Raw genomic sequence first — 43,961 nt, 5'->3', positions numbered from 1 at the left:
CGCGGCACCCGCACGCGACCCAACCCGTCCTGCTTCAGGATCTCCAACTCGGCCTCACTCATAGATGTCATACCTCCAAACCTATGACATCTATGATACATCACGCTAGTCAGACCCCACGGTGCTTGGAGTGACGCTTACCTTGATCCAGCCAAAGAGGTTTTCGACGCGCTTGCGGATGCGTTGGCTGACGCGGTAGCCGGGATGGCGAGTGGTGCGCCCGTCGAGCCCGGGGGTCTTGCGGCCCTTGATCTGCGCCACATGCGGGGCGATCTCCGCGCTAGCGGCAGGCGCGCACAAACTGCTGGTTATGGTAGCCGCGGTCCGCGGCGACGGTGCGGGGATCGGGTAGTGTCCAGAATTTTTCGCACTTTGGTTTTGGCTGCGCGGGAAGGTCGTGGATTTGTTTCGGTTAGGGGTATGCGTCCGGCGCTCGACCCACTGTTGCTGCTGCAGCCACCGTGGTAACCTACGTGGATGGATCCAACCGAAACGGATGTGGTGGAGGACGCGAGCCGTCGTGATGTGCGTGGGCGGCGTCGGGTGGATGCGGCGGAGCGGGAACGTTTGCTGGCGGAGCTGGGGCAGAGCGGTTTGACGCTGCGGGCTTTTGCGGCGCGCGAAGGGCTCAACTACCACACGCTGCTGGGTTGGCGGGCGCGGTCGAGCCGGGCGGGCCGGGATGCCGGGTCGTTATCGGCCGAGGCCGGGACGCCGAGGAGTTGGAGGTGCGTTTGGGTGAGGGGATGGTGGTGTGGTGCGCCTCGGCGAGGCAAGCGGCGGAGCTGCTGAAGGCGTTGGGGTGGCGATGCTGAACCTGCCGAGCCAGACGCGGGTGTTTTTGGCGGTGGAGCCGGTGGACTTGCGCAAGCAGTTTGACGGGCTCTGGGCCGTGGCGCAGCAGCAGCTCGGCGTCGACCCGTTTGGTGGAGCGTTCTTTGTCTTCCGTAACCGGGCGTGCAACCGCCCCTGAAGAAGACGCTCTCCCGTGCTGCCGCTATAGTCTGTCATGGCTTTCGCTCCTCACTCTTCGTCCCCTGAGATCCCCAACCTCGTCGCCCTAACCGGCGCGGGCATCAGCGTCGAGAGCGGCCTCGGCACCTTTCGCGGAGGGGACGCCCTCTGCTCCAGCTACTCTTTTGAGCGGAAGATGACGCGGCAGGTGTGGGAGCGGGACCCGGAGGTGGTGTTGGAGCTCTACAACCGTCGGCGGGCCGAACTGGAGAAGGTGCAGCCGAATGAAGCGCATCGAATCCTAGCAGAACTGGAGCAAAGGTATCGCGTCACAGTTATCACCCAGAACATCGACGATCTCCACGAGCGCGCGGGAAGCTCGAACGTGATCCATCTACATGGAAGCCTCTGCCAAGCGCGTAGCGTGAAGGACGAGGCCCACGTGGTTGATATCGGATACCGTCCCATCTACCTAGGCGACCTCTGTCCTGCCGGTGGGCAGCTTCGCCCGAATGTGGTGTGGTTTGGTGAGAATGTCCTTTATCTGCAGGAGGCAGCCGAGGCCTTTAGCCGTGCCGACCTCTGCATTGTCGTGGGAACGTCGTTGCAAGTGCAACCGGCTGCGGCTCTGCTCGATTTTCTGCCTGACGAAGCTAGGGTCTACGTAGTCGATCCTTCGCCGCCACGCCAATTCAAGGAAGGTCGCAAGATGCGCCTTTTCAAGAGCAATGCCGTCGCTGGCATGCGTGAAATCCGGAACGAACTCGACCGCCTCTATCGTGGTTGACCTCACGTCGGGTGGATTCAAATGAGCTGTGCTAATAATCAAACCCTAGGTTAAAAAAGGTGAGCGGATTGGGTGACAGTCTTCTTCATTCTGGTTATGTTTAGAGCCATGGCGAATTCTGTGCGCAAATCACCTTCTACTGGCATTACGACTGCAGACTCTGAGAAAGAGGATAAACGCACGTTTAACCGAACGCTTCGCCGCGTTAACCGCCAGATCCTTAAGGCAGATGGGGATCGCGAGCGGCTTAAACAGGTCAAAGAGGTTTCAGATCCCTGGGCAATGGCCAAGGATGGCAAATGCAGGTTCGATCCCATTGAGGATCGACGTTTGCTGCGAAAATAAAGCTACAGTGATTTCCCTCTTATAGGCACGCTGTGAAGACAACCCGAATGAGCTCAAGTGGCGCCTGGTACCTCGTGCGCACTCCTGAGGGCTGGCGCGCCTGGACGGTCCGACAGGATGAGGTCGGAGGCGAAGAAGACACGGGCCACTACATGATCTGGCCGGGTATGGCCAAAGCGCTTGCTCAAGGCTGGAGCGCGGAACTGGGTAAGCCTTCGGGTGAGTTGGGGCGACAGCTTCTGGACTACCCGTGTGCCTTCCCACGAGGGCGGGTGGTCGTGAGCTCTGGTGTCGCCACCGTCTACTCTGGACTGGAACCGCAGGTGGACGCGATGCGCTCGGCCATTGAAGCAGCCTTTGGCAGCACCGGTCACGCGCACTGGCAGTGGGATGAGCACGAACGTGTGATTTCAGAGGACAAGCGCGCAGTGCAAGAACTCCTGCGCCTCTCGGAAGATTGGCCCAGCGTCGATGTGGCGGATCTCTTCTCGTAGAACAGAACGAGAATTTGGATACGCTAATCGACTGTAACTGAGCCGCCAGTTTGTTCGCGGGCAAGGGTGGAGTGTTCGGATGGCCTCCGCATCCGCTCCCGGTCTGTCCGGAACTTGTCCGGCATTTTGGAGGGTACCTCGGTGCTCTTCGGTGCCTCTCGATGCTCTTTGGATGTGGTCCGGCTTGGGCGAGAGGGGAGCCGAATATGTCCCTTTCTTGGCCATCCATGCGTCCTCGATCGCACATAAGCTCTTCGCTGCCAACAGAAAAGGAGAAGGCCCGTTTCCTTTTGGGAAACGGGCCTTCATGGGTGCAGGGGCTGGATTTGAACCAACGACCTTCAGGTTATGAGGGAGAGGGCGGAGTGTTGATAGTCAGAGGGTTGCAGTAGGCTGATCTGGAGTTTGGACAAATTTGGGACGTTTTTCCTCTGACGGCAGATTCAGTGTTAAGCTATGTTCTAGGATGTTCAGATGTGTCTTAGCGGAAAGTTACAATGTGAACGTAGGGGATTGTATAGGCAATCGGTTCGCTTCAATAAAGTCAGTTCGGTTGACAATGGGAGCTACGACTCCCATTAGTACAAAAGCTCGATTTTTTCCTGCCGCAGGCTGATGTGACTTTATCGAATCTATTAATAGAAAACTATGGGGCGAGGTTTTGGATGCTACCCTCTCGTTTGCTTTGCTCGAAGAAGGTGAATTTGAAGGATACTGCTTCGATTTGCAATTTTCTTTGATCCTAATTCTGAAAAGCACTCGATCGGACGATCAGTTCTGTTCCTTACCAAATGATAGTGGACGGTCACTGAGCATAACCTAAGACGCTGACTGAAAAGTATGGGTCCGTCCTTGCGTCTAGTAGAAATAGTGATCGTTTGAAGTTAGGAAAACTATGATCGGATTGTGAAGTAGGATGAGGTTGCTAAGGTTTAAATTAAATTGTTAATGAGCGTTAAAGTCAGTGTGTTTTCAGAAGAATGCATGCTGCCTCTTCTTGAGGACGCGGGTATCCAAGTGCATTTCTATCTGATGGTTTAAAGTAGTCACTAAAGATATTCTCGATGGAATCTAAATTGCTAGTCGATCGTAGTTTATTTAAACAAGTAGCAATGCCTGCCTTCGATGGGGGCCGAAGGCAGGCGGGCGGGTGTTTTGCGAAAAAAAACTTTAGCTTCGAGTGCTGTATCATCTACCTTGAGGGCGGCTGTGGAGGCATTTTTGAATACCCTTTCTTGTTGGGAGTATAAACGCTGGAGTCGTGCTTCTTGATCAGATTCTGATCTTTCAGTTCTTTGATTTCTTGCCCGAGTTTATTGATTTTTTCCTCGTATTCATCAATTTGATAGCACTTTTTTTTGTAGTCTTTATAGAGCTCAATGACTGTTTTGGGATCCTTGCAGAGCTTCCGTACGAGGATCTCAGATTTTTTCCGCTCAATCCATTCGTGCCGAAAACACCCATGTAAGTCCTGTGCGTTAAAGTTTGAAATTGATGCTAGCAGGTAGCCATCTACAGCCATCGCTAGGGTGTAGTCCACTGGAAGCCTACCGTCAGCCAATCGATCAGCCATGAATCGACGAGCATGTTTTGCTTCTTCTTCACTAATGATCCCAGCATCCAGCATGCGAAAAGTTCCAATAAGGCCGTGGCCGGCGTGCCGTAGGCCCTTCCGGCCTACACCTTTATCAGGATGAAGTAGCTCCTTATCTCGAGATACTACAGCGTAGATTAGGTGAAAGTGAAGGCAGCCCTCCCTTGTATGGCATTGCCCCGCTAGCAAATCGTAAGGCGTCAGGCTTTTAAAGCTGTCCATTAGGATTTTCGTTAGTCCAATAAGAGGATCTTTAAATGCAATGCCCTGTCTGTCCAGTGCAGAACATGTTAAGGCTATGTCCGGGGATGTAGTGATCGCCAGTTGTTTGATGGGACCTTTGTGTTTTCTCAGCTTCCCTCTACTGTCATCTCTCCTAGCACTGTAGTATTTTTCTCTAGCATAGAATTCTTTGCTGAGGAAGGTGAAGTGCTCTTCTGGTGTCATAGGATGGGTGTCGGCGTGGAGACTAAAACCATTCTGCACGGACGGGAACTGGACTTGTCCGAAGTTCGGATCAATGGCTTCCAGGTGTGAAAGGCGCTCTCGCACCTCTCGGGAATCAGCTTGATCTTTTTCGTGCACGGCCGAGTTGGGATGCAAGTGTAGGATTGCCTTTTTTGTGTTGGGGCTAGTTGTTATTTTTCCTTTTTTCTTCATCCATAAAGTATATCCGATTTTTGCATCTGATGAAAAAGGCGCTGGATGCACTTTTCAAAAAAAAAGCACCTGCTAATTGCAGGCGCTTTGTCTGGATACGGAAGGACTGTTTCGTATCTACGTTTTTCGTATTCGCTGTCGCTGCTGTAAAAGCCCCCTCTCCACGAGGATAGATTGGTGTGTCGCGTATACTTCTGCAGGGGTAAGTTTCTGCAGCATTTGATCGACTAGCAACTCGGTGAGTTTGTCATCTGGCTGGAGCATCAGCTCTGCTTGATGCTTGCGGAGGTTCTCTACTAAACGTTTAGCGAGGTCAGCCAGTCGGTTCTCGGGTTCAGGGAACATTTTGAGTGAATTTGGCATGTTTGGAGATTATTCTCATACTATTTTAGCCTCTGGATGCTGCACATGTAACCTTTGTTGCGAGATTTTTGTTTAAAAAACCTAAAAGATTAAACTTTTTTCTGCTTGCCAGCTAGATGTAGAGCTTCGACTAGCGAACGCTAATCTCGTAGCTAAGGCTGAATAGCTCTGGTGAGATGGAATTTGGTTATTTACATCGTCTGCTCCAGCCGCTGCTTTACTGCCCGCCAAGCCGGAAACATTTGTTCTAGCTGGTTGTAAAATGCTTTTCCATGCCCCGGATGTACCAAATGGCAGATTTCATGCGCTACTACGTAGTCGATGCATATGGATGGTGCTTTAACTAGTTCAGGGTTTAAGGCAATTCGTCCTGACTGGTCTGAGCTGCCCCAGCGTTTTGGCATCACGAGGAGCTGAAGGCGTGGGGTAGGGAGCTGCCGGTGTATGCACCAGGAATCCCACCGACGAATCCGAGATTCAAAGTGAAAATGAGCTTTCTCCCGGTACCACCCAGTTAGTAGACGCTCGACCGCTTGTGGTTCGGTGGATTTGGAGGTTATATGAAAGTAGGAGCCTTTAAGTTTTACCGAAGGTGTTGGGCCAACGTCCACCTTGAGACGGTATTGCTTTCCAAGATATCGGTGGGTAGCGCCACTTTGATACCGCAGGGGCACCCGGTTTCGATTCATTTCTTCAAATTCGTGGCGCTTTCGAATGATCCACGAGCGCCGATGCTCTACTCGCTTCAGTATTTCTGCTTCTTGTGCATCTACTGGGGCCACTAGTACAAGATCCCCGTTGGGCAGCACGCTAATTGCCAAAGTCTTGCGTTTGGAACGATGCAGCTGTGCCAGCCCGACAGCCGTTTCGATCGTTTCAGGATCAGACATCTTGACGGCTACGTGCAATCTGGATGATGGAATCGATAATTGCATCCAGCTCATCGTCCTCGAGGTGGACTTCTTGTGTATTTTGTATGTCGAAAAGAAGGTCGTCCAATTCGTTTCTCATGCGATTTTGGGCATCCATGTTATCCCTCCAGCGCACTACCGCATGACGTAGAACAATTTCTTCAATTTCACAGGCTAAGTTCGCCATCAAGCTTCCATTTTTGTCGCTGCTAGATGCGTTGGAAACCGATTCTTCTTCTGCCGTTGGACGAAAGCCTGACAAGTGTGGTTGTAGTCGATCTTGAAGAGTTCCATAAACGGCCTTGGCTAAATCCCGTTCTTTTAGGATTTCCGGCGTATCATCTCGTCGGCCTTGACGTACTTGTTCCAGGATTTCAACAACTCGGGAGAGATATTCTGCTTCATAACGACGATCATCCCGATATTTGTCTATCGTTTCCTGAAGTAAGGCAGAGAGTTTTCTGTAAAGAAACGGATCTTCGTCCATTTTCTCAGCAATTGTCTTTTTAATCCTGTTTGCGATGGTGTCGGCTTTTGCGCGGGGGGACTGGACTTTGTCCACCTCTGCTTGGAATGCCTTACGCTCAAAAATGTTCACTGGATCGACAACTTGAATGACCTCGTCGGCTTGAACAAATGTGCTGAGCATTTTTTGAATTTGTTTTTCATAGTCCCGATAATCTACCTCTTCTGCGTAGCGCAGCTTGGCCGAGGCCCGGAGGGACTGAAAGAATGCAGCGTCTTTCTTGTAGCGTTCGACTGTTTCGGGGTTTTCGTGGCTGAGCCAGTAAAGCGTCGAGAGTGCCGCCTTGAGGAGGCGGGAGAATTCTGACAACCGGACGTAAAACTTTTCCCGGACAAGCTCGTCTTCGAGGATCTGGATGTAAGCCTCATCGTCCGCCTTATTTGTGACGGTCCGAAAAAGATCCCACAGCGCATCTCGAAGGGTGGGGAGGCGCTTTAGCTCATCGCGCACATCCTGAAGGGCTCCGTCCAAATCCTGCTGGTGGAATTTCTCCCCCAAGGAGCTATAGAGTTCCAACGCGTCATGCAGTTGCGTGATTACCCCAAAATAGTCGATGATGTAGCCGAAGTCTTTTCCCGGATGCAGGCGATTCACGCGGGCAATGGCTTGCAAAAGCGTATGCTCCTTTAAATTCCGGGCGATGTAGAGAACTACGTTTCGGGGGGCGTCAAAACCGGTAAGGAGCTTATCCACGACGATGATGATTTCTGGATCGTCTCCATGTTTGAAGCTGTTGATGACATTACGGTTGTATTCTTTCTCGTTCCCGTGCTTCGCCATCTGGTCCTTCCAGAACTTCATTACATTCTCATCGGCAGGATCTTCACCGTCTCCTTCCCGCTCGTCTGGGCCGGAAATCAAAACTTCCGATGTGACGCCGCAGAACTGGTCCATGAAGCGCTTGATCATCAGCGCTTCTTTTTTCCCCGGCGCAGTCAGTTGCCCTTTGAAACCGGTTCCCTTCCAGGTCTTCCGGTAGTGCTTGGCTACATCGTGAGCGATCAGGTAGAGACGGCTTTCCAGGCGGTTGAGTTCGTTCCGGGAGGCAAATTTGCGTTTGAGGTCGGCCTTTTGTTCGGGAGAAAGCCCTTCAGCCATCTCATCAAACATGCGGTCGACGGCTTTCTGATTGACCTCTTGCATGATATGACGGCCTTCGTAGAGGAGAGGAACTACCGCCCCATCATCGACGGCATCCCGAATCGTGTAGGCCGGATCGATGAAACCACCGAAGCGTTGGGCGGTATTTTTTTCCACCTTCATCAGTGGAGTGCCGGTAAAGCCCAGAAAGCATGCGTTGGGCAGCGCCTTCTGCATCCGGATGTTGGCCTGACCGTATTGGGAACGATGGCTTTCATCCACCAACACGAAAATATCCGGGTTCGGGTTCTGGAATTTGTTATTGGCGTTGGAAGCTGCCCGAAATTTGTCGAGCACCGTAGTCACCACGGGGACACCGTCGTTGGCCAGCAATTCCAGCAGGTGGCTACCCGTGCGGGCCATCAGGGGCTCTTTGCCACATTGCACGAAAGTCTTGAAGATCTGCTCATCGAGGTCCACTCGGTCGGTTACCAATACAATGCGCGGGCTGGGAATCTGGGTGTCCAGAGCCAAGGCCTTGCCGAGCATGACCATCGTCAATGACTTGCCCGATCCCTGGGTGTGCCAGATTACGCCTCCCTTGCGACGGCCTTCCGTGTCTTTTTGCCTGACGCGCTCGAGCGTTTTTTTGATCGCAAAATACTGTTGGTAGCGCGCCACTTTTTTGACCGTGCCCCCTTCATCAAAGACGACAAAGCCTCGGGCAATGTCCAGCAGGCGCTCGGGCCGGCAGAGGGAATGGAGTAGGGCGTCTTGGCCGGTGACTTCGCGCGCCCCGTTGCTGGCCAGATTTTCGAAATACTCCTTAGCGTAGGCAAATTCACCGCTGAAGAGCTTCTCATGTTCGGTCAGCCGAGGTGCCTGATTGATCAGGACATGAACTTCTTTTGAGACATCGTAGAGTTCCTTCCAGGCGCTCCAGAACTTTTCCGGCGTGCCGGTGGTGCCGTAGCGGCCCTCCTCTTTGTTTAACGCCAAGGCTAAGGTAGCGTAGGTGTAGAGCTGCGGTATCTCCTCCGGCTGCCAGTTGCGGATGTTTTGTTTGATGGCAGCTTCCAATGAATGCTTTTCGTCCCGGCGCTTGCATTCGATCACGACAAAAGGAATCCCGTTGACGAAGCAGACGATGTCCGGGCGGCGGGTGTCCTGGCTGGCGGTGCGCGCCACCCGGTATTCTGTGGTGACGTGAAAGACGTTGTTGCGCGGGTGGGCCCAGTCGATGAAGTGCATGGTGTAGCCCTTCGTCACCCCTTCAATAGTTTGGTCGACACTCGTGCCCAAGTTCAGCAGGTCGTAAATTTTTTCACTGGTGCGGCAGAGCCCATCGTAGGGCACCTCGGCCAGACGTCGAATTGCCTCCTGAACAGCTTCATCCGTAAAATACTGCTCTACGCCCTTGCTGCGGACCCGGTTGAGGCGCTTCAACTGCTTGGCCAGCAACCCTTCGAGCAACACATTGCCCAGCCGACCCCTCCGCTCCAGCGCCACTTCTTCCGGGGAAAGGTAACTGTATCCCATCGCCTGCAGCACCTGCACGGCGGGAATCTGGCTGCTGTGAGACTCGAGGAAAGAGGGGGTGGACATAATTTTGCTATCGGTAAATGTCTTCTGTAAAGAACTTGAGGTGGTGTAAAGAGCTGTTGTCGCTGTAATAATGATGCACTCGCCATTGCCAACTGCCTATCTGATGGATCCAATTAGCCCAATATCGTTTTTGCATTTCTTGTGAAACACCTGCGCGCTCAGCATACTGCTGGAAGTCGCTTCTACTTTCGAGGAGCAGAGTGGCGCTACGCATCAGATCGGGGCTTGCAGCAAATTGCGGGGGAATAGAGAAATGACGTGGTTCATTTGCTGCTTCAATTTTTTCACCTGATTTTAAGGCAGCAATAAACTCCATCCAGGAGAGCATTAGATAGTGGCTGGAGATGCTAATTTTGAAGCTATCGTCGTCGCCAAATGCCAGCTTTACCCATCCAAATACATCCGGGAGATTGTATAAGTATTTCCAAGCTGTGCTACAGCTTTCTCCCAAAGATTTTGGCCAGCCTATGATGTTATTTAGGAGAAATAGGGGAGAAGTCTCGCTTGTGTGTCTCTTTTGTACCCTTTGAGATACTAGATCCATGGCAAGTCCTGCCCTCTGGGTTCGGGTAAACATGGCACCAGCCAAAGCTTGAAATAACCAAGTTGCAGTTTCAGGAAGATATACAAGAACCACGAGGCCGCTATGTTCCCAACCTCGTGGATTAAGGAGGTCCATGATCAGTGAGTTGTGGCGCGAGAAAGGTTCTCGGTCGGTGTCGATCCCACCAAGTGTGGCCGCAAAGAGCTTTTGATAACAGGACAGCCCTCTGGTGGCAAACGTAATTAAATCTCTCTCATTGTGTGGCGGGTTTTGCTGTGCGACTTCTCGCCATGTGGTTAACGCTTGATTGCACTCGCTCCTGTAGCCAGAAATCAGCCTTCGCCAAGATGCAGTGTCCCCTTGTTGCGCAGTTTGCAACCCCTTTGTGAATGCGCTTTCAGGAGTATCTGCGGTTCCAGCTTGTGCAGGGACTAGCTCTTGAACAGTAAGATGTGATTGTGGGCGCTGTCTGACCCCAAGTGGGGGCTTGGTTGGAGGAGGCTCCTGATGGAGTTTGCCAACGAGCGTCTCCAGATTTTCCTGTGCTTCATCACAAGTCTCAGACAGGTTAATTGCAAATCGAAGTCCCATCTTTTGTGGCATTCTGAAGCTGCCTTTTGCCTGGCGAATAACTGGGATAAACTTCGTGCTGCCCAAGTCCTCCATAAGTTCGCTCGTCACAATCATCGCTTCGTAGCCGGCTCCCCCCTTGCCATCGTCAGCTTTTTGGACATAAGTTTCTGTACAAATCAGCAACACCCGATCAGATTCGCGAACCCAATAATTCATGAAGGTCGAAAGATCTTCGCCCGGCTCGAGATCCCATTGATCAATGATTACATTGATTTCCTCGCGACGCAGCTTCTGTGCTAGCTCCAGCACCCACTGCTTGTGTGGTTTCGAGTCATGAGAGTAAGAAATGAAAACCGTTGGTTCGCGTTCGTCATTCATACCTTCACCCTCACCTTTCCAGTCAGCAGTTGTTGCATCAGCCCACGCTTCTGCTGTTCCAGTGCTTGGCGCTGGTTACGTAGAAGTTGAAGTTCAGAGTCGCTGGCTTCCAATATATCAGCAATTGCAGCTTGTTCATTCCGACTTTTGGGAATCGATATCTTTTCCTTCATGAAGTCCCGCATCACAAAGGTCATTTTTTCAATATGCACTCCATGACTACACGCGTAGGCTTGGTGCCAGAAGAACTTTAGGCGTGAGAGATAGTCTAAAAATCGGACCTCCAATTGTTCGGGATTCCTGGGAATAAGCACTTCATACGAGTCCGATACATAGCATCCGTCAAATTCCGTTTTAACGCAACCGAGCGCTCCATGGACGACTTGCATTTTTGAGATAAGGAAGTCGCCGGTATGGACACGTTTCATCACCTTAGTCTTGATATCCCGGCCGTGTAGTGCTTCCCGAAGAAATAACCCTTCTGCCCGCCTCCGGACACTGATCAGTCGATAAAGGTAATCATCATCAAATTCAACATATCGGTTCTGTTCCTGCATCAACTTCCCAAATGCCACCTTCCGCCACTCCCCCGTAAAGCCTGGCAGGCGGCGTTTGCCGGTCAGCAACTGTTGCATGAGGCCCTGTTTGCGGCGCGTTTTGGCGGCGATGAGAGTGTCGAGCTTTTCCAGCGCATCGTCCCACGCCCCCAGTATCTCGGCAATTTTCCGCTGCTCTGGAAGAGGAGGGAGAAGCGCAGGGAATTGTTTCAGCTGGGTGGTATTTATGCTCGCAAGATTTGTCGATTGCTTGGAGCAGGATAGAAAATAGGATTTGCCGTGATGGGCCTGTGTTTGAAGGGCCAGAAAGTGACGGTCTAGATAGTTCTCGTTAGCTCGTACGACAAAAACGTGGTTTTGGTGTACACAGTCAGGAATTGAACCATCCCAAAGAGCTCCACGCCCAAGTTTGTCGAAATCGCCACCTTCGGTTAGAAGGAGGTCCCCTTTTTTGACCCTGTAGCGTTCAATGGCAGACTCTGGCACCCCGATTCGTTTCAATTCGGTGGTGTCAATTCGTCCAGCTTGGACATTTGCAACTCTGAGATATGGCAAATCCACTAATTTACCCTTTCGAGAGGCGCTTTTTGATAACCCTGTTTGGATAACCGCTACATCTTCTAAAGGTCTGATTTTCCATCCATTCCTCATAGCCCCAGCTCCTTCAGATATCCCTCCATCTTGGCGCGGACGGCGGTCAGTTCGTCTTCCAGTCGACCGATTTCCGCTTTCACCTCGTTCAAGTCGATTTCCTCCTCTTCCTCGAAAGTGTCGACGTAGCGGGGGATATTGAGGTTGAAGTCATTGTCCGCCAGATCCTGCGCGCTAGCCCGGTAGGCATACTTCTCCACCGTTTCAAAGGCGCGGTAGGTCTGCACGATCTTCTCGAGGTGCGCGTCGCTCAGGTGGTTTCGGTTCTTGCCATCGTCATATTCGCGCGAGGCATCAATGAAGAGCACGTCGCCATGCGTCTTGCCGCGGTTGAAGATCATGATAGCCGCTGGGATGCCCGTGCCGTAAAATAGGTTGGCTGGCAGGCCGATGACCGCTTCCAGCAGGTTTTCCTCGATCAGTTGCCGGCGGATCTTGCCTTCGGCCGCGCCACGGAACAGCACCCCGTGTGGCACGACGACGGCCACTCTCCCGGTACCCTCGCGCGCCGTTTCGATCATGTGGGTGATAAAGGCATAGTCGCCTTTTCCCTTTGGTGGGAGCCCCCGGTGGTAGCGATTGAACGGGTCAGCCTCGGCGACATCCTGCCCCCACTTGTCGAGCGAGAAGGGTGGGTTGGCCACTACGATGTCGAATTTCATCAGCTGGTCACCTTCCACCAGCCGGGGATTGCGCAAGGTGTCGCCCCACTCGATGCGGAAGCTGTCCATGCCGTGCAAGAACATGTTCATCCGACAAAGCGCGTGCGTCGTGCCATTGCTTTCCTGCCCAAACAGCGCAAAGTCCCGCTCGTCCGCCTGCAAGCCCACTTTGATCAGCAACGAGCCCGAACCGCAGGTCGGGTCGCAAATGGTGTCACCCTTCTTCGGGTTCAGCAGCCGGGCCATCAGGGTTGAAACCTGCCCCGGGGTATAGAATTCGCCCGCTTTTTTGCCCGCATCCGAAGCGAATCTCTCCAGCAGATACTCATAGACATTGCCGATGACGTCTTCGCCACCGACGCGGGACGGCCGAAGGTCCAGCCGTGGGTCCGCAAAGTCCTTCAGCACTTGCTTGAGCCGCGCGTTTCGGTCCTTCGTCTGCCCCAGGCGAGAGTCGGAATTGAAATCAACTTCCCGGAACACACCTTCGAGTTTGGCCTTATTCGCCTCCTCGATCTGGTCCAAGGCAATGTTGATGCGCTCTCCGATATCGTCCTGATCCCGCTGGGCGTAGAGCGAGTCAAAGTCGGTACCCTCCGGCAGGATGAAGCGCTCCCGGCTCAGGCGGCGCTCCACGCGACGGAGGTCACCATTATACTCTTCCATGTAGCGCTCGCGATGGTCTTTGACCAGATCACTGATCGCTTTGACGAAGAGCATAACTAGAATGTAATTACGGTAGCCTTCAGGGTCTAGCACCCCTCTGAACGTGTCACAGGCAGACCAGGCTACCTGATTGATTTCCCCTTGAAGGTCTTCTTTGGACATAGCAAAAGCGTTACGAAATTTTATGGTGCCCAGATAGGGCCTGCTGCAAGGTTTGTTGCGTCAGTTGGTCGCGAAGCTCGACCAGTCGCGTTGTCAGGTGCTTCTCCTGCAGGCGAAGGCCATCTAGCGAGGCGAACAGCCGCTGGCGCTCGAGTGGCGGCAGCGGGATTCTAAATTGTGCGAGTGAGCGGGCGGAAAGTGCTCGAATATAAGTGCCTCGACTCTCTGCCATTAAAGCATCTTGGCTCTGAGGGAGGTTAAGGAAAAAGCGCAGGTAGGTGGGGTCAATCTGCCCAGTTGCGCAACGCACGACACAAAACTGGCTTCCGGCCACCGAGGAAAACTCGTCTTGAAAAACCGCTGCCGTCATGCGGGCGCCGCGTGCCACCACCACAACGTCGCCCGGCTTCAGTTCTGCTTTCTCGGCGGTCGAGGCCTCCAGCTTGATGAGCGTCTCTTGTGACCACTGAAGCACACCATCTGGCGTGACATCGCTGATCCGAAGAAGCCTATGCGTCCCCTCGGGATCGTGCTGCGAAGCATCCGAGCCCCGCAACGTTAACCCAAGTTGGATTTGCGCCAACTCACCCAGCTCTACCTGCGCGTATTTCATCTTCAGGCGGGGCTAGTGCTCCGTGTCCCGAATCGAGCTCGGGTCATTACCCGGCGGAATCGTGTCCTTGGAGCGAATGCGGCCCCCTCGGTCATGTGTGTTCAACTCCCCGCCGCCTTGGCGACGTAGCATATCCCGAGCAGCTTGCTCGGCATCTTTCTGCGTATCATGTAGGCTCGAAGGGCGCTCAGCATCCTGTCTTTTGTTGGCCCACTTTCCGTCGGGGCGGAGATACACGTGGCGATCTCGATCTTTACTCATGGTGTCTTGACTGAGGGTTGCGGAGCGGGCGCGGCACTCCTTGACTTCAGCCACCACGTCAGCATGCTCTTGGCTTCTTCACGACCTGAACTGCTTTCGTGGCGGTTCCACAAGAATACCTCGATGTTTACACGTCGGGGTATTTTTGTTTGCGCAGATGTAAGGATGTGATGTCTAGTTGAGAAAGTCAATGGTTTTTATCCGTCGCATGTGGATATGTGTTTCCTGCCGCCGCGGATGGGACGCTAAGGGTTGCATTGGGTCAGCGAACTACCTGTGCAGCGAGGGTTCCTGCCAAATCCGTCAGGCGGGACTCAAACTCGCGTGAGACATCACCTACCTCGAACTTCGCATGTAGCGCCTCATGTAGCAGTGTCCCGGCAAAATCCTCCAGAGACGCCAGCGCACTGCGTTTGATGACGATAAGTCCCCGATGAGGATCCCACACACCTTTTGTGACAAAATCTCCGGTTTGCCCCGGGCGCAGTGACTCTGCTATGCGGATCTGGCGCACAAGAGGCGGCCGCCCACCGATCAGTGCGAGAATTCTCCCTCGGTAACGCCAGACTGCAGCCTCAGCGGGGTCAAGAGATTTTACCGATACCCATTCGTATTCAAACGAATCGTTGCGCTGCTGCCAGAACACCGCCGCGTCGACGAGAGGGCGATTCTCGTAGTCGCAGGCCCCGCTGATCTTGTCTGCGAGCCGCTCTGGAACCTGAATGATCTGAGATCCTGAGGTGGTCGCAGCATCAATCAGATCGGGCCGTTCCTGGCACATTTGGCTGGTCAGAAACACTACATTCCCGTGGGCATTCAGAATCTTTACCGCGTGAAGTTGAACGGAGAGCCACTGCATCATCTCATCACATGCGAGGCCGCGGCTGAGGTTTTCGAGTTCCGCAGCAAGAGCCGATCGAACGGGTTTTGAATCGGATCGAAGCAGAATATCTTGCACACGACTGGCATATGCGCCGCGCCCTAGGCCCTTCCGCTCCCGATTCATTCCTTTTCGGAGTTCGGATGTAGCGGAGGTAATGTTGTAGCTGAATCTGAAATTTTGCTCTTCTCCGATCAGTAGTCCGTTGTAAAATATCTGGCCGCATTCACCCGATTTCGCGTACAAATCCCCGAATTGTGTGGTTGCGAGTGGTTGCTCTTTTCGGAACACGAGGAACATGCTCTTCGCCGCCTCCACCTCCTTATCGGCTATGCCCATCAGTCGACACAAAGTGCCTACTCGAGCAGGATCAGAAGGAGGAGCGATTGCCGCGTGCAGAGTTTCGTCATTGAAGCCTTCTTTCCGTCGGCGCAATAAAGATATATCACCGTGCTTGGACAGGAGTGATACCTGTGCACCACGCCGCTCAAAGGTTGCAAGAGCGTCCTTCAAGCCTACCCCAAATCGCCCAATTATACTTGGAGCAGCATGCTTCTCCGGACTCTCATTCTGGATGAGATGTTTGTGCTGAATGCCTCGTCCGCTATCCTGTATGCACCACACTCCGTCTTTAGTTTTGAAGATCGTCGGCATGTGAGTTCCAGTAAGGTGTGCCTCATCAAGAGCGTTGGCAATGAGCTCTCGGATTGCGTGTACGAGGTCCCAGTCTTCAAGAAATTTATCGATGTTAAGGTCGAAGTGCTTCATGGAAATCGCCATTTAACCGGTGGGTTCAAGTAATGCAATTCTGCGATCGGGAAATGCAGGCCATTGTTTAGCGTGTCTTCTTTGGACACCTACATATTTGCGCACGGGTATCCGTTTCGGTATCTTCTGCCTGACTCACGATTACGGGTTACGGTATGAGCGTCTTCAGGGGCATGTGGTTCTGGGAATAACAGAGGGGCTAGCTGGAGTGAGTGCAGATGAGTTGTGCTTGGCAGTCATCGAGCTCCCTTTTGCGGCTTGTCATAATCCATAGCTTAGCAGATTTTTGGAGCTATTGTAGATTTCGCGCTTTACATGGTAGATGAGTTATTACCTCGTTGTAACCATGTAATGGATTAATGAAGTTAGGATAGCACATATCGTTGAAAGATGGAGGACGAACATGCGGCCAAGTTGCAGCGCAGATAGGATCTGTTGATTGAAGTTTCGGTTAGGAATTGCTGATGCTTTTTGTGAAAGAACTGACATCTGATTCTGCTTGGCCAATACTGCAAGACGGGATATTGTCTACTCTCAGGAAAACTACAATCAGCATTAGAATGCTCCACGCTCGTTCTATCGTTTAAGATTAGCTTCCAGTTCTTGGCCGCATAATGCGAAAGCAGCGAGGACGTATAGCGGTGTTAATGAGTCGATTGCGTGTGACTTATGGGCGTGGCGCGAGCCCGAGGATGACGAACTTTGCGTCTGCTCAGGATGTAAAGCGTTGGTTCAGCGTCGAGGTGCGAGCCTGCCTTGTAGCCTACACCGCCACGTGCGTCCCACCCGATTCGCCTGAGGTGTAACGCCTTCCGTGGCCCTTAGCAGCGATGGCCTTGACGTGCGGGAATCGCCCTCAAATAGTGAACGGGTGTTCATTTAATTATGGGAGCGTCTTCACGTCAGTCGATGCCGGGTGTGTTGCCTGCGGTCGCCCAATTTCCGGGGGATCGGCGGGAGGCTTTGGCGCGGCTGCGCAGGCAGTTGGGGGAGAAGGTGCAGTGGGCAGGGGAGGCGCTGGAGCGGGATACTTTTGCCACGGGGATCGAGGTGCTGGATGAGACGCTGGGCGGCGGGCTGCCGCGGGGGGCGTTGACGGAGGTGGTGGCGGCGCCGGATTCGCGAGGGGCGCAGAGCCTGCTGGTGCAGGTGATCCGGGCGGCGCGGCGGGAGCGGCAGTTTGTGGCGCTGATCGATGCGCTCGATCGCTTCGATCCGGCGACGGCCGGAGCGGAGGCGTTGCCGCATCTGCTGTGGGTGCGGTGTCAGGAGGCGGCGCAGGCCCTGCAGGCGGCCGACTTGCTGATGCGCGACGAGAACTTCCCGGTGCTGCTGGTCGACCTGCGGGACGCGTCGGCGCAAGCGCTGCGTCAGGCGCACGCGACGCTCTGGTATCGCCTGCAAAGGGTGGGGGCGCAGCACGGAAGCGTCTGTCTGGTTTTCACTCCTCGGCCAATGGTGCCGAGCGCCGAGTTGCGGCTGGAGCTGAGTAACGCATCGCTTGGGCTCGCGAGCCTGGAGCAACCGCCCGGCGCAGTCCACGCCCAGCTTGAAGCGCAGGTGCTGCGGTCCCGACAGGCGGGCGGTCAATCTTCGCAATTCGCCGCCGGGTAAAGGAGCGCCATGTTTGCGGTAATCCATCTGCCCAACTTTGCCCTGCAAAGCGTGCTACGCGGTCGCCCAACAGCACGGCGGCATCCGGCTGGCGTGATCGACCGCTCGAGTCGCCAGTCGGTCGTGGTCGAGTGCAACGCCGCTGCCCGCCACCACCTGATCGAGCCCGGCATGACGGCCGCCCAAGCGCAGGCCCGGTGTGCGACGATCGAGCTTTCGCCGCGCAACCCGAACGCCGAAGCCACGGCGGCGCGCCTGCTACTAACGGCCGCTTGGTCGTTGACGCCAAGGGTGGAAGTGACGCAGCCCGGCCTTTGCACGCTCGACCTCGACGGCACCGATCAAGCCCCCGCTGCCCTGCAGGCCGCCGGCCAGCATATCCGCGACGAGCTGGCGCAGCTCTACCTCGACGGGCGCTTTGGCGTGGCCGCGACACCTGACCTCGCCGAACTCGTTGCCCGGGCGGCGGAGTCGGTGACCGTGCTGGCGGAGGGCCACCTGCCGCATCACGACTTCCTGCGGCAGACCCCGCTGACCTTGCTCGGCGGAACGCCCAAGCTGCAAGGCATCCTCGCCGACTGGGGGCTGTACACGCTGGCGGATTTCGCCCGACTGCCGCGTCACGAAGTGGGGCAGCGCCTTGGCCCCGATGGCCTGCTTTGGTGGGACCGCTTGGCGGGCCGCACGCACCGGCTTTTGCGTCACGCCGAACTGCCACCGGTCTACCGGGAATTCGTGGAGCTCGAGCACGTGCTGGAGACACTGGAGCCGCTGCTGTTCTTGCTGCAACGCCTGCTGGAGCAACTGTGTCGGCGCTTGGGTGCGGCGCAGCGCGTGGCCGAGGCGATGCTGCTCGAGCTGACGCAGGATCAGGGCGAGCCGTATCAGCGGCGTTTCCGCGTGCCTGAACCGACGCGCGACCCCGAACTGCTCCGTCGCCTCCTGCATGCCCACCTTGAAAACCTGCGGCTCGACTCGGCCATCACCGGGCTGGGCCTGCGCCTGAAGCCCACTCCCGAGCGCGCCCGCCAACGTGGCCTGTTTGAGACGGCGCTGAAGGACGCCTGGCGCTTTGAAGACACGCTGGCCCGGCTCAACGGGCTGGTCGGCTCCGCTCGCGTCGGTTCGCCGCGCCTCGAAGACACCTTCCGCCCCGACAGTTTCCGCCTGGAGGCCCTGCCGCGCGAAGTTCCGCCCGAAGATGCGAACGTCTCCGCACCGCCGCTGGGTCCTGCGCTCCGTCGATATCGTCAGCCGCTGCCCGTACAGGTCATCTTCACCGACGGCGAGCCGCGTCACCTGCAAAGCGAACTCTACGCCGGCCCTGTCGCCGACACCCGCGGCCCTTGGCGCGGCGGCGGCCAATGGTGGCAACGCGACCACCGCTGGTCCCGCGAAGAATGGGACGTGCAACTCGAATCCGGCCCTTGCCTGCGCGTCTTCTGCGACGGCGGCGCCTGGTTCGTTGAAGGGCTTTATGATTAATCTTTAGGCACAGGAGTTTAGGGAGTGGCAAGAGGGTTCGGAAATACATGAAGAGAGTCATCCGGTCCCGAAATTCATTCATCAACTCCTGTTACTCCTTTTAACTCCTGTTCAAATTTCCATGTCTTATGTCGAACTCCATGCCCGCAGCGCGTTCAGCTGGCTCCGGGGCGCTTCCCAGCCTGAGGCGCTGATCGACGCCGCGTCGTCCGCCGAATTGCCCGCGATGGCGCTGCTCGACCGCAACGGCCTCTACGGCACCGCCCGCTTTCACGCCGCCGGACAGGAAGAGGGCGTGCGGCCGCTGGTCGGCAGCGAACTGGTGATGGCAGACGGTTCTGTCTTGCCGGTGTTGGTGGCGACGCAGGAGGGTTATCAGGGCCTCAGCCGCCTGCTGACCCGGGCCTTGCTGCGCGCGCCGAAGGGCGAGGCGCAGGTGACCTGGGACGAGCTGCCGGAGTTTGCCGAGGGACTGATCGCGCTGTCCGGAGATCCACAGGAGGGACCACTGCGGCGGGCTTGGGAGCGCGAGGGCAAAGCGGGACTTGAGGCGTCCGTCGCGCGCCTGCAGGCGATCTTCCCCCACGACCGCTTGTGCATCGAGCTGCAACGCCACCACCTGCGCGGCGAGTCGGTCTGGAACCGCGTGCTGCAGGATGTCGCCACACAGACAGGGCTGACCGCCATCGCGACCGGCGGAGTCGATTATGCCAAGGCGGAAGGGCGGCGCGTGGCCGACATCTTTACCTGCCTGCGCCACCACACGCACCTCGACGCCGCGGGCACGCTGCTCAGCCGCAACTCCGAGCGGCATGTGAAGGGCGAGGCAGCCATGCGGCGGCTCTTTGCCGACTGCCCGGCGCTGGTTGACAATACCCAGCGCGTCGCCGATCGCCTCGAGTTCACGCTGCACGACCTCGGCTACCGCTTCCCGGATTATCCGGTGCCGGCGGGTGAGACGATGGACTCGTTCCTGCGCAAAGTGACCTGGTTCGGCGCATCCCAACGCTACGGCGGCATCAGCCCGGCCGTGCGGGCGCAGATTGAGCGCGAGCTGGCCCTGATCGCCAAGCTCGGCTTCGCCGGTTACTTCCTGATCGTCTGGGACATCTGCAACTACTGCCGCGAAAAGGGCATCCTTGTACAGGGGCGGGGCAGCGCGGCCAACAGCACCGTCTGCTACAGCCTCGGCATCACAGCGGTCGATCCGGTGGGCGGCAAACTGCTCTTCGAGCGCTTCCTCTCCGAGGGGCGTAAAAGCTGGCCCGACATCGACCTTGATCTGCCCAGCGGCGACCGGCGCGAATCCGTCATCCAGGAGGTCTACGAGCGTTACGGCCGACTCGGCGCGGCGATGACGGCCAACGTGATCACCTACCGGGGCCGCAGCGCGGTGCGCGAGATCGGCAAGGCGCTCAACCTGCCCGAGGCGCTGCTGGGCCGCTTCAGTCAGCTCTTCCACCATGGCGACTTCCAGCACACGATGGCGCTGAAGGACCATCTCGCGCAGGCCGGGATCGGCGCCGAGCACCCGCGTACGCCCGCGCTGCTCGACTGCTATCGGCAGATGTATGGCCTGCCGCGCCACCTTGGGCAGCATAGCGGCGGCATGGTGATCTGCCAGGGGCGGCTCGATAGCGTGGTGCCACTCGAGAACGCTTCGATGCTGGGCCGGACCGTCTGCCAGTGGGACAAGGACGACTGCGAAGACCTCGGCATCGTGAAGGTCGACCTGCTGGGCCTCGGCATGATGGCGGTGATGCAGGACGCGATCGAGCTGACGCGCGAGCGGGGCAGGGGCATCGACCTCGCGCAGATCCCGAAGGATGACCCGGCCACCTATGATCTGCTTTGCGCGGCGGATACGGTGGGCGTGTTCCAGGTCGAGAGCCGGGCGCAGATGGCGACCCTGCCGCGCATGCAGCCGCGCGAGTTTTACGACCTCGTGATTGAGGTGGCGATCATCCGGCCTGGCCCAATCGCCGGCCGACTAGCGCACCCTTACCTTGAGCGCCGGGCCGGTCGTGAGCGGCCCACCTTTATCGACGAGCGCTTGAGGCCGGTGCTGGACCGCACGTTGGGCATCCCGCTGTTTCAGGAGCAGGTGCTGCGCATGGCGATGATCATGGCCGAATTTTCCGGCGACGAGGCCGAGGAGCTGCGTCGTGCGTTGAGCTTCCACCGCAGCGAAGAGCGCATGAACCGCATCATGACGAAGCTGCGGCGCGCCCTGCGCGAGCAAGGCTACGGCGAAGACGTGGTCGAGGAAATGGTGAAGGCGATCAGCTCGTTTGCGCTCTACGGCTTCCCTGAGAGCCACGCGATCAGCTTTGCCCTCATCGCCTACGCCAGCGCCTACCTCAAGGTCCACCGCGCGGCCGAGTTTTACACCGGGCTGCTCAACAACCAGCCGATGGGCTTTTATTCGTCCGCCACGTTGATCCAGGATGCTCGCCGCCGAGGCCTGCGCTTCCGCGCACCGTGCGTGGTCGAATCACAGGCCGCCTGCACGATCGAAGACGACCACACGATCCGGCTCGGCCTAGACCGCGTGCGCGGGGTCAACCGCCAAGCCATCGAAGCCGCGCTGCAGGCCCGGCACGAAGCACCATTCCGCAGTCTCGATGACTTCAAGCGCCGCACCCGCTTTGCCCGCGACGAACTGCGCGCACTGGCGAGGGTGGGGGCGCTCAACGCGTTCTGCGGCAATCGGCGCCGCGCCCTCTGGGAGGTCGAGCGTGTGCACTCCCCCGGTGACCTTTTTGACTGGGCCGCCAGCCAGGCTAGCGGCCCGGACACTGCCCCTGAAGAGATCCCCGACCTCGACCCGCTGCCACCGATGAGCCCGCAGGAGCGCGTCGAAGCCGACTTCAGCGGGATGGGCATGACGGTCGGTCCGCACCCGCTCAAACAACTGCGCCCCGGCCTGCCGCCCCACATCTGGACCGCCGCCCGCCTGAGCCAGGGCCGCACCGGCCAACGCGTCACTGTCGCCGGCGCCGTCATCTGCCGACAGCGCCCCGGCACCGCCAAAGGCGTCGTGTTCATCAGCCTCGAAGACGAAACCGGCATCGCCAACTGCGTCGTCTACTCCAAGCTCTTCGAACGCCTCCGCCTCACCATCGTCTCCGAACCCTACCTGCAAATCACCGGCGAACTCCAGCTTCAGCACGGCACCATCCACGTCATCGCCTCCACCATCCAACGCCTCGACACCGCCGACGGCCCCGTGATGGTGTCGCACGATTTTAGATAGGAGTGAGCGGCCATTTAACCTGCTGTCGATTTCCGCCCAAGCAGCGTTCGATTTATGCGCCCGCTCTTCCGCTGGAAGGAGCGGGCGTTTTTCGCTGGGTGGTCGTCAGTCATCAGAGCGACTGCAATTGAGATGGCAAATAGCGGGAAAGAGATGAAGTTTAGAGACATCACTTTCATATGCCCCTGATGCCAATGCCCCTTCGTTCCCTCCTGATTTTAACAAGCTTGTTTCTCATGAACATTCTGTCTGCCGGCCCGGAGCTTATTCGAGATGTGGCGTTTCTTCCCGCTGGACGAGGTGAGACGCTCGACGTTTATCTACCGGTGGAGCGTTTTGATCGGCCGTTGCCTGCGGTGCTCTTGATCCACGGGGGTGGGTGGTTGCATGGAGACAAGGCTGAGGCGCGGACTGCTTCTATTGCCAACGATCTGGTCGAGGCAGGCTACGCCGTTTTCTCAACCGATTATTTGCTCAACGTCGGAGGACGTGATGAAGAAATTGTTTTGCGGATCACGGAGTTGGCGTGGCCGCAAAGCCTGTTGGATTGTGCTGCGGCGCTTAGCTTTGTGCAGACAAATGCGGAACGCTATCACATTGATCCGGATCGTATCGGCGTATTGGGATGCTCGGCTGGTGGGCACCTTGCGATGATGCTGGGGATTCCCTCCGCCCTCCAGGCGTGGAGCGAAGAAGAGGGCAACCGCGAGGCGTCATTTGGAAAGGTCGCCTGTGTGATCACTTCCTATGGAGTTGCCGACCTCCGGGGGCAGCGTTTGACGCCCTTTCCCGGATCGGAAGATGCCTCGGATTTGGCGCTCGAAGCGAAGGCCTCGCCGCTCCTTTACATTGGTCCGGATTCTCCGCCCTTTCTGGTGGTTCACGGGACGGCGGATAAAACGATCAACGTGGATCAGTCGCGTACTTTGGTGGAACGCCTGGCCGAGCTGGACGTTCCACATCGGTATGTGGAAATCGAAGGCGCTCCGCATTCGTTCGATCTCCGCCCGAGTGAATTGGATCTTCGACCAGTAGTTCTGGACTTCCTTGCAGAACATTTATCGGCCAAGGAATAGGTGCTGAGACCGGAGGCCCGGCTTTGGCCGCGGCCTTTGCTACGGAATTCGATCAAGCGTGGGCCGCCAAGGTCTTCAGATAGGCGAAGCTCTGGGCGATCGAATCGAACGGATTGCCTGGGCAGGAGTCCTGCTCGACGACGAACCACTGGCAGCCCGAGGCCTCGGCGGCTTCAATAATGGCGGGAACGTTCAGGTTGCCAGCGCCGACTTCAGCATACTCGATCTGGGCCTCGGAATTGATGCGGAAGTCCTTGAGGTGAATAATCGGCAGGCGTCCGCGAAGACGGCGGCACCAGTCGACCGGATCACCCCCGCCATATTGCACCCAATAGGTATCGATCTCGCCCTGGAGATTCCGGGCTCCGCTTTCCGCATAGATGCGCTCGAGAACCAGCCGCCCGTGGAGGCGACGAAACTCGTGTTGGTGATTGTGATACGTCAGCACCTGACCTGCCTCGGCGAGCACCTCACCAGCGGCGTCCAGTCGCTGGATCAACGCTGCGACGGAGGCTTCATCGCCAAAATCGATCCCCGCAGGGTAGGGGTAGGCCGTGATCGCGCAGTCGAGCGCTTGCAGCCGCTTTACGACTTCGGCAGGCCGTTCCAGAATGTCGGCGCCTGCCTCATGCGTAGCGCAGATCGTGAGGCCGTGGTCGGCGCAGATGGCGGCGATGTCGGGCTCGCAGATCACGCTCCGGTCGATCGCGCTGATCTGGACTGCCCGATAGCCGATTTCGGCCACCTTTAGGCAAGTTTCAATAAAAGCCTCACGGGTTTTGCAGTGATCCCGGAGCGTGAAGAACTGGACGCCGATTTGGTCGATTTGCATAGGTTTCAGGAAGTCTTGGTTGCCCAGGGGCGAAGTTTGAATGAGCGCGAGTTGTCGGCGAGCGCTTGAGCTTGCATCGAAAGCTCGGCCGCTTTGAAAGCGTGGGCTTGCGTCATGGCGTTCTCAGTTCGATTGAGGACGTCCAGGATGAGCTTGCCGAAGAAGGGGAAGCCGATGCGCTCGTGGCAGTCGATTTCCTGTTCCACTTCGTTGTTCACCAGGTAGATCTTGTCGCCACCATTGTCTTGGGCCACGTTGATGTATTTGCGGAGCTCCATGTAGCCCTTGTCGCCCAGAATGAAGGTTCGCCCGTCGCCCCAGGTGCGGGAAGCTTTGGGGTTGAACCAGTCCATCCGGCAATAGGCTGAGGCGCCTGTATCGAGGGTGAGGGTTGCTTCGCCGAAATCTTCGAGCTCGGGGTAGTCGGGGTTGCCCAGATTGTCCGTCCTCGCGTGGTGGATCACGGCTTCGGTGGCGCCGGCGTAGGCGAGGAACTGTTCAAACTGGTGCGATCCGATATCGGTAAGGATCCCGCCATAGCGGGCCTTCTGGAAGAACCACTCCGGGCGGCTGGCTGGGGAGAGATTGTGGGGCGCGAGGTTGAGCACCTGCAGCACGCGGCCGATAGCGCCGTCGCGGATGAGATCACCCGCATGCCAGGCTGCTTCATTGAGCAAACGCTCGGAATAGCAGACCATGTACTTCCGGCCGGTCGTTGCTACCTTCTGGCGGGCGGCAGCGAGTTGATCGAGTGTGGTGAAGGGCGATTTGTCCGTAAGATAGTCCTTGCCTGCCTCCATTACTCGCAGGCCGATCTCGCACCGTTCGTTGGGGATCGCAGCAGCGGTGACGAGCTGGACTTCCGGATCTTCGAGAATCTCTTCAAAGTGGTCCACAACCTTCGTGCCATTGGCGATGAACTCCTTGAGCGGCTCACGTTTCTCCCCCCGAGGTTCGTAGATGTATTTGCAGATGCCGCCCGCGTTGGCCAGGCCATGCACTTGGCCATAGATATGCCCGTGGTCGAAATGTGAGGCGGCGAAAACGAATTCACCGGGCTGCACCACTTTCCGAGCCCGCATTGCGGGCAGATAATTCATTCCGTCTTTGCTCATGGGGAGTTTGGGGAGTTGCAGAGTGGAGGATACACGAGAGAGGCGTTAGAAGCTTCCCGTAAGGTCCAGAACTTTACCGTCCGATCCCGAGGGCTTCTTTCGAAAGGTGGACGACTCGATCTTTTTTTTAGTTCGGCGGCATATGCTTGTGCGTCGAGAGGCACCGTCACCGGCTGGTCACGGATGGACGATAAGAGCATGGCGTTGCCGAGCTCGACGGAGCGTATACCCTCGCTTGCCGGGGCGATGAGCTCTTCCTGCCCAAGGATGGCCTGCGTGAAGTTGGCGAGGATGCCGTCGTGCTGCGGGCCTCTGCCCTCGACCGGAATTTCGATGTTCCACACTGGCGGTTTGGCAAAGCCCTCGGCGCTGGCGCGTGAAAAGGTGGCTGAGCTTACTTCGTTGCGGATGAAGCGGATGCAGTGCTCCTCCTCGACTATGATCTTGCCGTTTTCACCCACGATCTCGAGGCGGTTGGTGCCGGGCGCTTCGCCTGTGGTCGTGACGAATACCCCCTGCACGCCGTTTTCGTAATCGAGCAATGCCGTGACGGAATCCTCAACTTCAATCTCGTGAAAGCGTCCAAGCTGACAATGTGCGGTGACGCGTTGGGGCATGCCGAAGAGCCATTGCCAGAGGTCGAGCTGGTGGGGGCATTGGTTGAGCAGCACGCCGCCGCCTTCACCTGCCCAGGTCGCCCGCCAGCCGCCGGAGCGGTAGTAGCTCTCGCAGCGGAACCAGTCCGTGATGATCCAGTTCAGTCGCTGCAGCTTTCCGAGCGTGCCGTCGGTCAGCATCTGCTTCACCTTGCGGTAGCGTGGATCGGTGCGCTGGTTGAACATCGCAGCGAAGATCTGCCCGGAGTCGGGGCGATGAGCGGCGATCAGCTTTTCGCAGTCCTCCTTATGCACCGAAATGGGCTTTTCCACGAGCACGTGCAGACCGGCGTTGAGGGCAGCGATGCCAATGGTGGTGTGGCTGTAGTGCGGGGTCGCAATCAGCACCGCGTCGACTTTGCCACTGGCGATGAGCGCATCGGCGGAGGTAAAGGTGGCCAGCCCTTTGAAGGCTTCGAGCCGCTGTGGATGGGTGTCGGCAATCGCCGTGAGTTCAAGCTGGGGGATCTTGCCGTCCCGGACGCTCCGGGCATGCACACTGCCCATCCCGCCGGCCCCGACGATTCCCAGACGCACCGAAGATGGCTTGTTCATATGGTTAGCAGTATATTGCAGGCGTCGTGCATTCACAATGGACGATCGCGCCAGGATTTGCACTATTTGCGCATGGGCTTTGATTTGCTCGTCAGTGACGAGGTAGAGATCCGCAACATATGTGTCTTTGAAAACCCACCCGGATGGAGTTGGCGTTCTCCCGGGCGGCCGCATTTGAACCTCTGGATCGCTCTGGAGGGCGAGGGTGTGTTTTCGCGGGCCGGTGAGGAAATTCCCTTTCGGGCGGGCTCCGTCTTCCTCTTGCACCCAAATGAAGCCGTCGCCGGATGGTCTACCGGGCCAGGGCGAGTGGTGAACTTCACGGCGCATGTGGTATTGGGCGAGGGGCATCCCGCCTGGCCGGAAGCATACTTCGCTCCTCGGCCGCCGGCCCGCCTTCAGCCGGTCGCCTGGGTGGCACACTTGTGTCGCCACCTGTCGGAAACGTTCTATCTCGATCGCGAGGCCAACCGCGCGATTTTGCTGCAAGGTCTCCGCCTGCTGCTGGTGGGAATGGAGCGTGGCCGCCACCAGCGCGCGTTGGAGCCCGTCGAGCGCCGACTTCTGCGCATCGTGGAGCGTATCCGCCGGAATCCGGCGGCGGATTATTCCCTGGATGAGCTTGCGGCTGAGGCCGAGCTTTCCATTTCTCAATTTTCCCGTCGCTTCAAGACTTTTACCGGTTACGCGCCCGGCCGTTTCGCAATCGAAGAGCGGATTTCCCGGGCCGAAGCTTACCTGCTCGAAACCGACCTCACGATTGAAGCCATTGCCGAGCGCCTTGGATACCGTGACGTCTACTTCTTCAGCCGCCAGTTTCGACGCTTCCGTGGTTCGGCGCCGAGCGACTGGAGACGGCGGAGCGGCGAAAGATAGGGGAGGGCGGGAGTTCGCCTCATCTTCTGGCTCTCGCTAGTCTCCAGTGTGACCGGCGGGGAGATTGTTCTTGGGCCGGTGTCATCCAGATTGGGGCTCGAAATTGCCTCCAGTTATCGCCGTTACCCGAGGCGAAGCCGGCGTTTCCAGGTTTCACCCCTGTTGTTCGAGGGGTGCAAGGCCGTTGGCTGCCTTTGCACCCGGCGCTGGTTCCGCTGTCCGGGATTCTTGCTTCTCCGCGTCACTGTGTCTCCCGCTGATGCTCTTCGTGAGCCTCCCATTGCACTCCCCACTACCCCTATCATGACCTGGATCCTTCTCATCAGCGCCCTGGTTTTCGCGCTCGCCTTCCGTTGGTATGGCCGCTTTCTCGACCGCCGCTTCCAGATTCTGCCGGCGCGCAAGACTCCCGCCCACGTGCAGCAAGACGGGGTCGATTTTGTGCCTTCCCGCGCCAGTGTGGTTTTCGGGCACCATTTCTCTTCAATTGCCGGTGCTGGGCCCATTGTGGGGCCGATTCTGGCCGGGCTGTATTTTGGCTGGGGGCCCACCTGGATGTGGATTCTGCTCGGGGCGATTTTCGTAGGGGGTGTGCATGATTACGGGTCGGCGTTTATCAGCGTGCGCAACCGTGGCAAGACGCTCGCCGAGAGCGCCCGGAGCCTGATTGGGCCTACCACGGGCAACCTCATCCTGCTGTTCGTCCTGTTGACGCTGATCTACCTGATCGTGGTCTTCCTCGACTTGACCGCCGCCACCTTTGAGGCAACTCCGGCGGTGGCCACCTCCTCGGGCTGGTTCGTGGTTGTCGCGCTGATATTCGGGCTGACTCTGCGGAAGACATCGATGCCCTTCTGGGCGCAGCTGCTGGTCTTTGTGCCGCTCACGTGGTTCGGGTTGGCGCTTGGCCACTGGTTCCCGGCGGATTGGGGCTCGCGCGATCTTTGGGTGGGGCTGCTTCTGGCCTACTGCTTCCTCGCCGCAGTGTTGCCGGTAAACGTGTTGCTGCAGCCTCGCGATTTTCTGAGCGCGACGTTCCTTTATGGGTTGATCGTTTTCGGCCTCGGAGGCGCGTTGCTGGCGATCGATCAGCCGGTGGAGCTCGCCTTTTTCAGCGGTTGGGAAACCGAAGCTGCCGGCCCACTGGTACCGATCCTTTTTACGACCGTCGCGTGTGGGGCCTGCAGTGGCTTTCACAGCGTGGTGGCGAGCGGGACGACCGCCCGCCAGTTGAACACCGAGACCGACGTCCGCCGGATCGGCTATGGGGGAATGTTGGTCGAGGGGCTCCTCGCGGTTTTTGCTTTGGCCACCCTCGCGATCCTCCGGCCGGACCAGCTCCAGCAGACGGGCAGCAATGCGGTGCAGATCTTCGCGACCGGCAGCTCCGTTTTCATGGCGCGGCTCGGGATACCGCCCGTCTGGGGGCTCACCTTCGCCAGCCTGGCCGTCGCCGCTTTTCTGCTGACGACGCTCGACACCTGTACCCGGTTGGGACGCTTCATCCTGGAAGAGCTGTGCGGTTGCCAAAACACCCTTACACGCTGGGCAGGGACGGCGGCTGTCCTCGTCCTCCCGGCGGCCCTTTCCTTTACCACGATCGACGGCCAACCAGTGTGGCGTGCGGTGTGGCTGCTTTTTGGCGCGACGAACCAGCTGATGGCAGCCCTTTCGCTCGTGACGGTGCTGGTCTATCTCAAGCGGCGTCGCATCAAGTATGGATTTCTTCTGGTGCCTGCAGTGCTGATGGTCGTGATGCCGTTGACGGCGCTTTTCCTCATTGTGCGAGCACAGGGAGGGTTGAGCCTCCTGGGGTTGCTGGCGCTGGGGATGATCATCCTGGGGTGCGTGGTGGTGACCATGGCGGCTCGAAGCGTTTTCAAGTCGCGCAAGCATCTGAAACCGCTGGGCGCCGACTTGTCGCCGGAGGTTTGAATGACCGCAGTTGAAACACAGGCCCGCCGCCCTGGATCACCAGAGAGACTGGAAGTCTCATTGTCTCCGATTTTGTCCTCGGGATTAACTCCCGACCTCCTTACCCCACTGATAACTCCTACTCCTCCCCCCCAATGATACAGTTTCTGAAAGGTATTTTCTCACCGTCTGGTGGATGGATGCTTCTTTCCGCCTGCCTCTGCGGCTCCTTGAGCGCAGATGTGCTGCTGGAAGAGAGCTTTCCGGTCGACGGGCGCACCCTGCGGGATCTGCCGGACACGGCCGCATGGCACAGCTCGCGGGGCACCGCCGACATCGCCTATGAAACGGGCTCTTTCGTCGGTTTGCCCGCGAATTCCCATTTGTTCGCTTATTTCACGGACGCAGGTGCCTTCACCTTGGACGCAGGTGAAGCTCTGGTCGTCGAGTTCGATGTCGTGCTGACCGGCACCGTCACCACGGCCGGTCTTTACAACGGATTCCGTTTCGGCGTCTACGATTCGTCGGCAGGTAATCGCGTTGAAGCTGACGGCACGGGCCTCACCAATACGGACTTCTCTGCCTATCGCGGCTACATGGTCAGCTGGAACGTGAACGTGGGGAGCAGCGCGATCCGGATGGACCGGCGCGACAAGAGTTCTCCCAAGTTAATCCACAGCAATGACGGCTACACCCGCCTTGATGAGGCGGCTACGACTCGCCAAGGCACTTTTGAAGCCGGAGTGACTTACTCGGCCAAAGTGACGATCGCACGAACCGATGCGGCGGAAGTTACCGTCTCCACCGATGTGACGGGCGGCGATTTGTCGGGCTACTCGACGATGGTGGTGGACACCACCGATCCCGTTTTTGCTTTCGACATGGTCGCATTTTTCCTGCCAAACAACGTCAGTGGCGGGTACCAGATTACCCGTTGCGTAGTTTCCGAGCAGGTGGCTCCTCCGCCCAATCAGACGCCGACCGTCGAGGTCGAGCCCGCCGACACCTCCGTGGATGCCGGGGCGCAAAGCGAATGGAGCTTGCCGCCAGGCGCTTTCGTGGATGCGGATGGTGACAGCCTGACGCTCTCGGCCAGCTTGGAGGGTGGGGCGGAACTGCCCGCCTGGCTGACCTTCGATGCCGCAGAAGGCCGTTTCAACGCCGCGCCTACCGCCAACGACATTGGCACCTACGTGATCGTGGTGACGGCCGACGACGGCCAAGGCGGCACCGTCCAAACTACCTTCACGCTCGAGATTGCAGGCTCAGTCGTGATCCCGCCTGCGCCGCCGACGAACCGCCTGACGCTGCTGGTGGAGTCCTTTCCCGCCGCAGGTCGTCACCTCCAGCAGTTGCCGGCTACCGCTGCCTGGTATTCTTCTTTGGTCAGCGCCGTCAACGTCTACTATGAACCAGAGACGCTGTTTGGCGCGATGCGCAATGTGGTCTCCGTCGGCTACTTCACCGAAAACGGACAGGTTTCGCTGGAGCCGGGCGAGAAGCTGACGCTGGAATTCGACTTTGAATTTACGAGCGACATTGCCGCGGCGGGGCTCTTCGACGGGTTCAGGTTCGGCCTTTATGATTCCAGCCTGGGCACGCGCGTGGCCGAAGACGGGTATGGACTCTCACCCGACGTGAGCGTGTTTGGGAACTACCGAGGCTACATGGTCGGCACCCACCTCAATACCGGGACGACGGAAGAGCCGGGGCCGGCACTGCGTGTTTCGCAGCGCGATGGCGAGTCGCCCAAGCTGATCCACGGCTACGATGCTTATGTCACGCGTCTCGACACCACCACTGTGCGCGGAGGTATGTTTGAAGCGGGGGTGACTTATTCAGCCCAATTGACGATCGAGCGCTCCGGAGGCGACGAAGCGACCATCGCGGTCAGCATTACCGGTGGCTCGATCACCGGCTACGAAGCTACCGCTGTTGACGTGGAAACGGCCACCACCGCCTTTGATACGGTCGCCTTTTTCCTGGCTCCCAACACGGCCGATGGGTATGCCGTGACGTCCTTGTCTCTCTACAAGGAAACCTACGACGAGACCAATCAGCCGCCTTTCGCCCTTCGCCTGCTGTCTGGCGCTTCCGTCCAGACCAACGACGCGTTGACGGTGACGCTGCCCGAAGACCTTTTCGCGGACGACGAGGGAGACCCGATCACAATTGCAGCTTCTCTGGAAGGTGGACCTCTTCCGGCGTGGATGACTTTTGACGGCAATACTCAGACGCTGACGGGTCTGCCGCTCGCGGGCGACGAAGGCAGTTATACGGTGGTGTTTACCGCTACCGATGGCCAGGCTGGCAGCGCAGAGGCAACCATGCAAATCGAGGTCCTTGCGTCGCTCAACAGCCCGTTCGAACCTTCCGACCAGATTACCTGGAAACACACTCTCATCGGCTGGATCTGGGACATGTATCCCTGGGTTTACAGCGACACGATGCAGGACTGGATCTACGTTTACGAAGCACCGGATGGTTACTGGATGAAGCCGGCGAACGAGGTCTATTGGTTCTTCGCCAGTGAAGACGCCAGCCCGTGGGTTTACACCGATGCTTCCGGGGAGTGGGAGTGGCGCAATTTCTTTGCGGGCCCGCTCGACGACCTGAGGCAGGTGGGTGCCTTCACCAAGCTGGCCTCCAATGCCTCCTACGGCTCGCGTCGCCCCCACGGCTACGGCCTCTACGACGCCGTGGCGGATAAGACCTTCGTTTGCTGGAACGGTGACGGCATGAGCATCTACGGGCGTGCGTTCGACCATGCGACCGGCACCTGGGGCGCGGCTTCCAAAATCCAGACCCTCAATTATTACGAGACCTACGTTTATCACAACTACCCGAACATGGCCCAGGCCCCGAACGGCGACTTGTTGATTACGTATGCAGATCACGCCGACGAATTATACCTCCTGCGTGCTTCGGATCCTCATACCCTGGATACGGCTTGGACGCACGAGAAGATTAGTGACAACGGCAACGCTTACCCGATGATCTTGGCCTGGGGAAGTTCGGTCTTTATCTTCTACAACGTGCAGGAAGACATCAGCTGGCCTTACCGGTCCTTCGGCTTCATTCGTTCAGAGGACAACGGCGCCACCTGGTCCACCCACCAGAACGCGATCGACTCGGCCAAAATGGACCCCGGCCACTACGATGAGCCGTATGTCAACGACTTCCACCTCGAGCCCGGCATTGGTGGCCAGCCCGACCGCATCCACTTTGTCTGGTCGATGCACGGTGGGCCCAATGGTCACAACATCGGGTCTCACAACGGCTATTTCGCCTACTTCATCCCTGCGACTGGCACCTGGCAAGCCGTCGACGGCACCGATCTCGGCGTAACCATCGACTATGCCGAGATGCAGGCGCACTGCGTGGTGGTCCAGTCGGGACCGGAGCCGAGTGGCATCCTCGTGGGCGGTCTGGCTGCGACGCATTTCGACGGGGGCGTGCCCGCCGTTGTTTACTCCCTGATGGGCACCTGTTATGTCGCGACCTACCAGAACGGGGCATGGGAACACGACTACGTGGGCGTCGGCATGGCGCGCGACATCCAGCGGACGGCGACGGGCGACGTGCGTGCATTGGTCCGCACGGGCAGCAGCTACAGCCTGCAGCTCTTCACGAGCGTTGCGCCGGGCGGGGCATGGCTCAAGACCTTCGAACAGCCGATCCCGTTTGAAAACGGCGCAAACACCGTTTGGCAGGCTGGCTTCATCGACGATGGGCAGCCTGAGCTGGAGATCATGATCCAGCAGATCAACAGCAGCGAGGAGACGAGCAACTACTCCGGTACCTGGCCCGTCTGGGCCATCGGGGGCACGACTGCACCCTAACTACATCTCTGAGGCAAGGAACGGGAGCCTATCACTCCCGTTCCTTTTGTTTTTTCAATCAGACGTGAATGACCTATCATGATGCACATTCAGCCTAGCTACCTTTGCAGTCTACTGCTTCCCTTGATGCTGTCCGGTTGCGCCCCTTTGCAGGGCTCCGACGGCAACGAGACCGCCCAGTTTCAGGAAATCGCCACCAATGCCACTTATGGCTGCCGGCGGCCGCATGGATATGGCCTCTACGACGCTGCTGCCGGCAAGACCTTTGTCTGCTGGAATGGTGGCGGGATGAGCGTGTTTGGCCGCGCTTTTGATCATGCCGCGGGCGAGTGGTCTCCGGTCAAGGAGATCCGACACCTTGAATACTTTTCGCGGCCCGACTACCACAACTACCCCAACATGGCGCAGGCGCCCGACGGCCGCCTCATGATCGCCTGGGCCGACCACGGAGACAGCCTTTTCCTCGCACGGGCAAACCAGCCCCACGACTTGATGGGCGAATGGGAAACGCGAGAGATTGCGGTCGGCAAGAACGCATACCCGATGCTGATTTCAACCGAAGACGCGGTGTATGTCTTCTACTCCGTCAATATGGATATCCGTTGGCCCTACCGGCCCTTTGGTTACATCAAATCGGTCGACCACGGTGCCACTTGGTCAGAGCACCGCCCAGCTTTCGATTCCCAGAAAAAGGACCCAGGCAAATACGACGAGGTCTACGCCAACAACTTCGAAGTGGAAGCGGCGACGCCAGAACACCCCCTGCGTATCCAGTTTGCCTGGACGATGCACGGAGGGCCCACCGGGCACAACCGGGGCTCCCGCAACGCGTATTTTGCCTACTTTATGCCCGAGACCGAGACCTGGATGGCAGCCGACGGCACCGAGCTCGGAGACCTGATCGACCTGGACGAAATGCTGGCGCATTGCATCGTGGTCGAGTCGGGCCCGGCTCCCGACGACCTGCTGATCCGCGGGCTGGTCTCGACTCACCTCGACACGGGTGAGCCTGTTGTCGCCTACAGTCGCGATCGGACGGTCCACTGGGCGGTTCATCGCGACGGGGAGTGGCAGCATCGGGAAATCGCGCCCGGCTTTCCCACCGACCTGCGGCGCAAGGAAGACGGCACGCTGCGAATGGCTTCACATGTGGATGTGACGACCAGCCAGCTTCAGGTTTGGGAGCTGGATGAGGCTGCCCGCGAGTGGCGCCTCGTGCTGGAGTCGGAAATCCCATTCGGTAACGGCTCCGATCGGGCCTGGCAGACCGCTTTTATTGACCAGGGGCGGCCTGAGTTCGAAATGCTGATCCAGCAGAAGAACCGAGAAGAAGACCGCTCGGACTATTCCGGGAAGTGGCCGGTATTTGCGGTGGATTTGAGCGCCGCGCCTTGAGAAGGCACAGAGCTTCTGCCCAACGTGAAGGGTGGGGCGGTGGTATGCGCTGCAAAGGGCTAAACCACCGCCTTTTGGTAGATGAACGACCGAAACGAGGGAAACACAAGACCGCTGGCAACGGTGGCGGTGAAACGCGATCTGGGGGATCAGCCCGCCGCCAATTACTGCTGCAAAATGTGAAAGGGGGCCGGATAGGCCCCCTTTCCTGTTGAACGCCTACCGCAGGTTTTGCGACAGGAAGTGAATTCCCTTCTATGCGCGCAAGGCGATGCTCGCCAAATCGAGCGAATTCTCCTGAGGGTGGTTCGAAAGAAAATTCTCGACTTCCCTCAGCACGTAATCCCCGAGTCGCGTGACTTCGTTTGAAATCGACCCCGATACATGCGGCGTCAGGTAGCAATTGGGAAGCTGGTAAAACGGATGATCCAAGGCCGGGGGCTCAGGATCCGTCACGTCGAGATAAGCTGTAATGTCTCCTTGGTTAAGGCGAGCGGCCAGGTCTTCTTCACAAATGATAGCACCTCGGGCCGTATTGATAAGAATTGCACCGGGCTGGAGCAGCTTCAGGTTGTCCGCGTTAATCATGTGGCGGGTTTTAGGCGTGCTCGCACTATGGAGAGATACGACTTTACAATTACTCATTATCCACTCCAGTGATGCGCTTCTGGCGCGAAAGCGCCTTTCGTCGGTCTTGCTGAAATATTGCGATGCGACATAGACGTCGAAATCGAACTTCTGCAGCAGCGTGAGCAGATACTTGGTGATCTCTCCAAAGCCAATCAAACCAATCTTGGTCTTGTAATAGCCGCCCGAAAAGCCGAGCACCAGCTTGCGCCAACCATCTGGGGTGCCCTCCTGCTTGAGTTTTTCCTTCCATCCGTAGAGGTCCTTGAGTGAGGCGAGGATTACACCCAGGCAAAACTCGGCTACCGGCTGCGCATTCAGATGCACGGCGGAGCATACGACGATGCCGCGCTGGGTAACTTCAGGCGTGTGGAACTTGTGGATCGAGCCGGCGCCATGGATGATGAGCTTGAGGTCGGGGTGACGTTCCAGCACATTCTCGGTCAAAGGCGCGCAACCCCAGGTGCTGAGGGCGACGGTCGCTCCCGCTGGCTGGTCCAGTAGCGTTTCCTCGGGAATGGGGTAGCATTCGGGGAGACACGATGGGTCGAAGTCGAGCAAGGTCTGGAGGCGCTCCACGACTGCTGGGCTGAAGACGCGGCGCCATTCTCTAGCGGAGCAATTGAGAAGGGCTCGTGGCGGGGTTTCGTACATGGAGTCTGTCATAGTCTTGCGTTAAATGCCTCAGCTTGATGTGGCTTTTCGACGCAAACCATGCTTTTCCTAGTCTCTCCGTAGATCGGCCCGCGGCCGACCCCGTTCAGGCCTGGCGGCTGGGGGCCCTCACGGAATATCCGTTCTCCCAGATCGGCGGCACGAGGGTGGTCTGGGGATGGGGCGGCAGCCCGAACTCGTTGCGGTGCAACGCCCCCACCACGAGGTTGATCGCGGTCCTGCCAATCTCCTGATCGTTCTGGTTGATCATCGCAAAATTGCGGTCGGAATCCTCTAGGTGGACGATGCCGACGTCTTCCGGGATCTGGAGCCCGAATTTATGGAAGTAAGCTTCTACCCGGAGGCTCATCTGCGTAGCGATGGCGTCGGGTTCGAAGCTCTCGTACCAGTTTTCGAAGCGCGACAGCAGGTTTTCGCCGGACGAAACCAGGCAAGGCGGCACCGTTTGCTTGCCATACATGTCTTCACAACCCGCGAGGAAGCCTGCCTGCCAGAGGCGGTTGAGCCGCAGGTTGGAGTTTTCGTCCAGCAGGATGCCGGGCCGCATGTATCCCCGCTTGGCGAACTCCCACACGGTCATCCGCGCGGCTGTATAGTGGTCGACGGTTACGCGGTTGCAGGCGATCTCTCGAGATGAGTAGCCGAAGGCCGTAACGGCATAGGGGGCCCAGTCGATCTGCTGGAGCGCGGCGACGATCTCGCGGTGCCCGCGTTCTACCGGCCCCAGCAATACACCCCGGATGGAACGCGCATTCAGGATCTGTACCATTCTCGCCGGGGAAATACCGCCTGCCGACAAAGAGATGACCTCGAGATTATAACCTAGTGCTTTGGCACGCTCTTCGGCCCCGCGGAAATAGCTGCGGATGTACTTGTGCTCTTTGATGTAAGCTGCGGATTCCGCCACGTTGATCCACGCCAGCGCGGCCTTTACCTGCCCTTTGCCGACTCGCTTGTTGATGCGGTATTGATTGAGCGCAGAGAGGTGCGCGTCTTCCACATAACCCATCTCATCGGCAATCTTGAGGATGCGGTCTCTGGTGGCAGCGGGAATTCGGGGATGCTTTCGGATAGCAAGTGATACGGTGGTGTAATGGACTCCCGCTTTCTCCGCTATCTGCCGCATGGTTACGCGCTCGTTCATATAAAAAGCGTACCAAGTCTACGGAGAGACTCCAGAACATTTTGAGCGATGCGGGGGTCGTCTTTAGCGTCTCGATTACTACTCTGAATCACGCCTCGGTTTAGCCCCAAAGTTCCCCAACGTAATGTGCACTCATAAACTACCCCGCAGGGGGCGGACGTATCTGGTTCCGCTGCTCGCATTTTCTTCCGTCAGCCTCGCCGCCCAGGAAGCCCCGCCCGCCAACGCAGATGACGAGGTGGTCTACCTGCCGGCTTTCGAAGTCACCGCCTCTGAAGACCGCGGCTACTACTCGGCCAACTCGGTTTCTGCGACCAGCTTGAACATGGCCATCCGCGATCTGCCGGTGCCGGTCGAAGTCGTCAACGAGGATCTGATCACCGACATTGGTGCGACCAATATCGAAGAAGCCTTGCGCTATTCGGCCGGGATCCAACAGGAGACGTTCCAGAGCGGTGCCGGCTCGGAAGGAAACTCGCCCGGTGCGAACAATTCGACCATCTCCGACCGGTCCCCGTCTTCTTCGGCGAGCACCAACGATCCTTTTGCCAACACCGTCAACATTCGTGGCTACGACGTGCCCAACCAGCAGCGGCTGGGCTTCCGCGTCGGCTCGATCGTGCCGGCCTATGGCGTAGTGCTCGGCAGTCTGAGTGACTCGGTAAACATCCAGCGCCTGGAAATTGTGCGAGGCCCAGCCTCCTTGCTCTACGGGATCAACGTCCTCTCGGGCATCGTCAATCAGCTGCCGAAGCGGCCCATGAGCGAATACCGCGGGGAAGTGACCTACACCACTGGCAGCTACGACCTTAGCCGCAGCACGCTTGATGTCACCGGCCCGCTCATCCGCGGTGAACGCGGGCTCAACTTCCGCCTGGCTGGCTCCTATGAAACGCGCGACGACTGGACGGACTTCCGCAGCGATGAAAAACGCTATGCGGTGGCTCAGCTTGAATGGTATCCCTTCAAGCGCTCAAAGCTCTTCACGGAGGTCCAGTATGGCAACTTCCGCCGCGAAGGCATCGGCGCACAGTCGCTCTACGACAGCTTCCCCCTCGCGGGCTCCTGGTCGGAGTTCCGCAACGAATACAACGAGCGCTACAACTGGGCCTGGACCTTCGACAATCAGGATGAGCAGGGCACCCATATCCCGAAGCCGGGTGCGACCCCGGAATACGGCCACCTCGACCGCTCGTTCCGCTTGTCTGGCCCCGACACTTATTACGAGCGGGATGAATGGAGCTTCGTTTCGATCTTCGACATTGAGCCGGTCGAAAACCTCACGATCCGCGCCAGCTTCAACTATTCCCATCAGGATGTGGAGCGCTTTGAAGTGGCCCTCAAGTCCATCACCCGGGGCGAACCGGAGCTGACGCCGCAGTCAAAGAACTGGGCCATGAACCCCGAGCTGGAAGCGATCCCGGCCACCGGCGCCACCTCGGCCGACGGTGGAGTGGCAGAACTCTTCCGAGTGCCGAATCCGCGTGAAGTGGGGACGACCGGGCAGCTTCAGGATGACTGGAAATTCGTGCGCTACTTCTGGTACGAGAACCCTTCGGAAGCTGAAACCTGGCAATACGCGCTCAAGGCCTCCTATCTCCTGGAGACGGAATGGCTGGGCGGAGAGCGCCACACCTTTACCATCGGACGGCAGGAAATCTCCGATACCGTGAGCTTTATCGACACGCCGGGTGGCGCCGGTTCGAGCCTCGCCGGTTCAGCTGCCTACTCCAAATACGACGAGGAAAACGACCCTTACCAGATTCGCGGCATCTTCGACTTCTCGCCCTTGCGCTACCAAGGGGAGAATGTCGCCATCCTCGGCGACAATCGCTACAACCCGACGCAGCTCGGCTACACCGATGAGGCGACCGGGAAGCGCGTGGCACCCCGCAGCTTTGTGCGATCCGGCTACATGGAGGCGGATCTGTGGTATCTGGGCCACAATGCCATCTACCAGGGAGAATTGCTCGACGGGAAGCTCAACCTGATCCTCGGTGCTCGCAACGATCGCTATCAAGTCAAGGAACGGGAGCAGCTGCGCATCCGTGACGTCAACCCGCGGCAAGACCCCTTTCTGCTGGAACTGCGGGGCGGAGTGCAAGGGAGGGGCCAAGGGGACAACCAGATCCTGCCCTACACCTTGGGCTACGGCACCGAAGAATTTACGCCCATCCCTGCTCTCGATGATATCGTGATCAACAACTCGGGCGGCAAGACGCTGAACCAGCTCATCGCCGAGGAATACGCGCAGTATCGACGCGACAACCCCAACGGCACGCAAGAATACAATTTTGTCGACGAAAATGGCCGCCCCGAGAGTGTTTCCATCGACACGGCAACGGCCGCCCTCAGCTACCGCCTCACGGAAGACCTGTCGCTCTATCTATTGACCGCAGAGGGCGTGTTCCCCAACTCGGGCCTGCGCGACGGGTTGGATCAGCCGATCGGTGCCGAGACGACGCAGAGCTACGAGATCGGGCTCAAGTTCGACCTGTGGGATGGCAAGATCTCCGGCACCCTCTCCGCCTTCCAGATCGAGCGCGAGAACGCGGTGTGGTATTGGAGCGATGCACCCAACCCCTCACGGTGGGTGGGTGGGGCCAACGAGCCGCAATCCGCTTCCGGCCGCTTCGACCCCTCGCTCCCCATCTCCTACGAGATCGACGCCAGCTATCTGGACGCCGCGATCGAAGCCGCTGGCTTTGCCGCGTCGCATCCTGAACTCTTTGACGGCAGGGTGGGGGCTGTTTCCCGCGACGGTACTTATGTCGAAAACTCCGAATATGGTATCGCTTTTGCCGAGCATCAGCGCGTGGTGACAAACGCTCGCGAAGTCGCCGTCAGCCGCAATTTCGTCAATATCTCGTATGATGCGCTGAAGGATCCCAATCACCCCAACCCCGACTTCCAGCAGATTCTCGTGAGTGCGATGGAGGCGGCTTTCAACGATCGGGGGCAGACGGAATTTGTGCCCATCTATTACTCGGGCGGCACGGAAGATACCGTCAACAACAACCCGAGTAACAGCCAAGGTGCCAACGTCCTCTTCGCCGAAAAGGGCACTGGCATCGATGGGCAAATCATCTTCAGCCCCACGGAGAATTGGCAGATCCTGTTTACCTTCAGTCACGTGAAGCGCGAGGTGGACGGCCCCCTGGTGCTCGCACCCACCCTGACCGCGGACGGCACGAACTACACCACCGAATACGACGCCTGGGTCCGCATTATCGGCCGCGAGAACTTCGAGACCGATGAAAACGGACGGCCGTTGCCCAACCAGATGCTCTCGGGTGGCGGGATCGACGGCGTAAGCCTCTACTTTGGCCCCACCGAGGTCGCGAACATCTGGACGAACTACGCGTTTGACGAGGGCCCGCTCGACGGCCTTTCGGCAGGCCTGGGCGTTCGCTACACCGGCCCGGCGCAAACGGCGGTCGCCATTGGGGGGACCGACCTGGCGGAGAACCTCTACATGACGCCCGAGACCAAAGAGCGCTACACGATGGACTTCCGGATCGGCTACCGCTGGAAAACGCAGCGTGTCGGTTATTTCATCCAGTTTAACGTCTACAACCTGCTGGATGACGACCATTCCCTCAACACGATTACCTACTACGACGGCAACGGCGCTGCCGTCGCCCAGCGCCGGACAGAAGTCTACCACTCCCCCCGCACGTTCCGCATCCGCGCCGGGATCAATTTCTAACTCACTCCAAACAACTCCTCCCTTATGCGTATGAGCTACCGAACTCCCTCCAAAGCATCTTGCCTGGCAGCCCTTGTTCTGGCCGCTTCCAGTCTTCACGGCCAATGGGTTAAAATCGACACCTTCGATGACGGCGAGACCAGCGCCTCGATGGTCGTCACCCAAAAACCGGGTGACCCCGACGGAGACGTCTACGTGGTCGACGACCCGTCCAGCGCCTCCAACGATGTCCTCTATCCGTGGGCCGGAGCGACGATCAATAACAACATCAACGTATCCTGGTCGCTCCCCGAGCCCATCGCCGACGGCGAGACCGGCACTCTGTATTTCCGTTACTACATGTCCGGCCTCGATGTCAGTTGCTCGATTGGCGTTCACTCGACACCGGGTGCGGAAGTGACCGGCTGGGGTGCCTACAAGTCCATGCTGCGCCTCCCAGGCGCGATTCGGGACGGTAGCTTCGAAGTCCGCGATTCTGGCAACTACTACACGACCAACCATGTGAGCCAGACCGGCGTCTGGTACGAAGTCTGGCTGGTGGTAGACAATGCAAACGACCTCTCCCGGTGCTACATCCGCGGAGGCCAGCACACTGAGGTAACGGAGATCGTGTTCGATAAAACCGATGGCACGACCAGTGCCACCGACTTTTTGTTCCGCGGCGGGGCCACCGACGCGCCCATGACGACGGCAACGGTCGTAATCGGCTCCGGCGATACCGCCCAAGGCTATTACGGCACCGATTTTCTCTTCCTCGATGATCTCTACCTGGCTTCTGGAGAAGTTCTCTGTGCTCCGGGTGAAGACTGTGCGAGCGCAAATACCTGGGCGGGATGGACGATCGACGGCGATGGCAATGTCGACACCGGCGACTTCATGCAGTGGCTCTATATCGACGGCGACTGGGTGTGGTCTTACCGCCTGAACAAGTGGGTTTACCTGCCCGAGAACTTTGTCCAGGAGACGGGTGCCTGGACGTGGGTGACTCGCTAAGCGTCACTTTCGACCACAGACCAGACCGGAGCCCCTGAACGCTCCGCCCTTATATTGGGGGCCGTTGGCGTGCATCACAAGCGCCTCGGCCCCCTTCTTGAGACGGCTACTTCTAGTATTTCTGGAGAGATTTGTGCCACCCATTCTCGTCAAGAGAACGTTGGTTTCTTTGTTTATGACTCGACTATTTTCTCAACACCGCATGCGTAAGGTCCAGTCGCTGGACGGCAGGTGGACTTATCAATTCCCCGTCGCCGGGACCACTCTGGACGCCCTCGCTCCTGGAGAAGTCCGCGAGGTGGGGATCGCCGTTCCCGGCGTCTGGGAGTCCCTGCCCGAATGGATCAACTACCGTGGTCAGGCCGTCGCAAAAACTGTTTTTGAGACCGACCGCAGCGGCCCTGCGCGGTTTGTCTTTAAGGGCGTAAGCCACACCTGCGTGGTCTACCTCGATGGCAAGGAAGTAGGCGCGCACCACAACGCTTATACCCCCTTCGCGATCGATCTGCCCTCGCTGTCCGCAGGCCGCCACGAGTTGACCGTTTGGATCACGAACGAATTTGGTGAAGCCTCCGCCCTGCACATCCCGAACGATTACTATACCTACGGTGGGATCAGCCGCCCGGTGGAGCTGCAGTTGCTCGAGACTGCCGTCTACATTCGTCGGGTTCGCTTTACTCCGCGCCAGGAGCAGGGCCAGTGGGTCGCGGATCTGGAAGCCTGCCTCGTCAATCTGAGCGGCCAGCTCTGCACCGGCCGGCTTTCCGTTGAGGTGGCGGGCGAGACCTGGACCGTGCCGCAGGCGGAAGTTGCCGCTTGCGAGGCGCTGCTTACCGGCACGCTCCGCTTTTCCGGAGTTGAGGAATGGTCCTCCGAGTCGCCGACGCTGCATCTTTTGCGCGCACGATTCGAAAGTTCCGAAGGGGCGGACGACTGGATCGACCGCGTAGGCTTTCGCACCGTGACCATCGACGGCGCGCGCCTGTTGGTAAACGGAAAGCCCGTGTTCCTGATGGGATTCAACCGCCACGAAGACCATCCCGACTATGGTTGCGCGCTTCCGGTGGAGATCATGCGCAAAGACCTCGAGCTGTGCCGCGTGATGGGTGCCAACGCCATCCGCACCAGTCACTACCCCAACGACGAGCGTTTCCTCGACCTCTGCGACGAGTTGGGCCTGATGGTGTGGGAAGAAAACCATGCGCGCGGCCTTTACCCGCAGGGCGTCCTGCCCTTGATGGATTCCCATCCGATGGCACACCCGAAATTCCGGGAGCAATGCCGCACTTGCAACGAAGAGATGGTGCTGGAGCACCACAACCACCCCTCAATCGTGCTCTGGGGGATCCTGAATGAGTGCGACAGCTACAGCGATTACGGGCGCTCCTGCTATCAGGAGCAATTCGAGCAGATCAAGGCGCTCGACCCTTCGCGACCGACGACTTACGCCTCCTGCCATCAAGGCGACGCGCGGCAGACCGCCGTCGATATTTGCCAGGACTTGCCCGATGTCTGCTCCTGGAACCATTACCACACATGGTACGACACCTGTGGTGCGGCCGAGGGGCTGCGACGCGAGTTGGAAAAGTGGGAGCCGAAGATGGCGGGCAAGCCTTACATCGTGAGCGAGTTCGGCGCCGGTGCCCTGCCGGGCTATCGCGCTCCCTTGGGCCGCCCGAAATGGAGCGAAGAACGGCAGGCGGATGCCTTGCGCGATTGCCTCGAAACGTACCTGAACCATCCCCGGCTATGCGGCGCCTTCATCTGGCAATTCTGCGATGTGCGCGTCGATGAGGCCTGGGCCATGAAGCGCCCGCGCACGATGAACAACAAGGGGGTGGTCGACGAATACCGCCGGCCCAAGCTGGCATTTGAAGTCGTCCAGCAACTCTTCCGCGCTGCCCGATGAGAGACGCCGCTTTTCCGCCGGTCCAGAAGCTCACGACGGGCCCTGGCTATCACTGGTTTGGCTATTACGACAAACTTCAGACCGACCCTGCGGGCCGTTTCGTCCTGGGGATGAAGGTCGGTTTCGAACATCGTTCTCCTACGGCCGACGATGTGATTGAGGTTGGCCTGATCGACCGCCAAATTGGAAACCAGTGGGTATCGCTGGGCGAGAGCCGGTCCTGGGGTTGGCAGCAGGGCTGCATGCTCCAATTC

30 protein-coding genes and 1 pseudogene (1 of these 31 running past the window's edge) are annotated in these 43,961 nt (G+C 58.2%); 16 read left to right on the top strand and 15 right to left on the bottom strand.

The genetic code is table 11. The features are described 5' to 3' along the window. Window positions 1–141: 141 nt before the first annotated feature. Window positions 142–337: pseudogene (locus tag Q7P63_17455) on the bottom strand (transposase). A 471-nt stretch (window positions 338–808) separates the two neighbouring features. Between Q7P63_17455 and tnpB the strand changes: the two are divergent. From tnpB to Q7P63_17435, 4 genes are all read left to right on the top strand, one after another. Next, window positions 809–973 carry an IS66 family insertion sequence element accessory protein TnpB gene (gene tnpB / locus Q7P63_17450; GenBank protein ID MDP0501883.1) on the top strand — a complete coding sequence of 55 codons (165 nt, stop codon included), beginning with the start codon at window positions 809–811 and terminating at the stop codon, window positions 971–973. Between the two features lie 36 nt (window positions 974–1,009). Next, the gene (locus tag Q7P63_17445; protein MDP0501882.1) at window positions 1,010–1,741 is read left to right on the top strand and encodes a Sir2 family NAD-dependent protein deacetylase; all 732 of its coding nucleotides are present in this window, start codon (window positions 1,010–1,012) and stop codon (window positions 1,739–1,741) included. Between the two features lie 108 nt (window positions 1,742–1,849). Beyond that, the gene (locus Q7P63_17440) at window positions 1,850–2,086 is read left to right on the top strand and encodes a hypothetical protein (GenBank protein ID MDP0501881.1); all 237 of its coding nucleotides are present in this window, start codon (window positions 1,850–1,852) and stop codon (window positions 2,084–2,086) included. Between the two features lie 47 nt (window positions 2,087–2,133). Continuing rightward, entirely contained in the window at window positions 2,134–2,580 is a 447-nt protein-coding gene (locus Q7P63_17435) for a hypothetical protein (GenBank protein ID MDP0501880.1), read from the top strand. A gap of 1,192 nt (window positions 2,581–3,772) precedes the next feature. Here the strand turns inward: Q7P63_17435 and Q7P63_17430 are convergent. The 9 genes from Q7P63_17430 to Q7P63_17390 all read right to left on the bottom strand — a co-directional run bounded on the left by Q7P63_17430 (window position 3,773) and on the right by Q7P63_17390 (window position 16,034). Next, a complete protein-coding gene (locus tag Q7P63_17430; GenBank protein MDP0501879.1) occupies window positions 3,773–4,834 on the bottom strand; it encodes a hypothetical protein in 1,062 nt (353 codons plus the stop codon). A gap of 554 nt (window positions 4,835–5,388) precedes the next feature. Then, on the bottom strand, window positions 5,389–6,087 hold the full coding sequence (locus Q7P63_17425) for a SprT family zinc-dependent metalloprotease (protein ID MDP0501878.1): 699 nt from the start codon (window positions 6,085–6,087) through the stop codon (window positions 5,389–5,391). Beyond that, window positions 6,080–9,319, bottom strand: a complete 3,240-nt coding sequence (locus Q7P63_17420; GenBank protein ID MDP0501877.1) for a type I restriction endonuclease subunit R — start codon at window positions 9,317–9,319, stop codon at window positions 6,080–6,082. The genes Q7P63_17425 and Q7P63_17420 overlap by 8 nt, the downstream gene beginning before the upstream one ends. A 7-nt stretch (window positions 9,320–9,326) precedes the next feature. After that, window positions 9,327–10,814: a toll/interleukin-1 receptor domain-containing protein gene (locus Q7P63_17415; GenBank protein MDP0501876.1), complete on the bottom strand. Its 1,488-nt coding sequence runs from the start codon at window positions 10,812–10,814 to the stop codon at window positions 9,327–9,329. Then, the gene (locus Q7P63_17410; protein ID MDP0501875.1) at window positions 10,811–12,022 is read right to left on the bottom strand and encodes a restriction endonuclease subunit S; all 1,212 of its coding nucleotides are present in this window, start codon (window positions 12,020–12,022) and stop codon (window positions 10,811–10,813) included. Before Q7P63_17410 ends, Q7P63_17415 begins: the two co-directional genes overlap by 4 nt. Then, window positions 12,019–13,512, bottom strand: a complete 1,494-nt coding sequence (locus Q7P63_17405) for a type I restriction-modification system subunit M (GenBank protein MDP0501874.1) — start codon at window positions 13,510–13,512, stop codon at window positions 12,019–12,021. Before Q7P63_17405 ends, Q7P63_17410 begins: the two co-directional genes overlap by 4 nt. A 10-nt stretch (window positions 13,513–13,522) precedes the next feature. Further along, on the bottom strand, window positions 13,523–14,125 hold the full coding sequence (locus Q7P63_17400; GenBank protein ID MDP0501873.1) for a restriction endonuclease subunit S: 603 nt from the start codon (window positions 14,123–14,125) through the stop codon (window positions 13,523–13,525). A gap of 12 nt (window positions 14,126–14,137) precedes the next feature. Continuing rightward, window positions 14,138–14,386, bottom strand: a complete 249-nt coding sequence (locus Q7P63_17395) for a DUF2188 domain-containing protein (protein ID MDP0501872.1) — start codon at window positions 14,384–14,386, stop codon at window positions 14,138–14,140. Window positions 14,387–14,648: 262 nt separating this feature from the next. After that, window positions 14,649–16,034, bottom strand: a complete 1,386-nt coding sequence (locus Q7P63_17390) for an ATP-binding protein (protein MDP0501871.1) — start codon at window positions 16,032–16,034, stop codon at window positions 14,649–14,651. A gap of 963 nt (window positions 16,035–16,997) precedes the next feature. On the opposite strand from Q7P63_17390, the gene Q7P63_17385 reads away from it, so the two are divergent. The 4 genes from Q7P63_17385 to Q7P63_17370 all read left to right on the top strand — a co-directional run bounded on the left by Q7P63_17385 (window position 16,998) and on the right by Q7P63_17370 (window position 23,465). Then, the gene (locus Q7P63_17385) at window positions 16,998–17,648 is read left to right on the top strand and encodes a hypothetical protein (GenBank protein ID MDP0501870.1); all 651 of its coding nucleotides are present in this window, start codon (window positions 16,998–17,000) and stop codon (window positions 17,646–17,648) included. 9 nt (window positions 17,649–17,657) lie between these two features. Then, a complete protein-coding gene (locus Q7P63_17380) occupies window positions 17,658–19,133 on the top strand; it encodes a DNA polymerase Y family protein (GenBank protein MDP0501869.1) in 1,476 nt (491 codons plus the stop codon). 121 nt (window positions 19,134–19,254) lie between these two features. Next, on the top strand, window positions 19,255–22,389 hold the full coding sequence (locus Q7P63_17375; GenBank protein MDP0501868.1) for an error-prone DNA polymerase: 3,135 nt from the start codon (window positions 19,255–19,257) through the stop codon (window positions 22,387–22,389). A 236-nt stretch (window positions 22,390–22,625) separates the two neighbouring features. Next, entirely contained in the window at window positions 22,626–23,465 is an 840-nt protein-coding gene (locus Q7P63_17370; protein ID MDP0501867.1) for an alpha/beta hydrolase, read from the top strand. Between the two features lie 52 nt (window positions 23,466–23,517). Here the strand turns inward: Q7P63_17370 and Q7P63_17365 are convergent, their stop codons facing one another. The 3 genes from Q7P63_17365 to Q7P63_17355 are packed head-to-tail and all read right to left on the bottom strand — an operon-like array spanning window position 23,518 to window position 26,623. Next, the gene (locus Q7P63_17365) at window positions 23,518–24,297 is read right to left on the bottom strand and encodes a sugar phosphate isomerase/epimerase (GenBank protein ID MDP0501866.1); all 780 of its coding nucleotides are present in this window, start codon (window positions 24,295–24,297) and stop codon (window positions 23,518–23,520) included. A 5-nt stretch (window positions 24,298–24,302) separates the two neighbouring features. After that, window positions 24,303–25,412, bottom strand: a complete 1,110-nt coding sequence (locus Q7P63_17360; GenBank protein ID MDP0501865.1) for a Gfo/Idh/MocA family oxidoreductase — start codon at window positions 25,410–25,412, stop codon at window positions 24,303–24,305. After that, window positions 25,409–26,623: a Gfo/Idh/MocA family oxidoreductase gene (locus tag Q7P63_17355; GenBank protein MDP0501864.1), complete on the bottom strand. Its 1,215-nt coding sequence runs from the start codon at window positions 26,621–26,623 to the stop codon at window positions 25,409–25,411. Before Q7P63_17355 ends, Q7P63_17360 begins: the two co-directional genes overlap by 4 nt. Before the next feature lie 57 nt (window positions 26,624–26,680). Here Q7P63_17355 and Q7P63_17350 point away from each other — a divergent pair, with 57 nt between their 5' ends. The 4 genes from Q7P63_17350 to Q7P63_17335 all read left to right on the top strand — a co-directional run bounded on the left by Q7P63_17350 (window position 26,681) and on the right by Q7P63_17335 (window position 34,650). Next, a complete protein-coding gene (locus tag Q7P63_17350) occupies window positions 26,681–27,499 on the top strand; it encodes an AraC family transcriptional regulator (protein MDP0501863.1) in 819 nt (272 codons plus the stop codon). A gap of 303 nt (window positions 27,500–27,802) precedes the next feature. Then, complete coding sequence (locus Q7P63_17345) at window positions 27,803–29,434, top strand: carbon starvation CstA family protein (protein ID MDP0501862.1); 1,632 nt, start codon at window positions 27,803–27,805, stop codon at window positions 29,432–29,434. A 179-nt stretch (window positions 29,435–29,613) separates the two neighbouring features. After that, window positions 29,614–33,255: a putative Ig domain-containing protein gene (locus Q7P63_17340; protein MDP0501861.1), complete on the top strand. Its 3,642-nt coding sequence runs from the start codon at window positions 29,614–29,616 to the stop codon at window positions 33,253–33,255. Between the two features lie 126 nt (window positions 33,256–33,381). Further along, window positions 33,382–34,650 (top strand): BNR-4 repeat-containing protein, encoded by a 1,269-nt coding sequence (locus Q7P63_17335; protein ID MDP0501860.1) that lies wholly within the window; start codon window positions 33,382–33,384, stop codon window positions 34,648–34,650. Between the two features lie 255 nt (window positions 34,651–34,905). Here Q7P63_17335 and Q7P63_17330 read toward each other — a convergent pair whose 3' ends face one another. Together Q7P63_17330 and Q7P63_17325 are read right to left on the bottom strand one after the other, a co-directional pair. Continuing rightward, on the bottom strand, window positions 34,906–35,856 hold the full coding sequence (locus Q7P63_17330; protein ID MDP0501859.1) for a hydroxyacid dehydrogenase: 951 nt from the start codon (window positions 35,854–35,856) through the stop codon (window positions 34,906–34,908). Window positions 35,857–36,037: 181 nt separating this feature from the next. Continuing rightward, a complete protein-coding gene (locus tag Q7P63_17325; protein ID MDP0501858.1) occupies window positions 36,038–37,096 on the bottom strand; it encodes a LacI family DNA-binding transcriptional regulator in 1,059 nt (352 codons plus the stop codon). 124 nt (window positions 37,097–37,220) lie between these two features. Here Q7P63_17325 and Q7P63_17320 point away from each other — a divergent pair, with 124 nt between their 5' ends. The 4 genes from Q7P63_17320 to Q7P63_17305 all read left to right on the top strand — a co-directional run. Further along, window positions 37,221–40,805: a TonB-dependent receptor plug domain-containing protein gene (locus tag Q7P63_17320; protein ID MDP0501857.1), complete on the top strand. Its 3,585-nt coding sequence runs from the start codon at window positions 37,221–37,223 to the stop codon at window positions 40,803–40,805. A gap of 30 nt (window positions 40,806–40,835) precedes the next feature. After that, window positions 40,836–41,798 (top strand): hypothetical protein, encoded by a 963-nt coding sequence (locus Q7P63_17315; protein MDP0501856.1) that lies wholly within the window; start codon window positions 40,836–40,838, stop codon window positions 41,796–41,798. Window positions 41,799–42,000: 202 nt separating this feature from the next. Next, window positions 42,001–43,707, top strand: coding sequence for a glycoside hydrolase family 2 TIM barrel-domain containing protein (locus tag Q7P63_17310; protein ID MDP0501855.1), 1,707 nt, complete (start codon window positions 42,001–42,003; stop codon window positions 43,705–43,707). Then, window positions 43,704–43,961, top strand: partial view of a hypothetical protein gene (locus tag Q7P63_17305; protein MDP0501854.1) — the 5' portion only. The gene runs 945 nt beyond the window's last position; only the first 258 of its 1,203 coding nucleotides appear in the window; its start codon is at window positions 43,704–43,706; its stop codon lies beyond the right edge, outside the window. The genes Q7P63_17310 and Q7P63_17305 overlap by 4 nt, the downstream gene beginning before the upstream one ends.

The sequence above is a fragment of the Verrucomicrobiota bacterium JB022 genome, assembly GCA_030673845.1.
Lineage (GTDB): Bacteria > Verrucomicrobiota > Verrucomicrobiia > Opitutales > Oceanipulchritudinaceae > WOUP01.
This window is presented reverse-complemented; position numbering and strand designations above follow the sequence as displayed.

Excerpts from the sequence above, each read along its gene's own strand:
- Q7P63_17355 (MDP0501864.1), bottom strand. The coding sequence starts at position 26,623 with ATGAACAAGCCATCTTCGGTGCGTCTGGGAATCGTCGGGGCCGGCGGG.
- Q7P63_17440 (MDP0501881.1), top strand. The coding sequence starts at position 1,850 with ATGGCGAATTCTGTGCGCAAATCACCTTCTACTGGCATTACGACTGCA.
- Q7P63_17375 (MDP0501868.1), top strand. The coding sequence starts at position 19,255 with ATGTCTTATGTCGAACTCCATGCCCGCAGCGCGTTCAGCTGGCTCCGG.
- Q7P63_17410 (MDP0501875.1), bottom strand. The coding sequence starts at position 12,022 with ATGAGGAATGGATGGAAAATCAGACCTTTAGAAGATGTAGCGGTTATC.
- Q7P63_17425 (MDP0501878.1), bottom strand. The coding sequence starts at position 6,087 with ATGTCTGATCCTGAAACGATCGAAACGGCTGTCGGGCTGGCACAGCTG.
- Q7P63_17395 (MDP0501872.1), bottom strand. The coding sequence starts at position 14,386 with ATGAGTAAAGATCGAGATCGCCACGTGTATCTCCGCCCCGACGGAAAG.
- Q7P63_17420 (MDP0501877.1), bottom strand. The coding sequence starts at position 9,319 with ATGTCCACCCCCTCTTTCCTCGAGTCTCACAGCAGCCAGATTCCCGCC.
- Q7P63_17340 (MDP0501861.1), top strand. The coding sequence starts at position 29,614 with ATGCTTCTTTCCGCCTGCCTCTGCGGCTCCTTGAGCGCAGATGTGCTG.
- Q7P63_17360 (MDP0501865.1), bottom strand. The coding sequence starts at position 25,412 with ATGAGCAAAGACGGAATGAATTATCTGCCCGCAATGCGGGCTCGGAAA.
- Q7P63_17390 (MDP0501871.1), bottom strand. The coding sequence starts at position 16,034 with ATGAAGCACTTCGACCTTAACATCGATAAATTTCTTGAAGACTGGGAC.
- Q7P63_17380 (MDP0501869.1), top strand. The coding sequence starts at position 17,658 with ATGTTTGCGGTAATCCATCTGCCCAACTTTGCCCTGCAAAGCGTGCTA.
- tnpB (MDP0501883.1), top strand. The coding sequence starts at position 809 with ATGCTGAACCTGCCGAGCCAGACGCGGGTGTTTTTGGCGGTGGAGCCG.
- Q7P63_17370 (MDP0501867.1), top strand. The coding sequence starts at position 22,626 with ATGAACATTCTGTCTGCCGGCCCGGAGCTTATTCGAGATGTGGCGTTT.
- Q7P63_17320 (MDP0501857.1), top strand. The coding sequence starts at position 37,221 with ATGTGCACTCATAAACTACCCCGCAGGGGGCGGACGTATCTGGTTCCG.
- Q7P63_17415 (MDP0501876.1), bottom strand. The coding sequence starts at position 10,814 with ATGAATGACGAACGCGAACCAACGGTTTTCATTTCTTACTCTCATGAC.
- Q7P63_17365 (MDP0501866.1), bottom strand. The coding sequence starts at position 24,297 with ATGCAAATCGACCAAATCGGCGTCCAGTTCTTCACGCTCCGGGATCAC.
- Q7P63_17310 (MDP0501855.1), top strand. The coding sequence starts at position 42,001 with ATGCGTAAGGTCCAGTCGCTGGACGGCAGGTGGACTTATCAATTCCCC.
- Q7P63_17445 (MDP0501882.1), top strand. The coding sequence starts at position 1,010 with ATGGCTTTCGCTCCTCACTCTTCGTCCCCTGAGATCCCCAACCTCGTC.
- Q7P63_17435 (MDP0501880.1), top strand. The coding sequence starts at position 2,134 with ATGAGCTCAAGTGGCGCCTGGTACCTCGTGCGCACTCCTGAGGGCTGG.
- Q7P63_17400 (MDP0501873.1), bottom strand. The coding sequence starts at position 14,125 with ATGAAATACGCGCAGGTAGAGCTGGGTGAGTTGGCGCAAATCCAACTT.
- Q7P63_17345 (MDP0501862.1), top strand. The coding sequence starts at position 27,803 with ATGACCTGGATCCTTCTCATCAGCGCCCTGGTTTTCGCGCTCGCCTTC.
- Q7P63_17335 (MDP0501860.1), top strand. The coding sequence starts at position 33,382 with ATGCTGTCCGGTTGCGCCCCTTTGCAGGGCTCCGACGGCAACGAGACC.
- Q7P63_17405 (MDP0501874.1), bottom strand. The coding sequence starts at position 13,512 with ATGTCCAAAGAAGACCTTCAAGGGGAAATCAATCAGGTAGCCTGGTCT.
- Q7P63_17325 (MDP0501858.1), bottom strand. The coding sequence starts at position 37,096 with ATGAACGAGCGCGTAACCATGCGGCAGATAGCGGAGAAAGCGGGAGTC.
- Q7P63_17430 (MDP0501879.1), bottom strand. The coding sequence starts at position 4,834 with ATGAAGAAAAAAGGAAAAATAACAACTAGCCCCAACACAAAAAAGGCA.
- Q7P63_17315 (MDP0501856.1), top strand. The coding sequence starts at position 40,836 with ATGAGCTACCGAACTCCCTCCAAAGCATCTTGCCTGGCAGCCCTTGTT.